The sequence below is a fragment of the Stappia sp. genome, from assembly GCF_048268045.1.
Taxonomy (GTDB): Bacteria; Pseudomonadota; Alphaproteobacteria; order Rhizobiales; family Stappiaceae; genus Stappia.
The window spans coordinates 1-57,191 of sequence record NZ_JBLWWG010000007.1; the positions used below are offsets into that span (position 1 = coordinate 1).

Sequence of the window (57,191 nt, forward strand, 5' to 3'; positions counted from 1 at the left end):
GCCCCAGGCATCTACCTTGGCGCCGAGACCCATCATGCACTAAGACTGAAACCGGACCACCCGATAGGGGCAGGCCAGTCCGAAGATCGATGGCGTCGCCTTTCCCGATATCGCTGCCTCCGACTTTGGCGAGGGGGCGAAGTTCTGGACGTCAACGGAAGCGATCCCGGACATGTTCTACTTCTTCGAGTTGACCAATGGCTATGCCGACATGCACAGCCGTGGCTACCACCTGTCGGTGTTGCTCGTGAGATAGGGGGCGAGGTGACCTGAGCTCCCCCGAATTTGGACAAGGGTTCAAGGACGAACGCCGCCATCCGAAAATGGAAGGCCCCACTGCAACCGCCAGCGCCCGCCCCCTCGGTCTTGGATGGCGGGCCGCCGGCACGGGGCTGTTGGTAAAGAAATGGGCTCAATCGGCCTGATCCGCAGATGCGACGGATGGCTTGAATATCGCCAGATCCTGCCCGCGGATCGGAGAGGGCACAGGTTCGGCTCACGTTCGAACTGACTTCGATTTATTAAACTTGATTTAACCACTGGGACTGCTGGCCTGATCGCTCGCCGGTCAAATTAAGCCCTCATTAAATGGACGTGACTATTGTTGCATTACGTAAGGTTCAACAAGGAATTCCGGTTTCTTGGTTTGGATCTCTGTCGGTGGTACGGCAATAGAAAAATATTCCATGCAAAAATATCAGGTCAATTCAGAGTATTCGATCTCATCCTACGTGCCGATGGCCATAATCGGCGTTGCTGGATTTTTGGTTGTTGGCTATCTGACCTTGTTTAGTTTTTCAGATGGTTCTCCGGTTATTGTCATTTCATCTCCGTGGGAGGGTGAGCAGCAGGCGATTACCCGTGCTCTGACGCCTGCATCAAAACTTATACGATCCTACTTTGACGGAACGTTTGTGATGGTTTTGCCAGAGCAACAGGATTACTCGGCAAAGGTGAAGGCGCTCGGTGCTTGGACGGTCATCAGCTCCTTTGGTATCGGAGGCTGCAGTCCGAGATCAACAACGAAATACGGCAGCAACATCTAATAGAAAGAACAAAATCGGCTTAACCCTGATCACGCTTACCCAGAGGCCAGAAATGCACGCGACATCCCCGTCTTCCGTTGTGGAAACCGCTCCAGAGCTTACAAGACTTCGCCAGATAGCGAGCAAGGCTTTCATTGCATGCCTATGGTTCATGGTGCTCGTTATTGGAAGTGTGGCTTCCTATGCGTCTGCGCCAGTGCTGGCGACATCCGTGGTCGCAGCAGCGCTTGCCGGCGCCACGACGCTCATGTTTCTCAAGGATCCGATTGGGCCGGCGACCAGATTTGCCATTGGGGCGGCCCTGACCACTGACTGGGCGCTGCTGGTTTTTAGCGCCAGCGGATTGCCGGATGGGCTGGTTCTGGATGCCCACATGCTGTTTTTCGTTCTGAATGCAGTTCTGGTCATCTACTGCTGCTGGCGCACTATCCTCATAGTCAATGCACTGGCGACCGTGCACCACGTGGTCTTTTCTCTGCTTCTGCCGCTCTATATCTGGCCGACGAACGAATACGTTCTGCACCATTTCCTCATCCATGCCACATATGTTGTGCTCGTGGGCGGGCCGATGCTTTGGCTGGCCTATCGCATCAATCGCCAGTTCACGGAAAATCATCAGGCGATGAAGGATCTGAACCTGGCTCAGACCGAGGCGAGCAAACTGGTGGAAGAAACCAGGAACCGCGCCCAGCAGGAAGAAACCAAGCGGACGGCCATGTTTGCGTTGGCTGAGAAGCTCGACAAGAGCGTCGCGGGTGTTGTCGGATATTTGTCCTCCGCATCGTCCAATCTTCGGACGTCGGCCCAGGAAATGGCTGCCGGAGCGACGCAGACCAACCAACAAAGCCAGACCATGTCTCAGGCGGCCAATGAGACCTCGATCAATCTCGAAACATTGGCGGCAGCGTCCGAAGAGCTCTCAGCGTCGATCGCCGAGATCAGCATGCAGATCACCCAGTCGACCGATATTGCCAATGGGGCTGCGAGGGAAGCAGAAGAAACCAACCAGAAGATTCAGGGGTTGGCCAAGGCCTCGCTCAAGGTTGGCGAGGTTGTCCAGATGATCACTGCCATTGCGGAGCAAACCAATCTTCTGGCCCTCAATGCCACCATCGAAGCTGCCAGGGCCGGGGATGCCGGCAAGGGCTTTGCCATTGTGGCAGCGGAAGTCAAGGAACTGGCAAATCAGACGTCGAGCGCGACGGAGAGCATCGGAAGCCAGATTGCGCAAATCCAGAGCGCCACGCAAGAAGCCGTTGATGCCATTGATGGCATCGGTCGAACGATCGGCAAGGTGAAGGAGATCTCGGTTTCCGTCGCCGCCGCCATTGAGGAGCAGGACAGTGCCACCCGGGAAATCGCGCGCAATGTCGAACAGGCCGCGAACGGAGTGAAAGACGTTGCCCACAACATCTCGGATGTGGCCAATGTTTCCGAGGGGAACCTCAAGTCTGTAGGAAACTTTGTCGATACGGCCGAGGAGCTTTCCAAGCAGTCTCAGGCCTTGAGAGTCGAAGTGGACGACTACCTGAAGGAAACAAGAGCCATATGATCCTGCGCGCTTGCGAGGGTATGGCGATTTCAAGGGCGATGACGAGCACGAGGCGGGGCGGATGTCCGTACGTCTTCCCGCAAAGCCGGTGGGCGCCTGCAGGGTCCATTCAGCCCACGCGGTGAGCCGCCCCCTGTCCGCTTGAACCGTGCGAGAGTGAAAGTTTGGAAGGGGCCCGTGCGGAAGCATGGGCCCCTTCCGCGTTCCTGGCGCGTGGCCCCTGAACAGTTGCGTGGGACTGCCGGTCCCGCATGACATTGGGCAGCCTGGGCGGCCGCCTGACTGTGTTGCTGATGAGATTGGTGACGAGGTCGACCGAGCGCCGCTTTCGTCACCTCGCATGCCGCGCAGCGGAGATCCGGAGTCCAATCCACGTATCCGCATGGGACATCGCCATCGGGAGGCGCTGCCATCCCCGCGCCTGCCCGGGGGCTTTCCGCTGTCGCTGAGGGTGCCAATGTACCCCGGGGCGCGGGCCTACGGCCCTTGCCCGGGGTGACGCTGGAGAGGGGCGCGTGAGATGGGAGAATTCCGACAAGGAGATCCGAACAACCGCTTTGTGTCCCCATGGCGACCGTTCAATGTACTTCAAGAACTTCCCGAAAGCTGCCATTCGCTGCGCATCGCGATAACGTCTTGATAGGGCGGGAAGCGGACATTTGCTACACCGTCAATGATTCGTATGGGGGGGAAATTTAGCGTAGGTGCGACGACAGCTACTCATCCACCAGTCTCTGAAGAAGCACGCGAAGATCGTCGCAAATCGCGTTGTCCGGATTACCTTGGTAGATTAATCGCATATTTCCGAGCCTTCGTGCCTGTCCTAAGTCAGGGAGCAATTGCTGGAGGCCACGGTGCAGAGCCTTTTTGAAGTCCTTGCCCTTCACCGTCGACTGACAGAAATGGCCTAGTTCTCCCCACCTTCCGATGGCATTAGCCTGCCCAGGTAGCTGACGAACAGCCTGATTGTAGGCTTCATTAAAGCTGGCACTAACTTGCCCTTCGTCAAGCTCCCGCAGTGCATACACGAGGCCTTGTTCGGCAACCTCTAGGTCCACATCCATTGCGTTGGCGATGTGGTCGGCCGTTTGGAAGCAGCTTTCGATATCCGAACCGGGGCTGAACCACACGGGAATGTTGTTTTGGTCGTACTGTTTGTAGATCTTCCAACGCTCCGCATCGTCATCTCTCATGAAATCCCGGTCGCGATGCACGATAGTCATGACGCCGTGTTTATCTCTCAATTTGGCAAGCCTATCACCATCCGGGATGCTCGACACACCAAAACACGGCCAGATAACGGTGCGGTTTGCTAGGTGCGGCCACTGGTCGAGTATCGACTGCAAGTAACTGGTATCTTCGTCCTCAGTGAACAGGACGATGTCTTTATCGAGCGCACCCCACCCCATCCGAAGCCGGACTTCTTTTCCGTCGTCCCTCACCGCACCATCCTCGATCCAGACAACACTCGTGGACTGGCCTGCGACGCGGACCAACCTCGGGGAGTGGGTTGAGATTATGGTCTGTGTATTTGGAAACCTCTTTACAGCCGCCTCTAGCGCGGAGATCAATTTCTCTTGGCTTGTTTGGTGCAGATGCGCGTCGGGTTCGTCAATCAGGAGGAGGCGCGGACGAAATACGAGAAGATAAGCGAAGATCTGGGTAATCTGAAGGAGCCCTGTGCCCGCCATCTCTAGCGGACGCCGCATAGTTGAGTAGTTATTCCCTCCTCTAGCGTATCTCATGTCAGGCGTGTAAAACCAAGCTCGGATGAATGAGTCCCTGCGTTGGTCAAACTTAACCCAGAAACGGGCGCCAGTTATCACCTGTCCAACCAGTTCTCCAAGTTCCGGCAGTTCAACATCCCCGTCCCCGGTATTCATCTCGGCAGAGTGGATGTTGAGCAACATCTGCCTAAGCACCGCACCGCCATCGCCAGAAGCGGCCCGTCTTCGGAAGACTGGCGAGGCAAGGATGGTCTCATGTTCGGCCAGTCCGGCTAGGCCCGGAATGTAGGCGGATTGCGGTTCCTCCGTCGCGAGTCCGTCGACTATAGCTCCGACCGACTCCACGCTGACTCCAGCATCATTTCCCAGTGCCTTTAGCTTAATCGAACCCGCCTCAATCCCCTGATTGAATGTTACAACTACGGGTCTGGTCGACGCACCACCCCTTGCTCGACCTTGAAGCGTCGAGCGGTTAGCTAGGGAACGAAAGTCCACAGAAGGCACAAAATCCATGCGTTCAAGAGGAAGCCTGCTATTCTCCGCAAGCGACGCGCACCTCACAGCCCAGTGTAGCGCCTTTAAAATTGACGACTTGCCAGAACCATTTTGACCCACGAGTAGCGTAAGGGGGCCAAGCGGAATGTTGCGGCAATCACTGAGCCGCATGAAGTTCTCGATTGATATCCGATCAATCATCTTGCCTGTGAGATTCCATAGTGTGAGACAACCACTGGTTCCGCTTGCAACCTTATCCATTTGTGCTGAATGCGCAAATATCGACAGCGTACAGAGTGCCTAGGTTATCCGCCTCGCTAAAATGTATGACTAAAAGTTCCATTTCAGTGCCCTACTCGGCTTCTTGCGCTCGGCGACAGGGCATTGGCCGCTATTGACTTGCTCCTACGCTACCGCAGCATCAGATCGACAAACGAAAGTCGGCTCCGGGCCGAAAGCTACCGCAGAAATTGTCCCGACGAACGTCGGTTCGGGTGAGCCAATTTCCAGGAGCTGACAGTCTGTTCTTGCTCCCCCTCCCCAACAAAAACCCGCCCGATCGTTTCCGATGGGCGGGTTTCGTGTTTTCGGAGCCGTATCGGTCTGACGCTGGCCTGATCGGTCCGCAGGACGCGAGGCGGGGCCGCCGCTTGCGCAACGGCCCCGATCCCTCTGTCCTCAGCTGCAGCCGCTCGTGCCGCCGCAGGTGTCGCACTTCAGGCAGGTGCCGTTGCGCACCATGGTGAAGTTGCCGCATTCCGAGCAGCTCTCGCCTTCGTAGCCCTTCATACGGGCCTGGGCGATCTGCTGGGCATGGCTGTGGGCCGGCTGGGCGCTGGTGTTGCCGACTTCCGCTTCCGGGGCTGCCTCGATGGCGACATCGCGCTTGAAGGCGGTGGCGATGGCGCTCGTGCGGCCCTGGACGCTGCCGGACGGGGAGGCGGTCTTGGTCGTGCCGCCGCCGAGCGTGCCTGCCGGCTCGCCCGGATTGCTCACCAGGCGGAAGCGCTCGGTCTGGCCGCGCACCAGCCCCTTGGAGACAACGCCGCTGTGGGCGCCGCCCGCCGGGCGACCCTCGTTCTCGCCGGCGCTGATCGAGGTGGTCGACAGCGATTCCGGCGGCACATGGGCCAGGTCGTTGCGGTCCAGATAGGACACGGCCAGCTCGCGGAAGATGTAGTCGAGGATCGAGGTCGCGTTCTTGATCGCCTCGTTGCCCTGCACCATGCCCGCCGGCTCGAAGCGGGTGAAGGTGAAGGCGTCGACATATTCCTCGAGCGGCACGCCGTACTGCAGGCCAAGCGAGATGGCGATGGCGAAATTGTTCATCAGCGAGCGGAAGGCGGCGCCTTCCTTGTGCATGTCGATGAAGATCTCGCCAAGGCGGCCGTCGCCGTATTCGCCGGTGGTGAGATACACCTTGTGGCCGCCGACGCGCGCCTTCTGGGTGTAGCCCTTGCGGCGGTCCGGCATCTTCTCGCGCTCGCGGATGTTGCGTTCCACGACCCGCTCGATGATGCGCTCGACGATCCTTTCGGCAACCGCCTCGGTGCGCGCCGCCATCGGCTGCGCCGACAGCGCCTCGGCCACGTCATCCTCGTCCTCGTCGTCATCGGCGAGAAGCTGGGAGTTCAGCGGCTGCGACAGTTTGGAGCCGTCGCGGTAGAGCGCGTTGGCCTTGAGCGCCAGACGCCAGGACAGCATGTAGGCGTCCTTGCAGTCCTCGACGGTCGCGTCGTTCGGCATGTTGATCGTCTTGGAGATCGCACCCGAGATGAACGGCTGGGCGGCCGCCATCATGCGGATGTGGCTCTCCACCGACAGGAAGCGCTTGCCCAGGCGGCCGCAGGGGTTGGCGCAGTCGAAGACCGCGTAGTGCTCTTCCTTCAGGAAGGGCGCGCCCTCCAGCGTCATGGCGCCGCAGACATGGGTGTTGGCCGCCTCGAGCTCGGCCTTCGAGAAGCCGAGGTGGGTGAGCAGGTCGAACTCCGGATCGTCCAGCTTCTCGGCCGGAACGCCGAGCGTTTCGGTCAGCAGTGTGTCGCCAAGCGTCCAGCGGTTGAAGACGAACTTGATGTCGAAGGCCGACTTCATGCCGTCGGCGAGCTTGGCCAGCGCCGCGTCGTCGAAGCCCTTGGCGCGCAGGGCGCCCGGGTTCACCGCCGGAGCCTGGTCGAGCGAGCCGTGGCCCACCGCATAGGCCTCGATCTCGGCGATCTGGCTCTCGCTGTAGCCGAGCGTGCGCAGCGCTTCGGGCACGGCGCGGTTGATGATCTTGAAGTAGCCGCCGCCGGCCAGCTTCTTGAACTTCACCAGCGCGAAGTCGGGTTCGATGCCGGTCGTGTCGCAGTCCATCACCAGGCCGATGGTGCCGGTGGGCGCGATCACGGTCGACTGGGCGTTGCGGTAGCCGTGCTTCTCGCCAAGCTCCAGCGCCTTGTCCCAGGCGTTGCGGGCGCGCTCCACAAGGATGGGCTCGGGGCAGGAGGCGTGGTCGAGCGGCACCGGATCGGTGTTGAGCCCTTCGTAGCCGGAGGTCTCGCCATGGGCGGCGCGGCGGTGGTTGCGCATGACGCGCAGCATGTGCTCGGCGTTCTCCTCATAGCCCGGGAAGGGGCCGAGCTCGCCGGCCATCTCCGCCGAGGTCGCATAGGCGACGCCGGTCATGACCGCGGTGAGGGCGCCACAGATCGCGCGGCCCTTGTCGCTGTCATAGGGAATGCCGGAGGTCATCAGCAGGCCGCCGATGTTGGCGTAGCCGAGGCCGAGGGTGCGGAAGCGGTAGGAAAGCTCCGCGATCTCCTTCGAGGGGAACTGCGCCATCAGAACCGAGATCTCGAGCACCATGGTCCACAGGCGGACGCAATGCTCGTAGTTGTCGATGTCGAAGGCGCCGTCGTCCTGGCGGAACTGCAAGAGGTTCAGCGACGCGAGGTTGCAGGCCGTGTCGTCGAGGAACATGTATTCCGAGCACGGGTTGGATGCGCGGATCTCGCCGGATGCCGGGCAGGTGTGCCAGTCGTTGATCGTCGTGTGGTACTGAATGCCCGGATCGGCGGAAGCCCAGGCCGCGTAGCCGATCTGCTCCCACAGGTCCTTGGCCTTCAGCGTCTTGGTGACGCGGCCGTCCTTGCGCGCGGTCAGGTCCCAGTCGCCGTCCTCGATCACCGAGGTCAGGAAGCCGTCGGTGACGCGCACGGAGTTGTTGGAGTTCTGCCCGGAAACGGTCAGATACGCCTCGGAATCCCAGTCCGTGTTGTAGGTCGGGAACTCGATCTTGGTGAAGCCCTGGCGCGCGAACTGGATGACGCGCTGGATGTAGTTCTCCGGCACCATCATCTTCTTGGCGGCGCGGATCTCGCGCTTCAGCGCCGGGTTCTTGGCCGGGTCGAAACAGTCGCCATTGTCGGCCTCGCAGTTGACGCAGGCCTTCATGATGGCGCCGAGGTGCTTCTGGCAGATCCTGGAGCCGGTCACCAGGGCGGCGACCTTCTGCTCCTCCTTCACCTTCCAGCTGATGTAGCCCTCGATGTCGGGATGGTCGACGTCGACGACCACCATCTTGGCGGCGCGGCGCGTGGTGCCGCCCGACTTGATGGCGCCGGCGGCGCGGTCGCCGATCTTGAGGAAGCTCATCAGGCCGGAGGACTTGCCGCCGCCCGACAGCTTCTCACCCTCGCCGCGAACGCGCGAGAAGTTGGAGCCGGTGCCGGAGCCGTATTTGAACAGCCGCGCCTCGCGGACCCAAAGGTCCATGATGCCGTTCTCGTTGACGAGATCGTCCTCGACCGACTGGATGAAGCAGGCGTGCGGCTGCGGGTGCTCATAGGCCGAGGTCGAGCGGGTCAGCTCGCCGGTCTCGAAGTCGACGTAGAAGTGGCCCTGGCCGGGGCCGTCGATGCCGTAGGCCCAGTGCAGGCCGGTGTTGAACCACTGCGGGCTGTTCGGCGCCACCTTCTGGGTCGCCAGCATGAAGCGCAGCTCGTCATAGAACGCCTGGGCATCGTCCTCGGTATCGAAGTAGCCGCCCTTCCAGCCCCAATAGGTCCAGGTGCCGGCGAGCCGGTCGAAGACCTGGCGGGCGTCGATCTCGGAGCCGGAACGCTCGTTCTCGGGCAGGTCGGCCAGCGCGTTGGCATCGGCCTCATGGCGCCACAGCCAGGAGGGAACGGTGTTCTCCTCGACCGGCTTCAGGCGGGCCGGGACGCCGGCCTTGCGGAAGTACTTCTGCGCCAGGATGTCAGCCGCGACCTGCGAGAACTGGGCCGGAACGTCAATGTTCTCAAGGCGGAACACGATCGACCCATCGGGATTCCGGATCTCGCTCGTGGCCACGCGGAACTCGATATCCGCATAGGGCGACTGGCCTTCGCTGGTGTAGCGCCGCTCGATTTTCATCCCAAAGCCTCTTCAGTCGTTCGCCGCCGGCAGGCGGGCTTTCGATCATCGGTCGCGGCATGGCCGCGGGTGAGAGAAGACGGCCATGCCGCCGCGATCCGCGCGCGCCGCCGCGCGGACCCGTCACGATCGCCTTCCCTGAAATCCGGCCGAGCGTTGTCCGCCCGGCCTGTCTTGCTTATGAGTGAGCGCTGGATATGGTGTGCGCGCTCCCGGTCGTTACAACATATCGCGTTCCCAAAACACGAAAAGGCTATCGCCGACCACCGCGCAGGGTGACGTCGTTGCCCGATCGGATCGGAAACCGTCGGCTTTTTTCGAGGTCTACATCGATTGTGAGAACGCGTGGAACGCCGCTGGAGCGCTCCGTACCGGATACGATTGCTCGATGTCCCGAACCTAAGGTGAATCACCCGTGACCGTCAAGGGTCTTGGGGCCACCTGTTGTGGTTTGTTGGGTGGGTGTAACAAAATGTAGTGTGTTGATGTGGATAACGGGCAGAGGCCCGAAAGTCCGCGGATTTGCGCGGTTTTCAGGGGGCGAGGGCGCCGCGGTTTCGCCGCGCGGGCGCCTTCGGCGTGCTGTTGGCCGTGTCGCGGAGGCGGGTGGGCGGCCACAAGATCTGGTATCCCGGATCCGCATCCTCCGCCCCTGGCGAGCGGGCTCGTTCGCGGGGATGGAGTGGGATCGCGGTGTGGCCCGACGACGCGCAGAATCACGACAAGCGCGACAATTCTAGACTCAATTTTACGTCAAATTGAGCGAAACTGACGCCAAATTGTCCGCAGTCCCGCAATCGACCGGCAAGGCGGCCATGCCACTCTCGCAAGGCCTTGAACTTGAACCGGAACGGCCTCGTGGCGCGCATGACCAGACATTATGCCTATGGACTGGATATCGGAGATCTCGACATCGCGGTGGTCGACGATTCCAAACCGATGCAGGCGATCCTGCGTTCGACGCTGCTGAGTTTCCGGGTCCGGCGGGTGCGGACCTACGACACTGGCGCAACCGCGCTCGAAATGATGCGGCTGGATCCGCCCAACATGATCATCTGTGACTGGCGGATGAAGCCGATGAGCGGCATCGCACTGCTGCGCGCGGTGCGCCAGCGCCGCAATGCGCCGCTTTGCTTTCTGCCGGTGATCTTCGTGACCGCCTACGGCACCCGCACGCTGGTCGACAGGGCCCTGCGCGACGGCGCGCAGCATGTGCTCGTCAAGCCGCTTTCGCCGGCCGGGCTCCACGCCCGGATCCTGTGGACCCTGAACGACAGCCGGCCGCTCGTCATGAATGGCGACGGACGCTATGTGGTCGACGGGGTGGCCGAGAGCCTCGATGCCAAGGCGCGCAAGTGGCAGCAGATCGGCGCGGGCAATCTCGGCAAGGTGGCAGCGGAGGCGCGCCGGCGCGACCGGCGGGCGGAGACGGCGGCCGAACCGGCGCTGGTGCTGGGGCAGGATGCGGTCATCGCGGGCGAGGATGGCCTGCCGCTTGATGCGGAGGCGGCGCTGCGGCAGCGATTCGCCCAGGTCGCGCGCGGCAAGCCGCAGTCTTCCGCCGCCTGAGGCAGGGGCGAGGCAGAGTGCCGGCAAGCCCCGGAAGGAGCCCTGAGAGGGCGGAAACAGCGGCAAGGCGCATGAGGGACGGGGGCGGCGAAGCGTCGCTTCGCATTGCGAAATGTCGCGCCTTGCGCTATTGCGTGACGAAATGAATGCAAACGACAGGCTCGGCGCCATGAAAACGCTCCTCATTCAGTTCTTCACCTGGTGGAACAGCGCCACCTGGGGCACTCGCTTCTTCACCTGGCGCAAGGGCGAATTCGTCGGCAAGGACGAGTTCGGCAACAGCTACTACCGCGAGCGCGGCGGCAAGCGGCGCTGGGTCATCTACAATGGCGTTGCCGAAGCCTCGATGATCCCGCCGGGCTGGCACGGCTGGATGCATCACCGCACCGATACCCCGCCGACCGAGATCGACTACAAGCCGCGCGACTGGCAGGCGCCCCATCAGGGCAACCACACCGGCACCGCCGCCGCCTATCGCCCGCAGGGCTCGATCCTGACGCCGGCGAGCCGCCCGACCGTCTCGGGCGACTATGAGGCCTGGTCGCCGGACGCCTGATCCCTGATCTTTCCGGCGCGCCCGGGTGCTCGTGGCGCCCGGTCGTTCGTGGGACTGTCCGGCGAAGACTGCTTTCAAACCCGGGTGCGGCGTGGTCCGTGCCCGGGTTTTTTGATTCCCGCCAATGGCTTGCGGGGCATTGCGAAGAAACCGATTCCGGTCGTTGAGAAACGGATTCCGCAAAACGGCGGAAGCCGTTCTTGCACCGGGGTCCCGTCCCAGGCTCCGCCCACGCAAGGGAGGGGCGAAACGAAAAACGCCGGCCACAAGGGCCGGCGTTTCATGTTCGGGGTCGGGTCTTGCCTGCAGCCGGAAGGGCGTCTTTTCAGGCAAGCTCGCTGGTGACGCCGAGGCGCTTGTCGAGATACTGGCCGCACTCGGACATGAGTTCGTCCATGTGGTTCTCGAAGAAGTGGTTGGCACCCGGGATCACCTTGTGGTCGATGGTGATGCCCTTCTGGGTCTTGAGCTTGTCGACCAGGTTCTGAACGTCCTTGGGAGGCACGACCTTGTCGGCGTCGCCATGAACGATGAGGCCGGAGGACGGGCAGGGCGCCAGGAACGAGAAGTCATGCAGGTTGGCCGGCGGGGCGGCGGAGATGAAGCCCTCGACCTCGGGGCGGCGCATCAGCAACTGCATGCCGATCCAGGCGCCGAAGGAGAACCCGGCGATCCAGCAGGCGCGCGCGTCCGGGTGCACCGACTGCACCCAGTCGAGTGCTGCGGCGGCATCGGAAAGCTCACCCTGGCCATGGTCGAAGGTGCCCTGGCTGCGGCCGACGCCGCGGAAGTTGAACCGCAGCACGGCGAAGCCGCGCTTCGCGAACATGTAATAGAGCTGGTAGACGATCTGGTTGTTCATCGTTCCGCCGAATTGCGGATGCAGATGAAGGATCAGGGCAATCGGCGCCGTGCGCGACTTCGCCGGCTGGAACCGGCCCTCGATCCGGCCCGCCGGTCCGTTGAAAATCACCTCAGGCATGGACCACCTCGTGCATGGCGTTCGTCTTCCTTTTCTTGCGCCTTGTCGCGCTTTTTCGCGGGCCGGCACCGGCGCGGCCGATGGGCGCGCGCGGCCGGCCAGGCCATTCGAGAGTGCGGGAATCTGCGTAGATCCGCGCTTGACTCGGCTGTGCCCCTTACCTAAAACTACTTTAGAATCGTTCGAAACTTCAATGGCTGAAAGTTTTTCTGCCAAGGGCGACGAACGTTTCCGCCGGGCTCCGCGCTCTGATCGGCGCCAATCCGTCGACAAGCGCGCTGGATTGGCGGACGTATCGATGCCTGTGCCCGCGTATATAGGGATGTCTTATCCCGATCTCCATGGAGAATTGCAAGGCTTCCATCAATAGCCGATAACGCCGGAAGTCATTTTCCGGCCGCCGGGTTTCGCTTCGGGACGCGGTGTCGGGAGACGGGGAAAGGTCGGGCCGGGGATGGCTGGACGGACGAACATCTACTTCGACCACAATGCGGGGGCCGCGATGCGCCCGCAAGCGGTCGAACTCGTCCGCGCGCTGACCGGTGTCACGGGCAACCCTTCGTCGGTGCATGGTGCCGGGCGGGCGGCGCGCGCGCACATTGAAAAGGCCCGCGCCCAGGTGGCGCTGCTTGCCGGCGTTCCCGCGTCCCATGTCACCTTCACGTCCGGTGCGAGCGAAGCCAATGTCACCGCCCTGTCGCCGATCTGGCGCAAGGGCAGGGGCGAGGCGCGGTTTTTCCGGCTGCTCGTCGGGGCGAGCGAACATGCCTCCGTGATCGCCGGGGGACGTTTCGCGAAGGACGCCATTGAGCTTCTTCCGGTGGACGGCGACGGGCTTGTCGACGCGGATCATCTGGCGCGACGGCTGGCGGAGCTTTCCGACGAGGCGGCGGCGCGCGAGGGCGCGCGCATTCTCGTGTCGGTGATGGCGGCGAACAACGAGACCGGAGCGGTGCAGCCGCTGGCGCGCATCGGCGAGATCGTCGCGGCAGCCGGGGCCATCCTTCATGTCGATGCGGTGCAGGCGGCCGGCCGCGTCGCCCTCGACATGGCCGGTTGGCAGGCCGATAGCATCGCGCTTTCGGCGCACAAGATCGGCGGACCGCAGGGGGCGGGCGCGCTGGTGGTGCGCAACGCGGGGCTGAAGCCCGCGCCGTTGCTGACCGGCGGCGGGCAGGAGCACTGGAACCGGGCGGGGACGGAGAACGTCGCGGCCATCGCCGGCTTCGGGATCGCGGCCGAGCTTTGCGCCCAAGAAATCAACCATTGGGACGAAATTCGTCGGCTCCGGGATGGTTTCGAAAGCGGTCTTCGCCATATATGGAGTGACACGTTCATATTTTCGGGCGGTGTCGAGCGACTTGCCAACACAAGCTGCTTCGCCGTTCCGGGAGTTGCCGCCGAGACCGCGCTGATCGCGCTCGATCTCGAAGGCATTGCCTGCTCCTCGGGCTCCGCCTGCTCGAGCGGCAAGGTCTCCGTGTCCCATGTGCTGACGGCCATGGGCGTGGAGGAACGGCTTGCCCGCTGCGCCCTGCGCGTCAGCTTTTCGCCCGATGCACGGGCGGAGGAGGTCGAAGTTTTTCTTGCCGCCTGGCGGCGACTTTCCGAGCGGATGCGGGGGGCTGGCGCGGGACGCGCTGCCTGAGGATCGGCTCTGAAACCCATGGCGGACGTACGCGTCCGCTTTACATAGTGCGACAACCCGCGGTCCTTGACACCGCAGTGGATGGAGACACGCATGCCTGCTGTTCAGGAAACGATCGACCGCGTCCGGTCGATCGATGTGGATCAATACAAGTACGGTTTCGTCACGGACATCGAGTCCGACAAGGCGCCCAAGGGGCTCAATGAAGACGTTATCCGCTTCATTTCCGCCAAGAAGGGCGAGCCGGAGTGGATGCTCGAATGGCGTCTGGCCGCCTATCGCCGCTGGCTGACGATGACCGAGCCGACCTGGGCCCGGGTCGAGTATCCCAAGATCGACTTCAACGACCTCTATTATTATTCGGCGCCGAAGTCGGCTCCCGGGCCCAAGAGCCTCGATGAAGTGGACCCGGAGCTTCTGGCCACCTACGAGAAGCTGGGCATCCCGCTGCGCGAGCAGGAGATCCTGGCGGGCGTCGAGCCGAAGAACCGCGTCGCCGTCGATGCCGTCTTCGACAGCGTGTCGGTGGTCACCACCTTCAAGGAAGAGCTGAAGAAGGCCGGCGTCATCTTCTGCTCGATCTCCGAGGCGCTGCGCGATCATCCCGAGCTGGTGCGCAAATATCTCGGCACCGTGGTGCCGGTCAGCGACAACTTCTATGCCACGCTGAACTCGGCCGTCTTCACCGACGGATCCTTCGTCTATGTGCCCGAGGGCGTTCGCTGCCCGATGGAGCTGTCGACCTACTTCCGTATCAATGAGAAGAACACCGGCCAGTTCGAGCGCACGCTGATCATCGCCGAGAAGGGCGCCTATGTGTCCTATCTGGAGGGCTGCACGGCCCCGCAGCGCGACGAGAACCAGCTGCACGCGGCCGTGGTCGAGCTGATCGCGCTGGATGACGCGGAGATCAAGTACTCCACGGTCCAGAACTGGTATCCGGGCGACAAGGACGGCAAGGGCGGCATCTACAATTTCGTCACCAAGCGGGGCGACTGCCGCGGCAAGAACTCAAAGATCTCCTGGACCCAGGTCGAGACCGGGTCGGCGATCACCTGGAAGTATCCGTCCTGCATTCTGCGCGGCGACAATTCGCGCGGCGAGTTCTACTCGATCGCCGTGTCGAACGGCCATCAGCAGATCGACAGCGGCACGAAGATGATCCATCTCGGCAAGAACACGTCGAGCCGCATCATCTCCAAGGGTATTTCCGCCGGCTTCTCGCAGAACACCTATCGCGGCCTCGTCTCGGCGCACCGCAAGGCGTCGAACGCGCGCAACTTCACCCAGTGCGACAGCCTGCTCGTCGGTCAGGATTGCGGCGCCCATACGGTGCCCTACATCGAATCGAAGAACGCCTCCGCCCAGTTCGAGCACGAGGCGACCACTTCGAAGATCTCCGACGACCAGATGTTCTACTGCCAGCAGCGCGGTCTGTCCGACGAGGAGGCGGTGGCGCTCATCGTCAACGGCTTCGTCAAGGACGTGATCCAGCAGTTGCCGATGGAGTTCGCGGTCGAGGCGCAGAAGCTGATCTCGATCAGCCTTGAGGGAAGCGTGGGGTGATCCCGCCCGTAGCCGTCGTTGCCGCGCACGAATTCAGCGCCCGGCAACGCCGACGCTACGAGGACAACACGCCTGTTGGCTGCTTTCACTGCGAAGCGGTCTTCCTGGCAAAGAAGATCGACGAATGGTGTGACGAAATCGGAGAGAGCGAGGTCACGGCCATGTGCCCGGACTGCGGCATCGATTCCGTCATTTCCGTTCAGGACGTCGCTGAGCTCGGCGTGAGTGGGGAACAGTTTCCTCAACTGCTGCGCGCGATGAACAGACGCTGGTTTGGACAGTGACCTGTGAGGCGCATCAGCCGAGCCATAGATGAAGGTTAGAGTAATGCTTGAGATCAAGAACCTGCACGCCCGCATCGCCGACGACGGCACCGAGATCCTGCGCGGCATCGACCTTGTCGTGAACCCGGGCGAGGTGCATGCCATCATGGGGCCGAACGGCTCCGGCAAGTCGACGCTGTCCTACATCCTCGCCGGCAAGTCCGACTACGAGGTGACCGAGGGCGACATTCTCTACAACGGCGAGAGCATCCTGGAGATGTCGCCGGACGAGCGCGCCGCCTCCGGCCTGTTCCTCGCCTTCCAGTACCCGATCGAGATCCCGGGCGTGGCGACCATGACCTTCCTCAAGACCGCGCTCAACGCGCAGCGCAAGGCGCGCGGCGAGGCGGAGCTTTCGACCCCGGACTTCATGAAGCGGGTCAAGGAAAAGTCGGCCGAGCTGCAGATCACGCCGGAAATGCTGCGCCGTCCGCTCAACGTCGGGTTCTCCGGCGGCGAGAAGAAGCGCTCCGAGATCCTGCAGATGGCGCTGCTGGAGCCGTCTCTCTGCGTGCTCGACGAGACCGATTCCGGCCTCGACATCGATGCGCTGAAGATCGTCTCGGACGGCGTCAACGCGTTGCGGTCGCCGGATCGCTCCTTTGTCGTCATCACCCACTACCAGCGCCTGCTCGACCACATCGTGCCGGACGTGGTGCATGTGCTGTCGCGGGGCCGGATCGTGAAGACCGGCGACAAGTCGCTGGCGCTCGAGCTGGAGAAGAACGGTTACGCCGACTATGTCGACGCGGCCGCCTGAGGCGCGAGGGATACGACATGAGCACTGACCAGAAAATTCCAGAGACCCGCGCCGAGACCGATCTCGCCGCGGCCTTCGAGGGCACCCGCGGCGCACTGCCCGGCGGCGCCGGCGTTGCCGCGATCCGCACCGAGGCGTTCGACGCCTTCCGCGCGCACGGCCTGCCCCATCGGCGCGTCGAGGAGTGGAAATACTCCGACCTGCGCGCCCGGCTGAAGAACGTGCCGGCCTTCGCACCGAAGCGCGACGCGGCCGCCGCCGGCCACGCCCTTGCCGCGCTGGACGACGTCTATGGCGACACCGGTCGCCACCGGATCGTCATCGTCGACGGCCATTACCATGCGGAGCTTTCCGACGTGGACGGCCTTGCCGGCGAGGGCGTCACGCTGCGCCCGCTCGCCGATGCGCTGGCCGACGAGGGCGAGGCGCTGATGGGTCTGCCGGAGATCGCCCGTGACGATGCGGCGGTCGGCCTCAACGCGATCTTCTGCGCCGACGGCGTCGACATTCGCATCGAGGCCGGGCGGACGCTGTCGAAGCCGGTCGAGATCGTTCACGCGCTGTCCGCTGAAACGCCGGTCGCGACCTCCGAAAGGGTCGTGATCCGGGTGGGCGAGGGCGCCAGCGCGCGCATTCTGGAGAACTTCCTCGGCGGCGCCGAGGGCAGCTTCTCCAACACGCTGACCGATATCCGCGCCGGCGACCGGGCGGAGATCACCGTCGCCCGCCTGCAGGCGGAAGCCGCCGGGACCACCCATGTCGGCACGGCCGTGCTGACGATGGGGGCGCAGACGCGGGTGAAGCTCATCGGCGCGGGCATTGGCGCGGGCTTTGCCCGGCACCAGTCCTTCGTCTCCTTCACCGGCGAGGATTCGCGCGCCGACCTGCTCGGCATCACCATGGTGCGGGCCGGTCAGCACGTCGACCAGACGCTGGTCGTCGATCACGCGGTACCGAACTGCGAGAGCCGCGAGCTCTTCAAGACCGTCGTTGGCGACGGTGCCAAGGGCATCTTCCAGGGCAAGATCATCGTTCGCCCCCATGCGCAGAAGACCGACGGGCAGATGATGACCCAGTCGCTGCTTCTGTCGGAAGACGCGGAGATGGCGCTGAAGCCGGAGCTCGAGATCTTCGCCGATGACGTGCAGTGCGCCCATGGCGCGACCAGCGGCGAGATCGACGAGGACCTGCTGTTCTACCTGCGCGCCCGCGGCATTCCCGAGGACGAGGCCCGCACGCTGCTGGTGCTGGCCTTCCTGTCCGAGGCGGTCGAGGAGATGGGCGACGAGACCATCGTCGAGGCGTTCGAGGGACGCATCGGCGCATGGCTCGCCGAGGGCAAGTAACAAGGGGACACGCCCATGAGCATGACCGCATCATCGCAGCCAGCCGGAGCCGTCGGCCCCTATGACGTGACGGAGATCCGCAAGGATTTCCCGATCCTGTCGCGGGAAGTCTACGGCAAGCCGCTTGTCTATCTGGACAATGGCGCCTCCGCGCAGAAACCGCAGGCGGTCATCGACGCGGTGACGAAGGCGTATTCGCATGAATATGCCAACGTCCACCGCGGCCTGCATTACCTCTCCAACACCGCCACGGAGAATTTCGAGGCGGCCCGCGAGACGACGCGACGCTTTCTCAACGCGCCGTCGGGCGACGAGGTGATCTTCACCCGCTCGACCACCGAGGCGATCAACCTCGTCGCCCAGACGTTCGGCGCGGATCGGATCGGCGAGGGCGACGAGATCGTCCTGTCGATCATGGAGCATCACTCAAACATCGTGCCCTGGCACTTCCTGCGGGAGCGGCAGGGCGCGGTGATCCGCTGGGTGCCGGTCGCCGAGGACGGGTCCTTCGATCTGGCGGCCTTCGAGAAAGCGCTTTCGCCGCGCACCAGGATGGTTGCGATCACCCACATGTCGAACGTGCTCGGCACCGTGGTGCCGATCCGCGAGATCTGCGACATCGCCCATGCCCGCGGCATTCCGGTTCTGGTCGACGGCAGCCAGTCGGCGGTGCACATGCCCGTCGACGTCCAGGCGCTCGGCTGCGATTTCTTCTGCCTGACGGGCCACAAGGTCTACGGGCCGACCGGCATCGGCGTGCTGTGGGGGAAGATGGAGCATCTGGAGCGGATGCGGCCCTTCAACGGCGGCGGCGAGATGATCCTCGACGTTACCGAGGACATGGTCACCTACAACGCTCCGCCGCACCGTTTCGAGGCGGGCACGCCGCCCATCGTCCAGGCGATCGGTCTTGCGGCGGCGCTCGACTACATGGATGGCGTCGGCCGCGAGCGCATCGCCGCCCATGAGGCGGAGCTGCGCGACTACGCCCACCAGCGGCTCGGCGAGATCAACTCGCTTCGCATCTTCGGCGAGGCGCCCGGCAAGGGGGCCATTGTTTCCTTCGAGATGAAGGGCGTGCACGCCCACGACGTGTCGACGATCATCGACCGCGAGGGCGTGGCGGTGCGCGCCGGCACCCACTGCGCCCAGCCGCTTCTCGCCCGCTATGGAGTCACCTCCACTTGCCGGGCGAGCTTCGGCCTCTACAACACGAAGGACGAGGTCGACCGACTGGTCGAGGCCCTTCGCAAAGCCCATGATTTTTTCGCGTGAGGGCGAGATGAGCGACGAAACGGCTATAGCGAGCATCACCCGCGAGGTGGACGAGGATCATGCGACGGAGATCCAGTCGCCAGCGTCCGGCTTTGACGAGACGGAACTGCAACGGCTCACCGACGACATCGTCGGTGCGCTGAAGACCGTCTACGATCCGGAGATTCCCTGCGATATCTACGAGCTCGGCCTGATCTACAAGGTCGACATCGAGGAGGATCGCTCGGTGAAGATCGACATGACGCTGACCGCGCCGGGCTGTCCGGTTGCCGGCGAGATGCCCGGCTGGGTGGAAAACGCGGTCAATTCGGTCGAAGGCGTCGGCCAGGTCGAGGTGGCGATGGTGTTCGACCCGCCTTGGACGCCCGATCGCATGTCGGAAGAAGCGAAGGTCGCGCTCAACTGGTACTGAGCGCGCCCGCGCGCTCCCGGACACCGGGTTTGCGCGAACTGGCGTGTGCGGTCGCAAGACCCTATATTGGGAACAAGAGCGGGCGGCGGTGCGCAAGATGCGTCCCGGCCGCCCGAAGGATCCGCAAGCAGGCGAGCGCGGCCCGCAAGGCGAGGGAAAGCACCCCGCCCAGCCAGGCCCATCGCCGGCAAACCCCCGAGAGGATCATCATGGCTTCGAGATTTCAGGTGCTGAAGCTGACGGACGCCGCCGCGGAGCGCGTGCGCGAGATCATTGAGAATTCCACCAAGCCCGTCGTCGGCCTTCGCGTCGGCATCAAGAAGGGCGGCTGCGCCGGCATGGAATACGACATGAGCCTCGTCGAGGAAGCGAAGGCCGGAGACGACGTGATCGACGACAAGGGCGTGAAGATCTTCGTGGACCCGTCCGCCGCGCTGTTCCTGCTCGGCACCGAGATGGACCACGAGGTCACGAAGTTCCGCTCCGGCTTCGTCTTCCGCAATCCGAACGAGGTTTCGGCCTGCGGGTGCGGCGAATCGGTGAACCTCAAGCCGGTGGACGGCGCGCTGGCGGGAGCCCCCGCGGGCGGCGCATGATCGCCCCCCACGGGGCCGTTTCGGCCACGACCGCGCCAGGGGAGCGCTCGCAAGCGTGACACTGACCTGGCAACTATGGGCACTCGGCGCGGCGGCCTTCGCCGCGCTGACGGCTGTTTTCGCCAAGGTCGGGGTCGACGGGATTTCCTCCGACTACGCCACGCTGATCCGGACTCTGGTGATCCTGCTGCTGGTCGCCGGCATCGTGATCTTTACCGGGCAGTATCGCCCGCCCTCCGAGATCGCCCCGCGCAGCCTGCTTTTCCTCATCCTCTCCGGCCTTGCGACCGGCGCGTCATGGCTTTGCTATTTCCGCGCCCTCAAGCTCGCCGACGCGAGTCGGGTCGCCCCCGTCGACAAACTGAGCGTCGTGCTTGTCGCGGTGTTCGGCGCGATCTTCCTGGGCGAACGGCTCGGCCTCAAGGCATGGCTGGGCATCTGCCTGATCTTCGCCGGTGTGCTGCTGGTGATGGCGCGCAAGTGAGTGACGCGCGGCGCGACAACGTGCTGCCGCCTGTTTCCATCCCGATTGACGCTCGAGGCGGCGCGCATGGCTGTCTGTGATCGATGCCAAGAAGAGGGGCGCGCGGAGACGCGGACGCCGCCTTACGCCACCCTGATGTCCGTTTCCACGTCCGGATCCGTCTCGCAGCGCACGAGGTTGCGCCCTGCCGCCTTGGCGGCGTAGAGGGCGGCATCGGCGCGGGCGATCATCGATTGAACGGTGTCGCGCGGGCGGAAGGAGGACACGCCGATGGAGATGGTGATGCGGCCGAGATTCTCACCCGTGGAGCGCTTCACCAGTTCCTTCGACAGGACGGCGCGGCGGATGTGCTCGGAGACGGTCACGGCCTGGCGCAGCGACGTGTGGGGGAGCAGCACGGCGAATTCCTCGCCGCCATAGCGGCAGGCCACGTCGTGGCCCTTGACGTTCTGCTTGACGGCCAGGGCCACGAGACGAAGAACCTGATCTCCGGTCTGGTGGCCATAGGTGTCGTTGAATTTCTTGAAATGGTCGATGTCGGTGAGCAGCAGGGTGAGCGGCTCCTGCGTCTTTGCCGCCTCTGAGACCATGCGCTCGACCGTCTGGTCGAAGTGCCGGCGGTTGCTCAGCGTGGTCAATTCATCGGTAAGGGATTCGTGGCGGATCGCCTCGAGGTTCTCCTGCAGGTCGCCGATCTGGCGGCGGGAGTCGACGAGCTGCTTCTCGAGAGCCCGGTTCGACAACGCAGTGTCCTGGGTCGCCTTGATGATGTGCCCGATGAGCGCCTTGAGCTGCTTGGGGTCCTTCAGGCGCTCGAGTTCAGACTGCACGCCTGCCAGCGATGCGCCGTACTCCGCGACCGTGTCGGCGCTCTGGCCGAGCAGGTCCACCATCGTGTGGATCTCCTCGGAGATCTTTTCGCCGACCTCGTCGATGCGGTCGCCGATCTTGGTGGGGGACAGGAAGCTGTTGTAGACCTGCTGGAGCTGTTCCGTGCTGATCGGATTGCCATCTCCAGCGATCTCGTTGACCGCGCGGTTCAATGAATGATTGAAACCTGCAGCGTATGTATACCATAATTCGTAGAAACGCGGATATGCGGGAAGTGTATTCTTGCGAATATACTTCATCGCTGCATCGCCATAGACGATGGTTCGCTTATGGTCGTCTTCCTGAGCCATCGCAAATCCACACGTGATCTGAGCACGCATACCGGCTGAGGCACTCCTTGCCACCGGAATGGCGGAGAGTTTCTCATTCAGGCGTTAAGCCTCAGTTAAGCGTGCCTCAATTCATGCACTCTCGTGTTGCCAAGCGCGGCCTGTCCCGGCAACGGCAGCAGCACGCCGTGGGCGGGCTCTGGCATGGCGGTGCCGGAACGCAAAAAAGGCCCGCGTTGGCGGGCCTTTTGTCAGCTCTTCAGAACTCGCGCGGGTCTCAGCCGGCCTTCTTGCGATCACGCGGATCGCGCAGAAGGAAAGCGGGAACATGGTCGCCGAGACCGATCACCGGCTCGTCGTCGCGCTCGCCGCCACGGCGACGGGACTTGCCGCCGCCATCATTGTTGCGGCGCTGCTTGTTGTTGTTGCCGTTGTCGGCCTGCTGCTGGCCGCGGCCACGGCGCGGCTCTGCCTGCCTGCGCTCGCCACCGGCAGACCCTTCGGTCCGTCCAGTCTCGGGCGCCTGCGCCTTGCGCTGTTCCGCCGGCTTGCGCGGCTCGGACTTCGGCGCGGCCTCAGCCTGGGGCTTCGGCGCGTCGACGACCTGGACCTCGTCGGTCTTGGCCGTATCCTCTGCCGCCTTGCGTGCGCTCGGCCTGCGGGCGCGCGGCTTGCGTTCGCTCGAACGGGCGGTTTCCGGAGCAGCAGCGGCGTCCTCGGAGAGGGCCTCGCCCGCGGGCTTGCGGCCGCGCGTGCTGCCGGAGGAGCGGCGACGGTCTCGACCCTCGCTCTGGACCGCGTCGAAATCGATCGGAGCGTCCAGCCAGGGGATCTTCTTGTCGATCAGCTTCTCGATGCCGGCCAGGTACTTCTGGTCGTTCGGCGTGACGATCGACATGGCTGCGCCGCTGCGCCCGGCGCGACCGGTGCGGCCGATGCGGTGGACGTAATCCTCCGCGTGGGTCGGCACGTCATAGTTGAAGACGTGGCTCACCGCGGGAATGTCGAGGCCGCGCGCGGCCACGTCACTGGCGACGAGAAGCTGCAGCTCGCCGTTGCGGTACTGGTCAAGCGTCGCCATGCGCGAGCGCTGGTCCATGTCGCCGTGCAGTGCGCCGACGGAATAGCCGTGGCGCTGCAGGGAGCGGAATACCGTCTGCACGTCGCGCTTGCGGTTGCAGAAGATGATGGCGTTGGCAAGATCCTCGCCCGCGTCGTCGACAAGCCGGCGCAGGGTGGCGCGCTTCTCGGCATCCTTGGAGTCCGAGGCGACGATGTTCTGCGTCACCGTCTCGGCGGTGGAGGAGGTGCGTGCCACCTCGACGCGAGCCGGATTGTGCAGGAACGTGTCGACGAGACGCTGGATCTCCGGCGGCATGGTGGCCGAGAAGAAGAGCGTCTGGCGCGTAAAGGGGATGAGCTTGCAGATGCGCTCGATGTCCGGGATGAAGCCCATGTCGAGCATCCGGTCGGCCTCGTCGATGACGAGGATCTCGACGCCCTGGAGCATCAGCTTGCCGCGCTCGGTGTGGTCGAGCAGGCGGCCGGGCGTTGCGATCAGCACGTCGACGCCACGGTCGAGCTTCTTGCCCTGGTCGCCAAAGGACGTGCCGCCGATCAGCAGCGCGACGTTCAGCTTGTGGTTGACGCCGTATCTGTTGAAGTTCTCCTCGACCTGCGCGGCGAGTTCGCGCGTCGGCTCGAGGATCAACGTGCGCGGCATGCGCGCCCTTGCGCGGCCCTTCTCAAGAAGGGTCAGCATCGGCAGGGTGAAGGACGCCGTCTTGCCCGTGCCTGTCTGCGCGAGACCCAAAACGTCACGCTTCTGAAGCACGTGGGGGATGGCGGCCGCCTGGATCGCGGTCGGTTCGGTGTACCCAGCCGCTTCCACGGCGGCGAGCACTTTTTCGCTCAGTCCGAGTGAGGAAAAGGACATATTACCTTATGATCAAGACGGGTCGTGAGGACCTGATTACCCTGCCGGCCCCGCAGGACGCTTTGGGCCGGTACCTTGGCGCGCACACTACAGTTTCAAAATAAATTGTCAATCTTTCGAAGGTTCCCGCCCCGCGCATGCAAGAATTGCGCGCGGCGGGGCTCTGGCGATCGCGCGTCAGTTACTTGCCGGCCGAAATATGTAGGCTTCGGGGTCATCGCCCTCCAGAAACAGCTCGAAGGTCGTTTCCTCGCCGTTTCCGTCGCGAAAATCGACAAAGGCGGCGAGGCCGAGGTCGTCCATTTCCGAGCGCAGTCCGCTCACCCGGCCGCCGGTTTCGGCCGCCTCCGCAATTTCAACGAGGCTGTCGCCGCCCTTGGCCAGGAACAGCCTGTCGCGCTTGTCCTCACGGACGATGAAGAACGTGACGTCCTTGTTTTCGGGGCCGGGAACGCGGCTGACCGCCTGCACGGACGCCGGCAGTGCGCGCAGCATGTCGGAAACCGGATCGGCGTGCGCGGCGTGCGGCGCGAGCAGGCAGAGCGCGAGGGCGGGAACGGCAAAGCGGAGGGCGCGTGTCGTCTTCTGCATGGTGTCGTCCTTGGAACCGGCCTGTCTCGGGAGCGGGCCTGTCTCGGTCACGGGCAGCGCGGGGAACGCCTAGGCGGCGGACCGGGCCGCATCCGGGTAAAAGATATCGTAGTCCGCACGATAGCGCCGGCGCACCGCTTCGAGAAGATCCCGCGTAAGCTCGCCGATGAGATCCGCACGCGTTTCCGCAGTCATGTCGGGGCCGGCGGGGAGGGCGCCGATATCGCCCAGCCCGCGATCGCGCACGTGCTCACGCAGGGCGTTCCAGTCGGCCTCGCTGCGCTCGTGACGCACGAGATGGGTCGGCAGCAGCCGGCCCTTGTGCGACAGGATCGCGGTCTGGCTGCGGAAGGCGTTGGGGCTCTTCAGGTCGGGGGTCGCGCAGACATGGGCGACGAAATCGGCGAAGGTCAGGCCAGCAGCCGCCGCGGGCCGGGGCAGGGAATGCGGTGTGTCCGCTGTCCATGCGCCGTAGCAGGCGGCGAGCCGGTCGAGCGGATCCCGGATCGCGGCGAAGACCGTTGCCCGTGGGTACTGGCGCGCGAGCTGGCGCCCGGAAAGCAGCGTCAGCCCGTCCACCCAGGAGCCAAGCGTGCCGGTGGTGTAGTCGGTGTGGTGTTCCTGCGCGGGAAGGTCCCCGCCGGGGCGTCGGGCAAGCCGCAGCAAAGCATCGCGCACGCCCTCGCTGCCGGCGTGCGGGCAACGGCCATAGGCCAGGTCCATGCCGGCAAGAACCAGGAAGCTGTGTTCGCTCAAGGGGCGGCGGCGCCGCTCAACAGCGCGCAGGATCGGTTTGAACAGCGGTCGTCTCCCGTGGATGGGCAAGGCCCGGTCGTGCCCTGTCCCCGCGTGTCGGTTGCAGGTGTGCGGTGCATTCCCGCATACGGTTCACCCTACCGCATCACGCGAACGTGTCCATTCCGTGTCGCCCGTCCGGCGGGGCGGGGCGCCTCAGATGTCGAGTTCCTCGGCGAACTGGGCGTTTTCCTGGATGAAGTGGAACCGCGCCTCGGGCTTGTTGCCCATCAGCCGGTCGACTGTGTCGCGGGTCCCCTCGGCGTTCTCCTCGTCGATGACGACGCGCAGCAGCGTGCGCCGCGACGGGTCCATCGTCGTTTCCTTGAGCTGGGCGGGCAGCATCTCGCCAAGGCCCTTGAAGCGGCCGATGTCGATCTTGGCATTGGCGCGGAACTGGCTCTTGAGAAGCTGTTCCTTGTGGGCGTCGTCGCGCGCATAGAGCGTCTTGCCGCCCTGGCTGATGCGGTAGAGCGGCGGCACGGCGAGGAACAGATGCCCCTCGCGGATGAGGTCCGGGGTCTCGCGGTAGAAGAAGGTGATCAGCAACGAGGCGATGTGGGCGCCGTCGACGTCGGCGTCCGTCATGATCACCACCTTCTCGTAGCGCAGGTCCTTGCTGCGGTAGGAAGCGCCGGTGCCGCAGCCCAGCGCCTGCACAAGGTCGCCGATCTGCTGGTTGGCGACGAGCTTGTCGCGACCGGCGCTGGCGACGTTGAGGATCTTGCCGCGCAGGGGAAGCACGGCCTGGTTCTTGCGGTTGCGCGCCTGCTTGGCGGAGCCGCCGGCCGAATCGCCCTCGACGATGAAGATCTCGGAGTCCGCCGCCTGGCTGGAGGAGCAGTCGGCAAGCTTGCCCGGCAGGCGCAGCTTGCGCACGGCGGTCTTGCGGGCGACGTCCTTTTCCTGGCGCCGGCGCAACCGCTCGTCGGCGCGGTCGACGACCCACTCGAGCAACCTGTTGGCCTGGTTCGGCGAGGCGGTCAGCCAGTGGTCGAAGGCGTCGCGCACGGCGTTCTCGACGATGCGCGCGGCCTCGCCGGAGGCGAGCTTGTCCTTGGTCTGGCCGACGAACTCTGGCTCGCGGATGAAGACGGAAAGCATCGAGGCGGCGGAGGTGATGACATCATCGCCGGTGATGATGGCCGCCTTCTTGTTGCCGACCAGCTCGCCATAGGCCTTGAGACCGCGCAGCAGCGCGCTGCGGAGGCCGGATTCATGCGTCCCGCCCTCGGGCGTCGGCACGGTGTTGCAATAGGAGCGGGTGAAGCCGTCGCCGGCGAACCAGGTGACGGCCCATTCGACGCCGGCATGGCGGCCGGTCTCGCCGGTCTTGCCGGCGAAGATGTCGTCGATCACCCGGCGCTCCTTGCCGAGCGCGTCGCCGAGGAAATCGCGCAAGCCCCCGGGGAAGTGGAAGGTCGCCTGCGCCTCGGCCTCGTCCTTCTCGCCGATCAGCTCGGGCGCGCAGCGCCAGCGGATCTCGACGCCGGAGAACAGATAGGCCTTCGAACGTGCCATCTTGAACAGGCGCGCCGGCTTGAAGGTCGTTCCCGCGCCGAAGATCTCGGGATCCGGGCGGAACCGCACCAGCGTGCCGCGCCGGTTCTGCACGTCGCCGACCGATTCCAGCGGCCCGGCGGGAATGCCCCGGCGAAACACCTGCCGGTAGAGCTTGCGGGCGCGGGCGACCTCGACGACGAGCTCCTCCGACAGCGCGTTGACCACGGAGATGCCGACTCCGTGCAGGCCGCCAGAGGTCTCGTAGACCTTGCTGTCGAACTTTCCGCCCGCGTGCAGCGTGGTCATGATCACCTCGAGCGCCGACTTGTCGCGGTGCTTGGGGTGCGGGTCGACGGGAATGCCGCGGCCGTTGTCGGCCACCGTCAGCGTTCCGTCGGCCGACAGCGTCACCTCGATCCAGCTCGCGTGGCCGGCGACGGCCTCGTCCATGGAGTTGTCGATCACCTCGGCGAAGAGGTGGTGCATGGCGCGTTCGTCGGTGCCGCCGATGTACATGCCCGGCCGCCGGCGCACGGGCTCCAGTCCTTCCAGAACCTCGATGTCGGCCGCCGTGTAGTCGGACGGGTCGCCCTTGTCGCGCGCAGGCTCGCTGCGGCGGGCCGGAGCGGCGCGCGGCGCGGACCTTGCCGCCGGCTCCGGCTTCTGCGGAGTGGCTGCGGGGGCGTCGAAGAGGTCGTCGTTGGCGGTCATGCAGGGTCCAGTTCGGGAGGCGTCCGGGCGGCCGCCGGTCGTCTTTCGTCAATCAGCAAGGCTGTCAGCTATCCGAAGTCGCGGCAAACGGCAATGCGCCGGGCACCCGGACTTGCAGCGCCGGCTCGCGCCAAAGCGGTGCTGGCAGCGAATCATCCATGATTCTGCCAAGCCGGGAAGTCCCGCGCAAAGGGGTGCACCCAACTGGCGCTTCCGGGAACCGTTTTTCAACCCCTTCCAGGCATTCTCCTCGTCCAGGAAGAGGAACGGCGAAGGAGGATGGCCCGATGCGCCTCAAGCAACGCTTTGAATGCAAGGTCGACCTGATCGCGGCGGGGCTGTTGCTCGCCAATGCACTGGTGCTCGTGGTTGCCGGCTAAGCTGCCATGCCCGGCCGCGGCGAGTCCTGTGGCCGCGTGGCCACACCTTTCTCTCCGTCGCAGGGATGGCCCGCAATCGTGGCAATGATGCCCCCTTTCGGCCATCTTTAGGCGGACTCCCTAGTGTATGAAATCGGGATGGCGGGTCCTGCGGGCCTTCCCCATGCGGGGCGAAACGCGGACCTGTTGCTTTCATGTCGCGGTCCTCACCGACCGGCGACCTGCCGGGAAAGGTGTCCCGGCTTCAAGGCGCCGGCTTTCGCGAGAGCGGGGAGCACGGCGCTGGGTCCGCTCCGGCGGACCGGATACTGAATGCGCTTCTGCCGGCTCGTCGAGCCGGAAGGGCGCGCCCGGGCCGAAGGGGCTCGCGGCGGGCTGCTTGTGCCCGGTCGCGACCTTCGATGCCGGGCGGAACGGACGAAGGGCGCAAGCGGGGGTGCCTTTACACTGTCCTGCTGCGCGAGGCGGTCGAGAATGCGTATCACATTTGCAGGTTTGATCGGGGGGCTTCTGATCGGTCTGGGAGCGGTTTGTCCGGCGCTGGCGCAGGACACCGCAGCGGATGCGGCTGCGCGCATGTCGGGCGCCGCTCCGGCAGGCAAGGATCTCACACCAGGCGAGGCTCTCAGGGCCGGCGCGCGATTTTACTATGCGGGCGAAAAGAAGCGGGCGCTCGACTCGCTGCGCTTCGCCGCCGAGCAGGGGCATCCCCTGGCGGCCTGGAAGCTCGGGCGCATGTACTCGCGTGGCGACGGCGTCCAGGAGGACGACGTCAAGGCGTTCGAGTATTTTAGCCAGATCGCCTCGAACTATGCCGACGACAATCCCAACTCGCCGCGCGCTCCGTTCATCGCCAGCGCGTTTGTCGAGCTCGGCTCCTATTATCTCACCGGCATCAACGACAGCGCCATCCGGCCGAACCTCGTGCGTGCGCGTGAGATCTTCACCTATGCGGCATCCTATTTCGGCGATGCCGATGCCCAGTATCATCTCGGCATGCTCTATCTCGACGAGCGCGACCGCGACCCGCGCATGGCCGCGCGCTGGCTGAAGCTGGCGGCACAGAAGGGCCATGTCGATGCTCAGGGGCGGCTTGGGGAGTTGCTCTGTATCGGTGACTTTCACGGTGCCGAGAACGAGACCGCCGGTCTGATGTGGCTGACGGTCGCGCAAAAGCACGCGGTGGACGAGGGCGACGCCTGGATCAGCGAGTTGCAGGAGCGCTGTTTCGGCCTTGCGCCGGAGCCTGTGCGCCGCCGTGCGGCTCAACTCGCCGACAAGTGGATGAACAGCAACCCGGCCACGGTCGCCCACAACGCCGCCCAGTAGGCGGCGGCGCGAAGGGCTCTCAAACGGAAGCGCCGCCCGCAAGGCGGCCTCTCCGCTGGCGCCGGACACCGTTGTGGGTGGCGGCGTGACTCCGCCCGTCATCTGAGGTGAGAGGGGCTGGTTGTCTCCGCGCCGGTGATGGCATGGCGAGCGTCGGCTTCCGATATAGGGTCGCTCCCGGGCGGAACGCGGTTCCGGCGTCCCTTTTCAAGCCCATAACCAGAACCCAGACATGAGGCGACGTCACCCGGGACCGGGGGCGTGGCTGTCTTGCGTGTGTTTACAGGGGGGCGGCGGATATGTTGGCCGCGGCCGAGCTCAGCCGGCGCGCGCTGCCATGTCCAGGCGCGGGCAGAGGCGTGCGGTGGGGCAGGGATCCTCAAGCATCTTCCAGGAGGTGTTGTTCTGGTTCATGGCGCAACGCGCCATCCGGGGGCCCTCCGGGCCGCGCAGGCAAACGGTCTCGCCGATGCTGTATTTCTCGCCGAAATACCGGCAGGTGCAGTTCCGGTCCGCGGACTGCACAAGCGTCGGGCGCATGACCGGCTGTGTTGTGCGGGACGTGCCGCCGGAGGCGGCGATCGGTATGGCGAGGGCGGAGGCGTGCTGCGACAGCTCACCGGCAAAACCGGAGGCGGACCAGATCAGGACTGCGACGAGGCAGCCAAGGTGCACAACGTACCGCATGTGCAACCATAGCACGCCGCAGCACCGGGCGCATCAAAAACATCAGCAGTCCGCTGCGTCAGGTCTCCGGTGTTGGTTGTGCGGGCGGCAGCGGCGGTCAGACGGAGAGCTCGACCCAGACCGGAACGTGGTCGGACGGCTTCTCCCAGCCGCGCACATGCGCATCGATGCCGACGCTGGTCAGGCGGTCGCTTGCCTCGGGTGCGAGAAGGATGTGGTCGATGCGGATGCCGTTGTTCTTCTGCCAGGCGCCGGCCTGATAGTCCCAGAAGCTGTAGACGCCGGGCATGTCGGAGGTGGCGCGAACCGCCTCGGTGAAGCCGAGGTTCACCAGCGCGCGGAAGGCCTGTCGGCTTTCCGGCTGGAACAGGGCGTCTTGCGTCCAGGCGGCCGGGTTGCGCGCGTCGACGGGATCCGGGATGACGTTGTAGTCTCCCAGCAGCATGAAGCGCTCCTCGCGCGCCAAACAGGCGCGGGCATGGGCATGGAGGCGGTCCATCCAGCGCAGCTTGTAGTCGAACTTCTCGGTGCCGAGCGGGTTTCCGTTCGGCAGGTAGAGGCCGCCGACGCGCAAGGGGCTGGCCGACGTCTCGAACACGGCCTCGATATAGCGCGCCTGCTCGTCGGACGGGTCGCCCGGCAGGCCCCGGTTCACGTCTACGGGCTTTTCGAGGCTGAGGATGGCGACGCCGTTGAAGCCCTTCTGGCCGTGGGTCTCGACGTGATAGCCGAGTTCTTCGAAGGCGGAGGCGGGGAAGCCCTCGTCGACGGACTTGATTTCCTGCAGGCAGACGATGTCGGGCCGCGCCTCGGAGAGCCAGGAAAGGCTGGTCTCGAGGCGCGCCTTGACGCCGTTGATGTTCCAGGTGGCGATCTTCAACGGCGGTGTTCCTTGTCTCGCGGTCGACGCGTGCGGCGTCAGATGGAGAAGCTCGTGCCGCAGCCGCATCCGGCGGCGGCGAGCGGATTGTTGATCTGGAACGACTGTCCCATGATGTCGTCGACGAAGTCGATGACCGAACCGCTCATGTATTCCAGAGAGACGGGATCGATCAACACCGTGGCGCCGTCGCGGGCCAGCACGAGGTCGTCGTCCTCACGCCCGGTGACGAGATCGTACTTGTACTGGAAGCCCGAGCAGCCGCCGCCCTCGACGCTGATGCGCAGGCTGGTGCCCTCCGGCTCGTTCGAAAGTATCCTGGCGATGCGCCGGGCGGCGCTGTCGCTCAGCTTGACGGGCAGGTCCGTGCCGGCGGCGGCGGGCGCTGCGGACGGATCGTGCGTGGTCTGTTCCTGCATGGCGATGGTCTCCTGATCTGGGCCGACGCGGCGGGCCAGGTCCGGCAAAGGGGCGGCGGGACGCGCCGCTACGGCCGGAAACGCGATTTTTCGCGCGCTCGCCGACCGCCACCCTGTGCAAGACGTTATCTGATAGGTATGAACACGGGCGGCATGCGTCAACTCCGCCGCGTCGTGCGGCGCGACGAACTGCCTGATGAACGAGGACAGGATGACAGCAGCGATCGGCTATGGCGCCCAGCCGCGCGCGCCCTATGCGACCGACCCGGACAGCAGCGCGGGCCGGCTCTTTCGCGAGCCGGAAAGCCCGACGCGCACACCGTTTCAGCGCGACCGCGACCGGATCATTCATTCGACCGCCTTCCGCCGGCTGAAGCACAAGACGCAGGTCTTCGTCTATCACGAGGGCGATCACTTCCGCACCCGGCTGACGCACACGATCGAGGTCTCGCAGATCGCCCGCTCGCTCGCCCGCGCGCTGCGGCTGGACGAGGATCTGGCCGAATGCCTGGCGCTTGCCCACGATCTCGGTCACACCCCCTTCGGCCATGAGGGCGAGGACGTGATGGACGAGTGCATGGCCGGCCATGGCGGCTTCGACCACAACGCCCAGTCGTTGCGCGTCGTCACCAGCCTGGAGCGCCGCTACGCGGAGTTCGACGGGCTCAATCTGAGCTGGGAAACGCTCGAGGGCCTGGTCAAGCACAATGGCCCGCTGACCGACGCGGCCGGCAACCCGCTCGGCAAGTTCGCGAAGACGGGGCTTCCCTTCGCCATCCGCGCCAATGCGCAGCGGCAGGATCTGCGGCTTTCGAGCTGGCCGGGGGCGGAGGCGCAGGTGGCGGCGATCGCCGATGACATCGCCTATGACGCGCACGACCTCGACGACGGCCTGCGCGCCGGACTGCTGCGGCTCGAGCAGATGGACGCCGTGCCCTTCCTCGCCCGCATCCGCGGCGAGGTGCTGCAGCGCTATCCCGATCTCGAGCCGGTGCGCCAGATCCACGAGATCGTGCGCCGTTCGATCACGCGGATGGTGGAGGACGTGATCGAGGAATCCGTCCGCCGCATCGCCGCGCTCGCTCCACGCTCGGTGGAGGATATCCGCAACGCCGGCCACGCGGTCGTCGATTTTTCCCCGTCGATGGCCAGGGAGGAGAAGGAGGTCAAGGCCTTCCTCTTCGCCAATCTCTACCGGCACGAGTCGGTGCTGGCCGTGCGCCGGCAGGTGGCGCAGGTGGTGCGCGACCTGTTCGCGCTCTATCTCGAGCGGCCGGAGGAGATGAACGCGGAGTGGCGCAGCGGCCTGGAGGGCGCGACGCCGGAAAAGCGGGCGCGGCGCGTCTGCGATTTCGTCGCCGGCATGACCGACCGCTTCGCCATCGATGAACACCGACGCCTGTTTGACCATACCCCCGAATTGGGATAGGCCCCCGCCGGGCCGAAAGGCCGGGTCCCACCCGAGATCGCAGGCGCGCGCGGCCTTCCGCGCACCGCCTGAAACGAAGTCGCCCAGAGAAGTGCCAAGATGAATATTTTCAGCGAATTTGCCGGCTATGTGCGCTCCGCCATCGTTGAGCTCTATCCGGGAGGCGAGGTGGATGAGGCGCTTCTCGCCAAATGCGTGGTCGAGCCGCCGCGCGACAGCGCCCATGGCGATCTCGCCACCAACGCGGCGCTGGTGCTGGCGAAGCCGCTCAAGACCAACCCGCGCGCCCTGGCCGAGAAGCTCGGCGAGATCCTGGAGCGGCGCGAGGATGTGGTGAAGGTCGAGATCGCCGGCCCCGGGTTCCTCAACCTGCGGCTCGACGCCTCGGTGTGGGCGCGGGTGCTGTCGGCGGTCGTCGCCTGCGGCACCGACTACGGGCGTTCCACGCTCGGCGGTGGCAAGAAGGTCAACGTCGAGTATGTCTCGGCCAATCCGACCGGCCCGATGCACGTTGGCCATTGCCGCGGCGCGGTGGTGGGCGACGCGCTCGCCTCGCTGCTCGACTTCGCCGGTTTCGACGTCACCCGCGAATATTACATCAACGACGCCGGGGCCCAGGTCGACGTGCTCGCAAATTCCGCCTTGCTGCGCTACCGCGAGGCGCTCGGCGAGGATATCGGCGCGATTCCCGAAGGGCTCTATCCGGGCGACTATCTGGTGCCGGTGGGCAAGGCCCTGGCCGCTGAATTCGGCGACCGGTTGCTGTCCATGGACGAGGGAGAGCGGCTTGCGCTCGTCAAGGATCGCACCATCGACGCGATGATGATGTTGATCCGTGAGGACCTGGCGCTGCTCAACGTCCATCACGAGGAGTTCTTCTCCGAGCGCACGCTGCATGAGCGCAAGGACAACGCGCCTTCGATGATCGACACGATGCTGGAAGAGCTGCGCGGGCGCGGCCTCGTCTACGAGGGCACGCTGCCGCCGCCCAAGGGGCAGCTTCCCGAGGACTGGGAAGATCGGGAGCAGACTCTGTTCCGCGCCACCGATTATGGTGACGATATCGACCGCCCGCTCAAGAAATCGGACGGCTCCTATACGTATTTCGCAGCCGATGTCGCCTATTTTCTTTCGAAGTACCAGCGCGGCTTCAAGGAAATGATCTTCATCCTCGGTGCCGACCATGGCGGCTACGTCAAGCGGCTGGAGGCGGTCGGACGGGCGGTTTCCGGCGGCGACGCCAGCGTTGTGGTGCGTCTCTGCCAGCTGGTGAAACTCTTCCGCGACGGCGAGCCCGTGCGCATGTCGAAGCGTTCCGGCGACTTCATCACCCTGCGGGATGTGGTGGACGAGGTCGGTCGTGACCCGGTGCGCTTCATGATGCTCTATCGGAAGAACGACGCGCCGCTCGACTTTGACTTCAAGAAAGTCACGGAACAGTCTAAGGACAATGCGGTTTTCTATGTTCAGTACGGCTTTGCCCGCTGTTCGTCGGTGATGCGTCAGGCGTCCGAGGAGGGCGGCTTTGACGTGGCGCCGGAGGTGCTTGGAAAGGCCGACTTCACGCTGCTGACGGACGAGGGCGAGCGCGATCTCGCGGCGCGGCTCGCCGCCTGGCCGCGTCTCGTCGACAGCGCCGCCGAAGCACATGAGCCGCACAGGGTGGCGTTCTACCTGCATGAACTGGCCAGCGCCCTGCACTCACAGTGGAACAGAGGCAAGGATTTGCCGCAATTACGTTTTATTAACCTTGAAGATCGACAAACAACGATGGCCCGCCTAGGACTCGTACATGCGGTCTCCCTGGTTCTTGCATCCGGCCTGACAATTCTTGGCGTGGATGCCCCGAAGGAGATGCGTTGACGGCGGGAGACCTCGTGTCCGCCTGGCGCGGCGCAACCAAGCGGGAAAGTTCCTTACGCTATGTCCAATCGTTCGAGCCATCCGGTCGGTCCAAGCCACGGTCGTGACGCGCGCGCCGACGACGGCTTCGGCGGATTCGAAGAGGATCCGCTCGTCGAGCTGGCGCGCATCGTCAGCGAGGGCAACGCGAAGTTCCGCCCGGCGGCCGCGCCGGTCGAGCCGGAGCCGGAGATGGAGCCGCCTGTCGAGGCCGAGCCCCAGGACGTTCTGGTCGACCACGAGGCGTGGGCGCGTGATCTCGAGGAAGGGCTTGCGCGCGATCTCGGGGGCTATGCTCCCGAGCCTTCCCAGCCGGTTCCCGGCGAGCCTCTGGGCGACGGCTACGTCGAGGACGCCTATGCGGAAGAGGCCTACGCCGAAGACGTCTATGCCGAGGACGCCTACGCAAACGACGCTTATGCGCAAGGCCTTGGCGGCGATGCCGGTGGCGCAGCCGCTGCCTATCAGCCGGTCGCGCATGAGCCCGAGGCGGAGGCCGCCTATTACGACGAGCCTGTCCAGCCCGCGGACGGTGGCTATGAGCCCCGTTTCGAGGAGGGCTACGCCGAGACCTATGATTCGCCGCCGCCAGCCGCCGTCCCTCATGCGGCGGCGGACCCCTACGACACCGATTCGCGGGGCGGGGATCCTTATGACATCGATCCCCAGTACCTCGGCGACCCGCTGGAGGCTGGCGGATATGAGCCCGATGTGGCCGCGCAGTTCGAAACGACCGAATTCGCTGAAGACGAAGCCTTCGCACCGCAGCCGCAGCTGAGCGCGGACCACGCGCCGACGCAGGTGCCGCGTTCGCTGGCCGATGACCTTGCCGCGTCGCTTGAGAGCGAATTCCTTGGCTCACCCGTTGCCGCCCCCGCGCCGCCGGTCGAAGAGCCCCTTGAGGCCGGCGACTGGCCGCCGCAGGAGAGCTGGGACGAGGCGGCTGTCGAGGAGCCGCAGTGGCAGCAGCCAGGCGACGCCTATGCGGAACCGGCCTGGGACGATGCCCCGACCGACAGCGGCAACGACGATGATTTTCTGCTTGGAGCAGCCGATGCGTCGCCACATCACGCGGGCGCTGTCGCTGCCGGCGCTGTTGCCGCCGGCTCTCTCCGCCAGGGCGGTTACCAGTGGGCGCAGCCGCAGCAGCCGACTTATGACGATGAATTTCTCGATGGCGAGCCGGGCTTCGATCCCGAAGCGCCGCCGCCGCCGGGCGGTTACGATCTCGACGCGGTGGCGCAGGCCATGCGCGAGAGCGATCCGCATCTGGGCGGACATGGCGTTCTGCCACCGCATTCGGAGGCGGAGGAAGAGGCTGCTCCTGCCCGCAATTCACGGCGCGGCCTGGTGGTCGCGGGAGCGGTTCTCGGGATCGTCGTGCTGGGCGGCGGCGCCTTCGCACTTCTCGATTTCGGCGGAGACGATTTTGCCGGTCCGCCGCCGCTGATCGCCGCAGGCGATGAACCGTTGAAGGTCTATCCGGAAACCGACGACAAGGGCGCCTCGGGCCAGAGCAAGCTCATCTACGACCGCGTCGGCGGTGTGGACGCGAATGGCGAGGAGCGTCTCGTCCTGCCGGAGGACACGCCGGTTGCCTCGCTGCCGCCGGCCCCGACCAGCCAGGACACGAGCGGCGGGGAAACCTCGCTTCCCTCCGGGCCGCGCCGGGGGCGCACTGTGGTCGTGCGTCCCGACGGCACCATCATTTCCGCCGGCGACGACGCACCGGCGGCCTCCGGCGCCGATGGCGCCGCCGCGCCGCGCGTCTCGCAGAACGGCAATGCCCCGGCGAGCGATACGCCGCGGTCGGTCTCGACGCAGCCCATCGGCGGCACCGCCGCCAATGTCGGCACGGATCTTGGCGGCGCTGAAACCCGCACGCCGGGAGCGGTCAGCCCGATGCGCACGGGCTTTGGCACCGGCGACACTGTCTCCACGCCGTCGAACACCGCCGGTGCGACGCAGGCCGATGCGCCCGCCAACGTTCCGCGCGACAAGCCGGGCGACATCTCGACGCTCGCCGAGAACGCCGCGCCGCCGCCGGCAGCGCGGACGCAGGCTCCCGGGCGCGCCTCCACCGCGCCGCTCGACCTGACCGCCTCCAACGGGCAGGCGACACAGGCTCCTGCCCGCACGGCCGCTCCGGTGGCCACGGGCGCGGACAATATTCCGGCCGGAACCTATATCGTGCAGGTGTCCTCGCAGCGCACGCAGGAGCAGGCGCAGACTGCCTTCAACGATCTGCAACGCCGCTTCGGCACCGTGCTCGGAGGCGTCAATCCGGTGATCCAGCGCGCCGATCTGGGTGATCGCGGAACCTTCTACCGGGTGCGAATCCCCGCCGGCAGCCGCGACGAGGCGATCTCGCTGTGCGAGCGGCTGAAGACGGCCGGCGGCGACTGCTTCGTCCGCCGCAACTGACACGGGATGCAAGACGCCCCGACGGGGTAGCAGAACACGCCCGGCCCGCGCCTGAAAGCGCGGGCCGGGCGTCTTTCGTCGGCCCGCCGGCTTGCGCGAAGTGCGCGCGCGGGCAAACACTACTGACAGGAGGCCCGCAAGACGGGCCGTGAAGCGCGGGACTTTAGCGATGGCAAAGGCGTTCATCTGCGGCTGCGAGGGCACCGCGCTTTCGGGCGAGGAGCGGGCGTTCTTTGCTGCCGAGAGACCCTGGGGACTGATACTTTTCGCGCGCAACTGCTCCGATCCGCAGCAGATCCGCGATCTGGTGGCGGACTGGCGCGAGACTGTCGGCGATCCCGCGGCTCCGGTCCTTATCGACCAGGAAGGTGGTCGCGTGCGTCGCCTGCGACCGCCGTTGGTTGCCGATTACCCGGCGGGCGAGGTTTATGGCCGGCTGCTTGAGCGCGACCCGGCCGGCGGGCGGCGGATGGCCTATCTCGGCGGGCGGCTGATCGGCGCGGATCTGCATGACCTGGGCATCACGGTCGACTGTGCGCCGATCCTTGACGTGCCGACGCCGGTGACGAGCGACGTGATCGGCGATCGGGCCTATGGCACGACCCGCGAGACGATCATCGATGTTGGCCGCAAGATCGCCGAGGGGCTGCTTGCGGCGGGCGTCCTTCCGGTGATCAAGCACATGCCCGGCCACGGGCGGGCAACCGTCGACAGCCATCTGGAACTGCCGGTCGTCGATGCGCCGGCCGACGAGCTGCGACGGGTCGACTTCGCCCCCTTCAAGGCGCTCAGGGACATGCCGCTGGCGATGAGCGCCCATGTCGTCTTCACCGCCTTCGATCCCGACAATTGCGCCACCCAGTCGCGCACCATGATCGAGCTCATCCGCGACGAGATCGATTTCGACGGCGCGCTGATGGCCGACGACGTCTCGATGAAGGCGCTCGGCGGGGAGATGGGCGCGCGGGTGGAAAAACTGTTTGCCGCCGGCTGCGATCTTGCGCTTCACTGCAATGGCGAGCTTGAGGAAATGCGCGCCGTGGCGGCGGTCTCTCCGGAGCTTCATGGGGATGCGCTGCGGCGCTGCGCGGCGGCTCTCGCGCAGGTGAAAGCGCCGGTCGATGCGGATCTCGAGGCTTTGCGCGGCGAGTACGAGAGACTTCTTGCCGCTGCCACCGCGGTTGCCTGAACAGGCGTGACGATTGCCGAGGAGGCGGAGGTTCGGGCGAAGAGGGGCCGGGATTGCAGGATTCCTTTTTCGAAGAAGACACCCCGAAGGCGGCGGGCGGCGACGAACGCGCCCTGTCGGATCCCTCGCTCGTCGTCGATGTCGACGGCTTCGAGGGGCCGCTCGATCTGCTTTTGACGCTCGCACGCAAACAGAAGGTCGACCTCGCACGCATCTCCATCCTGGCGCTTGTCGAGCAGTATCTGGAGTTCGTCACCGAGGCCCGCCGTCTGCGGCTGGAACTCGCGGCCGACTATCTGGTCATGGCGGCGTGGCTCGCCTATCTGAAATCGCGTCTTCTCATTCCCGAACAGAAGGAGGAGGACGCGCTTTCGGGCGAGGAAATGGCGGCCGCGCTCGCCTTCCGCCTTCGCCGCCTGGAGGCGATGCGCGCGACGGCGGACAAGCTGATGGCGCGCAACCGGCTTGGGCGCGATGTTCATGCGCGCGGCCAGCCGGAGGCGATCCGCGTCGACCGTCGCAGCACCTTCGACGCCACGCTCTACGATCTGCTGATCGCCTATGCGGCGCAGCGTCAGCGCAGCTCGGTCACATCGGTTCACGTACGTCGGCGCACGGTCTGGTCGCTGCAGGAGGCGCGCGACCTTCTGACCAGGTTGATCGGCACACATCTGGACTGGGCTCCGCTGGATGCCTATCTGTCGCGCTATGTCGCCGATCGCGGGCAGGCGAGCACGGTAATCGCCAGCGCCTTTTCCGCAAGCCTTGAGATGGTGCGCGAGGGAGAGGTGGAAATACGCCAGTCGGAAGCCTTCGCGCCGATCTACCTGCGGCGGCTGCCGGGGGCGGGGGAGGTCGTCGAAGCCGCCCTCGATGCGGGCGGGTCTGACCTGAAGGACGGGAATGCCGTTGACTGACGAAAGCGATCTGGAAGGCCGGCTCGATCTGGAAGGCGGCGCGGCGCGGGTGCCGGAGGCGGCGCTGCGCATGGCCGAGGCGCTACTGTTTGCGTCGCGGGAGCTGCTGAGCGAAGGCGAGATCGCCGCGCGCCTGCCGTCGGGAACGGATGTGCCGGCAGTGCTGGAGACGCTGCGCTCTCATTACGCGATGCGCGGCGTCAATCTGGTGCGAGTGGCGGAGAAATGGGCCTTTCGCACGGCGGAGGATCTGTCCTGGCTTCTGGCGCGCGAGCAGGTGGAGCAGCGCAAACTCTCGCGCGCGGCGCTGGAAACGCTGGCCATCATCGCCTATCACCAGCCGGTGACACGCGCGGAGATCGAGGAGATCCGCGGCGTGTCCACGTCGAAGGGAACGCTCGACGTGCTCATGGAGACGGGTTGGATCCGCATGCGCGGTCGGCGCAGGACACCGGGTCGGCCCGTGACCTATGGCACCACAGACGCGTTCCTCGAGCACTTCATGCTGGCGTCCGTGCAGGATCTGCCGGGCCTTGAGGAACTCAAGGGCTCGGGCCTGCTGGACAGCGCCGTGCCCGCCGGCTTCCTGGTTCCGGTGCCGGACGATTCGTCCGAGCTTCGCGACGAGGAGGATCCGCTCGACGTGGATGAACTCTTCGACTTCGCGTCGGACAATGACGAGCAGACAGATGACAGCAGCCGCTAGACTTCCCGTTGCCGCCACCCCTGACAATGCCTGGGGGCAGCGCGGCACGGCGGGCACGACCTTCGCCGCGCGCCTTTCCTTCGAGGCGGTGAGCCGCGACTTCGATGGCGTGCAGGCGGTGAAATCCGTGTCGCTTTCCGTCGAGCCCGGAGAGGTGCTGTGCCTGCTCGGTCATTCGGGCTGCGGCAAGACGACCCTGCTGCGGATCGCCGCCGGCGTCGAGCGCCAGACGCTGGGGCGGGTGCTCATCAACGAGCGGGAGGTTGCGGGGCCGGATATCTTCCTGCCGCCGGAGCGGCGCGGCGTCGGCCTGATGTTTCAGGACTATGCGCTGTTCCCGCATCTGACCATCGGCGAGAACGTGGCCTTCGGGCTGACCCACCTGGCCAAGTCCGAGGCGCGGCAGACGGCGCTGCGGGCGCTTGAGCGCGTTGGCCTGGAGACCTATGCCGACGATTATCCGCATGCGCTTTCGGGCGGTGAGCAGCAGCGCGTGGCGCTGGCGCGCGCCATCGCGCCGCGTCCGGGGGTGCTGCTGATGGATGAACCGTTTTCCGGCCTCGACCGGCGGCTGAGGGATGCGGTGCGCGACGAGACCCTGTCGGTGCTGCGCGAGACGCGGGCGACCTGTATGCTGGTCACCCATGATCCGGAGGAGGCGCTGCGCATGGGCGACCGCATCGCGCTGATGCGCCGCGGCCGACTGGTGCAGCTCGGCAGCGGCGATGCGCTGTACAACCATCCCGTGGACCTCTTCGCCGCGCGCTTCTTTTCCGAGCTCAACGAGTTGAGCGGCGTTGCCGGCGACGGCGAGGTGGAAACCGCCTTCGGCCGGTTCCCGGCGGAGGGAATCGCCGCCGGCATGAAGGTCGACGTTTGCGTTCGGCCTCAGGGAATCATTCTCGGCGAGCCGGGCGAGGGGCTCGACGGGCGGGTCCTGCGGCGCCGGTTCATCGGCGAGGTGGACTTGGTGGAAATCGCGATACCCGGCAGCGACCGGCCCTTGCAGGCCCGGCTGCGCGACGGTGGGCGCTTTGCCATCGGCACGGATGTTGGCGTGCGCCTCGATCCGCGCGATATTCTTGCCTTTCCGTGCGAGGCGGAACAGGAGTAGGGTCTGCCCCGCTGCCGGCATCGGCCGGTTGCGGTTGACTGCGCTTTGTTGCAATAGTGCCGCGCCGGTGCGTGTGCACCGGAAGGACGAGGGAGTTGGCGTATGGGTATCAGCATGTGGCAGATCCTGATCATCGCGGTGATCGTGGTTCTGCTGTTCGGTCGCGGCAAGATTTCCGAACTCATGGGCGACGTCGCCAAGGGCATCAACAGCTTCAAGAAGGGGCTTAACGAGCCTGACGACGAGCCGGAAAAGACGAGCAGCAAGACGATCGATCACAAGGCCGAAGAGACCGTCGTCTCGAACAAGTCCGAGGACAAGTCGAACGCCGGCTGAGGCCGACGCGCCGACCATGACCGGAATCGGCGTGACGCAAGGCCATGCGGCCCGCGCGTCGCGCCGGGTCGCATGGCGCCACCGTTCTTCCTGACGTGCGGGGCCCGACATTCGGTGCCGCCTCGCGCGAAAGGGGATGGGGCAGGGGCCTGAACCCTCGAACGTGGAAGACGAACCGCAATGTTCGATATCGGCTGGACGGAACTGCTTGTGGTTGCCGTCGTCATGATCCTGGTGGTGGGTCCCAAGGACCTGCCGCGCATGCTGCGCACCTTTGGCCAGACGCTTGGCAAGGTGCGGCGCATGGCGAATGATTTTCAGTCGACCTTCAACGATGCGCTGCGCGAGGCGGAGAAGCAGGCCGATATCTCCGACATGAAGGCGGCGGCCGAGAAGGCTGCCAACTTCGATCCGCTTGGCGACATCACCAAAGCCTATCCGCAGAAGCACGCCGGCGCCGCCGCCAAGGCGCAGGCCGCCAGCCAGACAACGCCGGCCGCCTCCGACGACGCACCGGCGGCGGGAGCGCCTGATCCTGCTCCCGAGCCGGTGGCCGACCCCGACAAGACCGCCGGGCAGACGACAGCCGGCAAGGGCGATACAGCATGAGCCAGGACGATATCGAAGCTTCCAAGGCGCCGCTGATCGAGCACCTGATCGAACTGCGCAGCCGTCTCTTGAAGACGGTGGTGGCGGTTATCGTCGCCTTCATCGTCTGCTTCTACTTCTCCAAGGACATCTACAACATTCTCGTCATTCCCTACGAGAATGCGGCCGGTCATCCGGTGGAGATGATCTTCACGGCGCCGCAGGAACTGTTCTTCACCCAGCTCAAGCTCGCCTTCTTCGGAGCGCTGTTCATCGCGTTTCCGGTGATCGCGAGCCAGGTCTACATGTTCATGGCGCCAGGGCTCTACAAGCACGAGCGGCATGCGTTTGTGCCGTTCCTGGTGGCGACGCCGATCCTCTTCGCCATGGGAGCTGCGCTTGTCTTCTTCATGGTCATGCCACTGGCGATGGGCTTCTTCCTGTCGATGGAGCAGGACGGAACCGGAGGGCAGGCCAAGATCCAGCTGATGGCGCGGGTGAGCGAATACCTCGGCCTGATCATGACGCTGATCTTCGCCTTCGGCCTGGTCTTCCAGTTGCCGGTTCTGCTCACGTTGCTCGGCCGGGCTGGCATCGTCACGGCGTCGGGCCTGAGGTCGAAGCGCAAATATGCCATCGTCGTCGCCTTCGTCGTGGCGGCGGTGCTCACGCCGCCCGATCCGATCAGCCAGATCGGTCTTGCACTTCCCACACTGCTTCTCTACGAAGTGTCCATCCTTTGCGTCAGGATGGTCGAGAAGAAACGGGCCGAACGGGAGGCTGCCGAGGCGGACGCCTGAGCCGGCCGCATCGGTCGGCCGCAGGCCGCTCCCGCCTCTTCGGGCCACCGGGCGCCCACCGGCCGACATCCCGGGGTTTTTCATGTTCGATATCAAATGGATCCGCGACAACGCCGCGGCTTTCGATCTTGCCATGGCACGGCGCGGGCTCGGCCCGCAGGCCGAACGCCTCGTTGCCATCGATGACCGCCGCCGGTCGCTCGTCTCCGACCTGCAGCAGGCGCAGGAGCGGCGCAATGCCGCCTCCAAGGAGATCGGCAAGGCCAAGGCGTCGGGCGATGAGGCTGCCGCGAAAGCGGTGATCGAGGAGGTCGCCAAGCTCAAGACCGCGATCCAGGACGGCGAGGAAGCCGAACGCGCGATCTCGGCCGAGCTTCAGGACGCACTGAGCGTGCTGCCGAACATGCCCCATGACGATGTGCCGGAGGGCGCGGACGAGAGCAGCAACGTCGAGCTGCGCCGCGTCGGGACGCCCCCCGTGCTCGACTTCGAGGCGAAGGAGCATTTCGAGATCTCCGGCATTCAGTCGGGTCTTGCCTTCGAGCGCGCGGCACGCATGTCGGGCTCGCGCTTCGTCCTGCTACAGGGACAACTGGCGAGGCTGGAGCGGGCGCTCGGGCAGTTCATGATCGACCTGCAGACCGGCGAGCACGGCTACATGGAAGTCTCGCCGCCTCTGCTGGTGCGCGACGAGGCGCTCTTCGGCACCTCGCAGCTGCCGAAGTTCGCCGAGGACCTGTTCAAGACCACGGACGGGCGCTGGCTGATCCCAACGGCGGAAGTGCCGCTGACCAACATGGTGGCGGGCGAAACGCTCGACGAGGCGGCGCTGCCGATGCGCGTCACCGCGCTGACGCCGTGTTTCCGCTCGGAGGCCGGGTCGGCCGGCCGCGACGTGCGCGGCATGTTGCGCCAGCACCAGTTCTGGAAGTGCGAGCTCGTGTCGGTGACGACGCCGGAGCAGTCGGCGGCCGAGCTGGAGCGGATGACGGCCTGCGCCGAGGAGGTGCTCAAGCGTCTCGGCCTTGCCTATCGCGTGATGGCGCTGTGCACCGGCGACATGGGCTTTGGCGCGCGCAGGACCTACGACATCGAGGTCTGGCTGCCGGGGCAGGACAGCTTCCGTGAGATCTCGAGCTGTTCGGTCTGCGATGACTTCCAGGCACGGCGGATGAACGCCCGCTATCGGCCCAACGGCGAGAAGGGGCTGCGCCATGTGCACACGCTCAACGGATCGGGCATCGCCGTCGGGCGGGCGCTGATCGCTGTCCTCGAGAACTACCAGAACGCCGACGGCAGCGTGACCGTGCCTGAGGCCCTCAGGCCCTATATGGGCGGTCTTTCCAAGATCGGAGCTGCTTGATGCGCATTCTGCTGACCAATGACGACGGAATCCATGCGGATGGATTCGCCGCGCTGGAGCGCATCGCGCGTGAGCTATCGTCCGACGTGTGGGTGGTCGCGCCCGAGACCGACCAGTCGGGTGTCGCCCACTCGCTGACGCTGCACGACCCGCTGCGGGTGCGCGAACTCGGCGAGAAGCGCTATTCGGTGCGCGGCACGCCGACCGACTGCGTCATCATGGGTGTGCGGGAGGTCATGAAGGAGCGCCCGGACCTGATCCTGTCCGGTGTCAACCGAGGCCAGAACGCCGCCGACGACGTCACCTATTCCGGTACCATCGCCGGCGCCATGGAAGGCACGCTGATGGGCATCCGCTCCATCGCCCTGTCCCAGGCCTTCGGTTGGGCGCCGGGTGTCGCGCCGAGCTACCGCACGGCGGAGGCACATGCGCCGGCGCTGATCGACAAGCTGCTGCACTTCCCGTTTCCGCCTGACACGCTGCTCAATCTCAACTTCCCGAACTGCGAGGCAGAGGCCGTGCAGGGCGTGCAGGTAACGCGACAGGGCAAGCGCAAGGTCAGCGAACTCGCGGTCGAGGGGCGCAGGGACGGGCGCGGCGTGCCCTACTACTGGCTTGGTTTCCGAAACGAGAAGGAAGAGCCTGAGCACGAGACGGATCTTGCGGCGCTCGAGGCGAACCTTATCTCGGTGACGCCGCTGAAGCTCGACCTGACGGCACACGAGGTCCTGGGCGATCTTCGCCGCGTGCTCGGCTGAGCGACATGCGAAACGCCGGCGTTCGGAAACCGACGCCGGCGACGGGGAGGGCGCCTTGAGCGGGGCTGACGAGGAAGGCGGCATGAGCAGGATTTCGCCGGACGCGGCGGTCGAGGCCGACCGCGAGGCGACGGCCGCCCTGATCCTGAAGCTGCGCCAGGCCGGCATCCGCAATCAGCGGCTCCTGTCGGCGCTGGAGCGGGTGCCGCGACGGCTGTTCCTGCCGGCCAATCATCAGCGCCACGCCGCCGAGGATACGGCTCTTCCCATCGAATGCGGTCAGACCATCTCGCAGCCGAGCCTTGTCGCCTTGATGACGGAGGCGCTCGACCTGTCGCCGAAGCATCGGGTGCTCGAGATCGGCACCGGATCGGGCTATCAGGCGGCGATCCTCGGTCTGATGGCTGGCGAGGTGCATACGGTCGAACGTTATCGCACGCTGGTGGACCTTGCCCGAGAGCGGCTCCACGCCCTCAAGATCACGACGGTCTCCGTCCATCATGGCGACGGGCTGGAGGGGCTTGCAGAAGAGGGGCCCTTCGATCGCATCGTGCTGACGGCGGCGGGCCCTGAGGTTCCTTCCGAACTCTTGAACCAGCTCGCACCCGGCGGCTTCCTGATGATGCCGCTCGGCGGCAAGGGAGCCTTGCAAGACCTCGTCATCGCCGAGCGGCTCGGCCAGGAAGTCAGGATGCGGACGCTGGCGCGCGTGCGGTTCGTGCCGCTCGTCGAAGGGGTCGCGAGCCGCCTGTGACGGCGCATTTTCCGTAGCGCTCGCAAACATGGTTTACGGCAAAACACGCCCGCTTAAGTCTTTATCAACGTTACCGGGATTTAATCACACTCAACGACGTTGGGTGTCTTAGGTCCGAGTAGCGCCATGTCCATGCAGTATTCACGTTTGTCTGCCCGTATGCTCGCGCAAACCGCCACGGTGGTTCTCGTGGCCGCTCTTGCGGCGGCTTGCAGCGGCGGTGTCGAACGTTTCGAAGATCCAATTTTCACCGGAAACACCGCGAACCAGCGCAGCATGCTGGGCGGCAAGCCGGTCAGCCAGCCGACGTTCGACGCGATCGCGGCCGGGCCGATGAAGAACGGCAAGGTCGAGCGCGCCGAGCTGCCGCCGGCCTCCGGCGCTTCCGAGCGTATCTCGACCGGGTCGATCCCGTCGCGGTCGAAGCCAAGCACGCCGTCGCAAACCTATTCCTCCGTGCCTGTTCCCAGGTCCGAGCCGCGTGTCGCCACGCTGCCGGCGCCGGAAGCCGCGTCTTCCTCCGCCGTGACCGGCGAAGCGCCGCGCTCTGTTCGTGGCTGGAGCACCGCCGGTGCGACGCAGGTCAGCGCAAGGGCGGGCGACACGGTCAACAGCGTCTCGCGGCGCTTCGGCATTCCGCCGCACGTCCTGGCCGACATCAACGGGGTCTCCGCCGATGCGACCTTCCCGGCCGGACGGCGGGTGACGATCCCGACCTATGTCTACGGCTCTGGCACCACCAAGACGGCTGCGAGCCAGCCAGTCCGTCTGCCGCCCTCGGGCGGCGCGCCGAGCGTGACCGGCTCGATCCCGAGTTCCAGCGTCGCCGCAGCGCCCAAGCCGCACGCCAAGCCGGGGGTGCGTGTCGCATCCCTGTCGACACCGCAGGGGACCGCCCGGCCGACGATGAGCGATGCGCCCGTGCCGGGTGCCGCTGCTCATCCCAAGCGCAAGCCGACTGTTTCCTCGGCACGTCCGCCCGCCGCCAGCACGCCCAAGACGGAGCAGGTGGCGCGTGTCGAGACCGCGCCGGAGCGTCCGCTTGGCGTCGAGAAGCAGCGCGAGACAAGCGGCGACCGCCGCTTCCGTTGGCCGGCCAAGGGGCGGATCATCTCCGACTTCGGGACCAAGCCCGGCGGCACACGCAACGACGGAATCAATCTCGCTCTTCCCGAGGGCGCGGACATCAAGGCCGTCGAGGACGGCACGGTGATCTACTCGGGCAACGAGCTGAAGGGCTATGGCAACCTGGTTCTGGTGCGCCACGACGACGGCTGGGTCTCCGCCTATGCCCATGCAAGCGAACTCCTGGTCAAGCGCGGCGAGACCGTGCGTCGCGGCCAGACGGTCGCCAAGGTTGGCGCCACGGGGTCGGTCACCCAGCCGCAGCTTCACTTCGAGCTGCGCAAGGGCAACAAGCCGGTCGATCCCATGCAGTATCTGGCAAGTCTCTGACGCCACTGGGTTCCCGCGTGCGGTCATGAACCGCCCGCGGCTTGAGGTAAGAGAATGGGGCGGGCACCTTCGGGTGCCCGTCCGCGTTTTGGGCTTTTCCACAGTTGGTATGGGCCAAGGTGGGCCTGTTTCTTATAATCGTCACCCGCAAGGGGGAGAGGCGCTTGACTTGCACGGCGGCGCGCCGTAAATCACCGCCACTCCCGGCGACCAAGTGTCGCCAAGAGGCCAAGCGGGTGTAGCTCAGTTGGTTAGAGTGCCGGCCTGTCACGCCGGAGGTCGCGGGTTCGAGCCCCGTCACTCGCGCCACTTGCCTCTTTACTATCGGGAGTCGTCCATCGGACGAGCAAGGCGAGCGGGTGTAGCTCAGTTGGTTAGAGTGCCGGCCTGTCACGCCGGAGGTCGCGGGTTCGAGCCCCGTCACTCGCGCCACTCGCCTTTCGCTCGCCGGGGCACGGGCCTTTCCAGGACATCGTGAGCTTCACCGCACGCCGCCCTCCCGGGCGTTGCGTTCCGCTCGAGCGGGTCGCCAGGTCCCTTTCGGTCGCGCCTGGGCTGTGGATCCGCGTCGATGCGGTCCGCCCGCGCCCGGATTTCGCTCCAATTCATTGCTTGGCTTGCCGCCGACGACGATCCCGCAATTCGGAGACGGCACGTGCCTCACCTGACGACCGCTACGCTTCCCCTGTCCGCCCTTGCTCTCCTTCTCGGCGCCGGTGCGCCGGCGCTTGCCGCCGCGCAGTGCACGATCGTGATCGATTCGAGGGGTGGGGTCGCGTTGATGGAGACGGGCGACTGCCAGAGGCAGGTGACCCCGGCCTCGACCTTCAAGGTGCCGCTTGCCGCCATCGCCCATGAGGAGGGCATTGTCACTGGCCTGCACGCGCCGGTGTGGACCTGGCGCAAGGGCGAAGTCGCCTGGGGCGGCGATGCGTGGCGCGGCGATATCGATCCGCAGACATGGCTCGACCGCTCGGTGGTCTGGTACTCGCAGCGCATCGCCCGTGAGCTCGGGCAGGACAGGCTGACCAAGCTGACGCGCCGCATCGGATTCGGCAATGCGGACTTCTCCGGTGATCCAGGGCAGAACAACGGGCTTGAGCGGGCCTGGATCGCCTCGTCACTGCTCGTGTCGCCCCATGAGCAAGCGGTGTTCCTGACCCGGCTGCTGGCCCGCGATCTGCCGCTCACGGATGCTTCCATGGCACTCGTCGAGGACGCCATGCCGCAGTTTGCGGCGGCGGACGGCTGGACACTCCACGGCAAGACCGGCGGCGCCTATCCGCGCAAGGCCGACGGTTCCTTTGATCGGACGCGCGGCTGGGGCTGGTTTGTCGGCTGGGCGGAGCGTGGCGCGGGCGACAGTGCCGAGCGACTGGTGTTCGTGCGGATGATCCAGGAAGAGAACGGTGCCAAGGGCTCACCGGGCAAGCGGGTGCAGGCGCGCTTCGTCAAGGAATGGCCGGCTCTTGCCCGTCAGGCGAAAGAGCGGCCCCCAGCGCGGTAACCGGCGACGGCAAGGGACGGTTCACGCGCGCGGGCTGAGTCGGCTTGCGGCCAGGGCAGGGGCTGCTTGCGTCGGTATCAGGGTGCTCGCTGTGCCGCCTGTGCGAAAAAGCGCCGCATGACCGGCATGTGCCGTCACCGCCGGCGCAGCGCTTTGGGTCCCACGACGAGGCGCAATCCGCCGCGTCATGCGGGAAAGAGCGCCGCCGGCGCTTTGCGATTGATCCCCCGGCGCTTTCGCATGTGCGAGAACGCTGCGGGCATTCCGCGGTCGTCGGGCTTGCGTTGCGATGTGGCGTGGGCTAAGCGTGCGCGGTATGGGCATTCGACGATCACGTCCTCTCACGTGGCATCGTCGACTTCGCCGGGATCCAGTCCGAAGCCGAAAAGGCAGGGGCCGCGCATTCCGGCGGTACGCGCCATGCCTGCCCGCTCGCCGGGCGCATGGTCACGGGCGCAAGGATACGTTTGGACATGGAAGAGCTGCTCAGAGACTACGTGCCGATCCTGGTTTTTCTCGGCGTGTCGCTGGTCATTGGTCTGGCGCTTTTGATCTCGCCGTTTCTTCTTGCCTACCAGAATCCGGATTCGGAGAAGCTCTCGGCCTACGAGTGCGGCTTCAACGCCTTCGACGATGCACGCATGAAGTTCGACATCCGGTTCTATCTGGTGGCGATTCTCTTCATCATCTTCGACCTTGAGGTCGCCTTCCTGTTTCCCTGGGCCGTCTCGTTCGGCGATCTGGGCTGGTACGGGTTCGGCTCGATGATGGTGTTCCTCGGCGTGCTGACGGTCGGCTTCATCTACGAATGGAAGAAGGGGGCACTGGAATGGGACTGACGTCGAGCGAGCCGCTCGTTGCCCAGGCTCCGAAGGGCATTATCGATCCGGCGACCGGCAAGCCGGTCGGATCGAACGACCCGTTTTTTCTCGAGCTCAACGATGAGCTCTCCGACAAGGGTTTCGTCGTCACGGCGGCGGACAATCTGATCCAGTGGGCGCGCACCGGCTCGCTCATGTGGATGACGTTCGGTCTCGCGTGCTGCGCGGTCGAGATGATGCAGATGTCCATGCCCCGTTACGACGCCGAGCGCTTCGGGTTCGCGCCGCGCGCCTCTCCGCGCCAGTCGGACGTGATGATCGTCGCCGGCACGCTGACCAACAAGATGGCTCCGGCCCTGCGCAAGGTCTATGACCAGATGCCAGAGCCACGCTATGTCATCTCGATGGGATCCTGCGCCAACGGCGGCGGCTACTATCACTATTCCTACTCGGTGGTGCGCGGTTGTGATCGCGTCGTCCCGGTGGACATCTACGTGCCGGGCTGCCCGCCGACCGCGGAGGCGCTGCTCTATGGCGTTATGATGCTTCAGAAGAAGATCAGACGCGTCGGCACGATCGAGCGCTGAGCCGGACGCAAGTCTGGCGGTGCAGGGGCCGGGCCTGAAAGGGTCGGGCCCGGCGACAGGACGGATCGGTACAGAACGGATCGGTGTGATGGACGAAACGCTCGCTGAACTCGGCGAACACATCAAGGCGGCGCTTGGCGACGCTGTCGAGGGCTACAAGGTCGCCTACGGCGAGCTGACGCTCGTGGCGCGCGCCTCCGACATCGTGCAGGTCGTGCGCTTCCTGCGCGACGACACGAGCTGCCAGTTCGTCAACCTGACCGACATTTGCGGTGTCGACTGGCCCGAGCGCGATCAGCGCTTCGATGTCGTCTATCACTTCATGTCGCCGAAGCAGAACCTGCGCATCCGCGTCAAGGTCAGCGCCGACGAGGACACGGCGGTGCCGTCGATCATCGACGTGTTCGCCGGATCGGAATGGTTCGAGCGCGAGACCTACGACATGTACGGCGTGCTCTTTTCCTCGCATCCGGACCTGCGCCGGCTGCTGACGGACTATGGCTTCGACGGACATCCGCTGCGCAAGGACTTTCCGCTGACCGGCTATGTCGAAGTCCGCTACGACGACGAGAAGAAGCGGGTGGTCTATGAGCCGGTCCGGCTCAACCAGGAATTCCGCGACTTCGACTTCATGTCGCCCTGGGAGGGTGCGGAGTACATCCTTCCCGGCGACGAGAAGGCAAGCTGAGGTGGCGGGGATGGCTGACAGTCTCTGTGGTGGATGCCTTTGCGGTGCGGTTCGGTTCACGGCCGAGCCGAAGCCGCGTGAGATGAGCGTTTGCCACTGTTCCATGTGCCGGCGCTGGAGCGGCGGTTCCTTCATGGCGGTGGAATGCGTCGGCGTCGTCAAGGTCGAGGATGAAGCGCCGCTCGGCGTCTACGCGTCGTCCGAGTATGGCGAGCGCGTCTTCTGCAAGACCTGTGGCACCTCGCTGATGTGGCGGATGAAGGACGGTTCGCACAACGTCGTTTCGGCCCAGGCTTTCGACGATCCGTCGATTTTCGAGTTCACGTCGGAAATCTTCGTCGACGAGCAGCCGGCCAACTACGCGTTCGCCAACCAGACCCACAAGATGACCGGCGCCGAGGTTTTTGCCCTGTTCGCGCCCAATCAGGATCCTCAACATGGCTGAGGCCCAGGTCCGCAACTTCAACATCAACTTCGGTCCGCAGCACCCGGCCGCGCACGGTGTGCTGCGTCTGGTGCTTGAGCTGGACGGCGAGGTGGTCACCCGTGTGGACCCGCATATCGGCCTGCTGCACCGCGGCACCGAGAAGCTGATCGAGCACAAGACCTACCTGCAGGCGGTGCCCTATTTCGACCGGCTCGACTATGTCGCGCCGATGAATCAGGAGCACGCCTACGCGCTGGCCGTCGAGAAACTTCTCGACATCCAGGTGCCCAAGCGCGGCCAGCTCATCCGCATTCTCTACTCCGAGATCGGGCGCATTCTGTCGCATCTGCTCAATGTGACGACCCAGGCCATGGACGTCGGCGCGCTGACGCCGCCGCTCTGGGGCTTCGAGCCGCGTGAAGAGCTGATGGTTTTCTACGAGCGGGCCTGCGGCGCGCGCATGCATGCCGCCTTCGTGCGGCCGGGCGGCGTGCACCAGGACCTGCCGACGGAGCTGCTCGACGATATCTGGGACTTCTGCGATCCGTTCCTGAAGACCCTCGACGATATCGAGGGACTGCTGACCGACAACCGCATCTTCAAGCAGCGCAACGTCGACATCGGTGTCGTGTCGCTCGAGGACGCCTGGGCGCGCGGGTTCTCTGGCGTGATGGTGCGCGGCTCCGGCGCGGCGTGGGATCTGCGCAAGTCGCAGCCCTACGAGTGCTACAGCGAGCTCGATTTCGACATTCCCATCGGCAAGAACGGCGACTGCTTCGATCGCTATCTCATCCGCATGGAAGAGATGCGCCAGTCGGTGCGGATCATGAAGCAGTGCCTGGAAAAGCTCACCGTCGAGCGCGGTCCGGTGTCGTCTGCGGACGGCAAGGTGGTTCCGCCGAAGCGTGGCGAGATGAAGCGCTCGATGGAAGCGCTCATCCACCACTTCAAGCTCTACACGGAAGGCTACCGCGTCCCCGAGGGCGAGGTTTATGCCGCCGTGGAGGCTCCGAAGGGCGAGTTCGGCGTCTATCTTGTCGCCGACGGGACCAACAAGCCCTATCGCTGCAAGATCAAGGCGCCCGGTTTCGCGCATCTTCAGGCGATGGATTTCATGTGCCGGGGACACATGCTGGCGGACGTGTCGGCTGTTCTCGGTTCCCTCGATATCGTGTTCGGAGAGGTTGACCGGTAATGGCCGTTCGTCGCCTTCACCATGAGCAGCCCGAGAGCTTCGCGTTCACGCCGGATAACAAGGCGTGGGCGGAGAAGGTGATCGGTCGCTATCCCGAAGGCCGTCAGGCATCGGCGGTGATCCCGCTGTTGTGGCGGGCGCAGGAACAGCACAATGGCTGGCTGCCGGAACCGGCTATCCGCCATGTCGCCGACATGCTCTCGATGCCGCACATCCGCGTGCTCGAGGTCGCGACCTTCTACACGATGTTCCAGCTCCAGCCGGTGGGCCGCAAGGCGCATATCCAGGTGTGCGGCACGACGCCGTGCCAGCTGCGCGGCGCCGAGGACCTCGTGGCGGTTTGCAAGCGCAAGATCGCGGCACACGCACATGAGCTCTCCGGGGATGGCGATTTCTCCTGGGAAGAGGTCGAGTGTCTCGGCGCCTGCGTCAATGCGCCGATGATCCAGATCTTCAAGGACACCTACGAGGACCTGACGCCGGAAAGTCTCGAGGCGCTGATCGACGATATCTCGGCCGGCCGCGAGGTCACGCCGGGTCCGCAGAACGGTCGCCGTTTCGGCATGCCGGCAAGCGGTCAGACGTCGCTGTCCGAGATCAAGGACACGACGGAGGGCTGTCTTCCCGTGGCGCATCTGGTTGCCGGCGCGGAGCCTGCCTCCCATGCGTTTGCAGGCGAGAGCATCAACGCCGGTGGTTCCGACTTCAACGGCGTGCTGGCCAAGGGCGCGGCGGCGAAGTCCGCCGCACGCCCGACAGCCGCGAAGGCCGATGCTGCCGGAACCGAGGCCGAGAAGCCGGTTGTCGCCAAGGCCCCGGTCGTTACCAAGGCCGAAGCGAAGACCAAGCCGGCCGGGCAGGGCAGTCTCGACCTTTCCTCCGGGGAGGGCGAGAGCGAGCCGAAGCTGCTGTCGGCCGCCCGCGAGGGCAAGGCCGACGATCTCAAGCGTGTCAAGGGCGTCGGTCCGAAGATCGAGGGCATCCTCAACGAGCTCGGCGTCTATCATTTCGACCAGATCGCGGGTTGGACGGAAGAGAACAAGGCCTGGGTCGAGACCCGGCTGAAGTTCAAGGGCCGTATCGACCGCGAGGACTGGATCGCCCAGGCCAAGGTGTTGTCGGAAGGCGGGGAAACTGATTTCTCCAAACGTGTCGACAGCGGCGATGTGCCGACGAGCAAGTCGTAAGGACGGGAGAGCGGTATGCTGAAGGATCAGGACCGGATCTTCACCAATATCTATGGCCTGCATGACTGGGGTCTGGAGGGCGCGCGCCAGCGTGGCCACTGGGACAGCACCAAGGCGATCATCGACAAGGGCCGCGACTGGGTCATCGAGGAGATGAAGTCGTCCGGCCTGCGCGGTCGCGGCGGCGCCGGTTTCCCGACCGGCCTCAAGTGGTCGTTCATGCCCAAGCAGTCGGACGGGCGTCCGGCCTATCTTGTCGTCAATGCGGACGAGTCCGAGCCGGGCACCTGCAAGGACCGCGAGATCCTGCGCCACGACCCGCACACGCTGGTCGAGGGCTGTCTCATCGCCGGCTTCGCCATGGGCGCGATCGCGGCCTACATCTACGTGCGCGGCGAGTTCATCCGCGAGCGTGAGCGGCTGCAGGCTGCCATCGACCAGGCCTATGACGCGGGCCTGATCGGCAAGAACAACAAGAACGGCTATGACTTCGACATCTACGTCCACCACGGCGCGGGTGCCTATATCTGCGGCGAGGAGACGGCGCTTCTCGAAAGCCTCGAGGGCAAGAAGGGCCAGCCGCGCCTGAAGCCTCCGTTCCCGGCGAACGTTGGTCTCTATGGCTGCCCGACGACAGTGAACAACGTGGAATCCATCGCGGTCGCGCCGACGATCCTGCGTCGCGGCGCCGCATGGTTCTCCGGTCTCGGCAAGCCGAACAACGCCGGCACGAAGCTGTTCTGCATCTCCGGGCACGTCAACAATCCGTGCACGGTCGAGGAGGAGATGGGCATCTCCTTCCGCGAGCTTATCGACAAGCACTGCGGCGGCATTCGCGGCGGCTGGGACAATCTGCTGGCCGTGATCCCGGGCGGCTCGTCCGTGCCGTGCGTGACGGCGGAGAACATCACCGACTGCTCGATGGACTTCGACAGCCTGCGTGGCCTCGGCTCCGGCCTCGGCACGGCGGCGGTCATCGTGATGGACCGTTCGACGGACATCATCAAGGCCATCGCCCGGCTCTCCTACTTCTACAAGCATGAGAGCTGCGGCCAGTGCACGCCATGCCGCGAAGGCACCGGCTGGATGTGGCGCGTGATGGAGCGTATGACCAAGGGCAATGCCTCCAAGGAGGAGATCGACATGCTCTTCCAGGTCACCAAGCAGGTCGAGGGTCACACCATTTGTGCGCTTGGCGACGCCGCCGCATGGCCGATCCAGGGGCTGATCCGGAACTTCCGTCCGGTGATCGAGGCGCGCATCGACGAATATACGGCCAAGAGCCGCAAGCCGGCGGCGCAGCCGCTGGCGGCTGCGGAGTGAGGCAACGGCGATGAACATGGTCGGAGAGAAACAGAGACTGGACGTGGCTGGAAGCGATCTTTCCGGCTCGCGTTTCAGTGACGTTAATCTCTCCGGTTGCAGCTACGACGATGTCAATCTTTCCGGTGGGCGGTACACGAATGTGAACCTGTCGGGCTCGACGTTCAGCGATATGAACATGTCGGGTCTGACGGTCTCGGATGCCAATCTCGCCGGGATGCGGATCGACAATGCGTGTCTCGCTGGCGTTGCGATCACGAACAGCCGATTGCAGGGCATGACGGTCAACGGCATCGAGGTTACCGAACTTCTCGCCCTGTGGGCCGAGAAGCAGAAAGGCCATGAGGGCAGCAAGGCATGAACAGGGTTATCGTAGTCGACGGCAAGGAGGTCGAGGTCCCGCAGGATTACACGCTTTTGCAAGCGTGTGAGGCCGCTGGTGCGGAAGTCCCGCGGTTCTGCTTCCACGACCGCCTGTCGATTGCCGGCAATTGCCGCATGTGTCTCGTCGAGGTGAAGGGCGGCCCGCCGAAGCCGGCGGCCTCCTGCGCCATGAACGTGCGCGACCTGCGTCCCGGCCCGAACGGCGAGGCGCCTGAGGTCTTCACCAAGACGCCGATGGTGAAGAAGGCCCGCGAGGGCGTGATGGAATTCCTGCTGATCAACCATCCGCTCGATTGCCCGATCTGCGACCAGGGCGGCGAGTGCGACCTGCAGGACCAGGCGATGGCCTATGGCGTCGACGCCTCGCGCTACTCCGAGAACAAGCGCGCGGTCGAGGACAAGTACATCGGCCCGCTCGTCAAGACGATCATGACGCGCTGCATCCACTGCACGCGTTGCGTTCGCTTCACCACCGAAGTGTGCGGCGTCGCCGACCTCGGCCTGATCGGCCGTGGCGAGGATGCGGAGATCACCTCCTATCTCGAGCAGGCGCTCACCTCCGAGATGCAGGGCAACGTCGTCGACCTCTGCCCGGTCGGCGCACTGACCCACAAGCCTTATGCGTTCCAGGCGCGTCCCTGGGAGATGACCAAGACCGAATCCGTCGACGTGATGGATGCGGTCGGTTCGGCGATCCGCGTCGATACGCGCGGTCGTGAGGTCATGCGCGTTCTGCCGCGGCTCAACGAGGCCGTGAACGAGGAGTGGATCTCCGACAAGACCCGCTACATCCGCGACGGCCTGCGCACCCAGCGCCTCGACCGGCCCTATGCCCGCGTCGACGGCAAGCTGAAGCCGGTGTCCTGGGCCGAGGCTTTCGCGCTGATCGCGGAAAAGGTGAAGGCGGCCGCGCCGGAGCGCGTCGGCGCACTCGCCGGCCAGCTTTCGAGCGTGGAGGAGATGTTCGCGCTGAAGGGCCTGATGCAGGCGCTCTCGGTGAACAACTTCGACTGTCGCTTCCCCGGCTCTCCGCTCGATCCGGCACACGGCCGGGCCAGCTACCTGTTCAACTCGACCATCGCCGGCATCGAGGACGCGGACGCGATCCTGCTCGTGGGCACCGACCCGCGCAAGGAAGCTCCGGTGCTCAACGCACGCATTCGCAAGCGCTATACGCGCGGCGGCGTGACCATCGGCGTGATCGGCGAAAACACCGACCTGACCTATCCCTACACCTATCTGGGCGCGGGCCCCGATACGCTGGCCTCGCTGCTGGATCACGGCAAGCCGAAGGCCGAGCGCCCGATGGTGATCGTCGGACAGGGCGCGCTCAACCGCGCCGACGGTGCGGCGGTGCTGGCGCTGGCGGCGAAGGTCGCGGTCACGGTCAACGCCGTGCGCGACGACTGGAATGGCTTCAACGTGCTGCATACGGAAGCGGCCCAGGTGGGCGGCCTCGATGTCGGCTTCGTGCCGGGCGAGGGCGGCAAGGCAACGGTGGAGATGCTGGAGCCGGGTGCCATGGACGTGATGTTCCTGCTCGGCGTCGACGAGGTCGACGTGCCGGAAGGCGCTTTCGTGGTCTATCAGGGCACCCATGGCGACCGCGGCGCACACCGCGCCGACGTGATCCTGCCGGGCGCGACCTACACCGAGAAGTCGGGCACCTTTGTCAACACCGAAGGTCGCGTGCAGCTCGGCGAGCGGGCCGCGTTCCCTCCGGGCGAAGCCCGCGAGGACTGGGCGATCCTGCGTGCGCTTTCGGGCGCGCTGGGGGCGACGCTCCCTTATGATTCGCTCGGCGCACTGCGCGCCGCGCTCTATGCGGCGCATCCGCATATGGCGGCGATCGACCAGATCGCGGCCGGCGACACCGCTTCTCTCGAGGCGCTTGCCAAGCTTGACACCAAGGCCGGCTCGGGCGCGTTCCACAACGCCGTGACGGACTTCTACCTGACCAATCCGATCGCGCGGGCATCCGCGACGATGGCCGAATGCTCGGCCCTCGCCAAGGCGCGTGCGGCAGAGGCCGCGGAGTAACGGGGACGATTATGGCGGACGTCTGGGCGGATTACCTTCTTCCCCTGATCATCATGGTGGCGCAGAGCGTGCTTATGCTCGTCGTGCTGCTGGTGATCGTTGCCTATATTCTTTACGCAGACCGCAAGATCTGGGCGGCTGTACAGATTCGTCGCGGCCCGAACGTGGTCG

The 57,191-nt window shown here is 65.3% G+C and carries 50 protein-coding genes, 2 tRNA genes and 1 pseudogene (1 of these 53 running past the window's edge); 41 read left to right on the plus strand and 12 right to left on the minus strand.

The window, feature by feature from the left end; genetic code table 11:
* Window positions 1-641: 641 nt before the first annotated feature.
* Both ACN0WF_RS12375 and ACN0WF_RS12380 read left to right on the plus strand, forming a co-directional pair.
* Window positions 642-1,046, plus strand: a complete 405-nt coding sequence (locus ACN0WF_RS12375) for a hypothetical protein (protein ID WP_417773135.1) — start codon at window positions 642-644, stop codon at window positions 1,044-1,046.
* Between the two features lie 52 nt (window positions 1,047-1,098).
* Window positions 1,099-2,598: a methyl-accepting chemotaxis protein gene (locus tag ACN0WF_RS12380; RefSeq protein WP_417773136.1), complete on the plus strand. Its 1,500-nt coding sequence runs from the start codon at window positions 1,099-1,101 to the stop codon at window positions 2,596-2,598.
* A 716-nt stretch (window positions 2,599-3,314) separates the two neighbouring features.
* On the opposite strand, the gene ACN0WF_RS12385 is transcribed toward ACN0WF_RS12380, so the two are convergent.
* The 3 genes and pseudogenes from ACN0WF_RS12385 to ACN0WF_RS12395 all read right to left on the minus strand — a co-directional run bounded on the left by ACN0WF_RS12385 (window position 3,315) and on the right by ACN0WF_RS12395 (window position 9,218).
* Window positions 3,315-4,508 carry an AAA family ATPase gene (locus ACN0WF_RS12385; RefSeq protein WP_417773361.1) on the minus strand — a complete coding sequence of 398 codons (1,194 nt, stop codon included), beginning with the start codon at window positions 4,506-4,508 and terminating at the stop codon, window positions 3,315-3,317.
* 390 nt (window positions 4,509-4,898) lie between these two features.
* A pseudogene (locus ACN0WF_RS12390) lies at window positions 4,899-5,081 on the minus strand (AAA family ATPase); the annotation flags it as partial.
* 417 nt (window positions 5,082-5,498) lie between these two features.
* On the minus strand, window positions 5,499-9,218 hold the full coding sequence (locus ACN0WF_RS12395; protein ID WP_417773137.1) for a vitamin B12-dependent ribonucleotide reductase: 3,720 nt from the start codon (window positions 9,216-9,218) through the stop codon (window positions 5,499-5,501).
* 867 nt (window positions 9,219-10,085) lie between these two features.
* Between ACN0WF_RS12395 and ACN0WF_RS12400 the strand changes: the two genes are divergently transcribed.
* A complete protein-coding gene (locus ACN0WF_RS12400) occupies window positions 10,086-10,787 on the plus strand; it encodes a response regulator (protein ID WP_417773138.1) in 702 nt (233 codons plus the stop codon).
* Between the two features lie 169 nt (window positions 10,788-10,956).
* Entirely contained in the window at window positions 10,957-11,343 is a 387-nt protein-coding gene (locus tag ACN0WF_RS12405; RefSeq protein WP_417773139.1) for an NADH:ubiquinone oxidoreductase subunit NDUFA12, read from the plus strand.
* A 325-nt stretch (window positions 11,344-11,668) separates the two neighbouring features.
* Here the strand turns inward: ACN0WF_RS12405 and ACN0WF_RS12410 are convergent, their stop codons facing one another.
* Window positions 11,669-12,325: an alpha/beta hydrolase gene (locus ACN0WF_RS12410; protein ID WP_417773140.1), complete on the minus strand. Its 657-nt coding sequence runs from the start codon at window positions 12,323-12,325 to the stop codon at window positions 11,669-11,671.
* Window positions 12,326-12,779: 454 nt separating this feature from the next.
* Between ACN0WF_RS12410 and ACN0WF_RS12415 the strand changes: the two genes are divergently transcribed.
* From ACN0WF_RS12415 to ACN0WF_RS12455, 9 genes are all read left to right on the plus strand, one after another.
* On the plus strand, window positions 12,780-13,973 hold the full coding sequence (locus ACN0WF_RS12415; RefSeq protein WP_417773141.1) for a cysteine desulfurase family protein: 1,194 nt from the start codon (window positions 12,780-12,782) through the stop codon (window positions 13,971-13,973).
* 93 nt (window positions 13,974-14,066) lie between these two features.
* Window positions 14,067-15,539: a Fe-S cluster assembly protein SufB gene (sufB, locus tag ACN0WF_RS12420; protein WP_417773142.1), complete on the plus strand. Its 1,473-nt coding sequence runs from the start codon at window positions 14,067-14,069 to the stop codon at window positions 15,537-15,539.
* Window positions 15,536-15,823, plus strand: a complete 288-nt coding sequence (locus ACN0WF_RS12425) for a cytoplasmic protein (RefSeq protein ID WP_417773143.1) — start codon at window positions 15,536-15,538, stop codon at window positions 15,821-15,823. The genes sufB and ACN0WF_RS12425 overlap by 4 nt, the downstream gene beginning before the upstream one ends.
* A 43-nt stretch (window positions 15,824-15,866) precedes the next feature.
* Window positions 15,867-16,622 carry a Fe-S cluster assembly ATPase SufC gene (gene sufC, locus ACN0WF_RS12430; protein WP_417773144.1) on the plus strand — a complete coding sequence of 252 codons (756 nt, stop codon included), beginning with the start codon at window positions 15,867-15,869 and terminating at the stop codon, window positions 16,620-16,622.
* Window positions 16,623-16,639: 17 nt separating this feature from the next.
* Window positions 16,640-17,968, plus strand: coding sequence for a Fe-S cluster assembly protein SufD (gene sufD, locus ACN0WF_RS12435; protein ID WP_417773145.1), 1,329 nt, complete (start codon window positions 16,640-16,642; stop codon window positions 17,966-17,968).
* Between the two features lie 21 nt (window positions 17,969-17,989).
* Entirely contained in the window at window positions 17,990-19,243 is a 1,254-nt protein-coding gene (locus tag ACN0WF_RS12440) for a cysteine desulfurase (protein ID WP_417773362.1), read from the plus strand.
* Window positions 19,244-19,250: 7 nt separating this feature from the next.
* On the plus strand, window positions 19,251-19,655 hold the full coding sequence (locus ACN0WF_RS12445) for an SUF system Fe-S cluster assembly protein (protein ID WP_417773146.1): 405 nt from the start codon (window positions 19,251-19,253) through the stop codon (window positions 19,653-19,655).
* Between the two features lie 209 nt (window positions 19,656-19,864).
* Window positions 19,865-20,251 (plus strand): Fe-S cluster assembly scaffold SufA, encoded by a 387-nt coding sequence (gene sufA, locus ACN0WF_RS12450; protein WP_417773147.1) that lies wholly within the window; start codon window positions 19,865-19,867, stop codon window positions 20,249-20,251.
* Window positions 20,252-20,306: 55 nt separating this feature from the next.
* Window positions 20,307-20,735: an EamA family transporter gene (locus ACN0WF_RS12455; protein ID WP_417773148.1), complete on the plus strand. Its 429-nt coding sequence runs from the start codon at window positions 20,307-20,309 to the stop codon at window positions 20,733-20,735.
* Window positions 20,736-20,857: 122 nt separating this feature from the next.
* Here the strand turns inward: ACN0WF_RS12455 and ACN0WF_RS12460 are convergent, their stop codons facing one another.
* The 5 genes from ACN0WF_RS12460 to parE form a co-directional block, all read right to left on the minus strand.
* Window positions 20,858-21,916 (minus strand): GGDEF domain-containing protein, encoded by a 1,059-nt coding sequence (locus ACN0WF_RS12460; protein WP_417773149.1) that lies wholly within the window; start codon window positions 21,914-21,916, stop codon window positions 20,858-20,860.
* A gap of 256 nt (window positions 21,917-22,172) precedes the next feature.
* Window positions 22,173-23,831, minus strand: a complete 1,659-nt coding sequence (locus ACN0WF_RS12465; RefSeq protein ID WP_417773150.1) for a DEAD/DEAH box helicase — start codon at window positions 23,829-23,831, stop codon at window positions 22,173-22,175.
* A 177-nt stretch (window positions 23,832-24,008) separates the two neighbouring features.
* A complete protein-coding gene (locus ACN0WF_RS12470; RefSeq protein WP_417773151.1) occupies window positions 24,009-24,422 on the minus strand; it encodes a hypothetical protein in 414 nt (137 codons plus the stop codon).
* 69 nt (window positions 24,423-24,491) lie between these two features.
* On the minus strand, window positions 24,492-25,178 hold the full coding sequence (locus tag ACN0WF_RS12475; protein WP_417773152.1) for a sulfotransferase family 2 domain-containing protein: 687 nt from the start codon (window positions 25,176-25,178) through the stop codon (window positions 24,492-24,494).
* Between the two features lie 195 nt (window positions 25,179-25,373).
* On the minus strand, window positions 25,374-27,431 hold the full coding sequence (parE, locus tag ACN0WF_RS12480; RefSeq protein WP_417773153.1) for a DNA topoisomerase IV subunit B: 2,058 nt from the start codon (window positions 27,429-27,431) through the stop codon (window positions 25,374-25,376).
* A gap of 854 nt (window positions 27,432-28,285) precedes the next feature.
* On the opposite strand from parE, the gene ACN0WF_RS12485 reads away from it, so the two are divergent.
* Window positions 28,286-29,140 carry a tetratricopeptide repeat protein gene (locus ACN0WF_RS12485; RefSeq protein WP_417773154.1) on the plus strand — a complete coding sequence of 285 codons (855 nt, stop codon included), beginning with the start codon at window positions 28,286-28,288 and terminating at the stop codon, window positions 29,138-29,140.
* Window positions 29,141-29,458: 318 nt separating this feature from the next.
* Here ACN0WF_RS12485 and ACN0WF_RS12490 read toward each other — a convergent pair whose 3' ends face one another.
* The 3 genes from ACN0WF_RS12490 to ACN0WF_RS12500 all read right to left on the minus strand — a co-directional run bounded on the left by ACN0WF_RS12490 (window position 29,459) and on the right by ACN0WF_RS12500 (window position 31,126).
* Window positions 29,459-29,827, minus strand: coding sequence for a hypothetical protein (locus tag ACN0WF_RS12490; protein ID WP_417773155.1), 369 nt, complete (start codon window positions 29,825-29,827; stop codon window positions 29,459-29,461).
* 97 nt (window positions 29,828-29,924) lie between these two features.
* Window positions 29,925-30,707 carry an exodeoxyribonuclease III gene (gene xth, locus ACN0WF_RS12495; RefSeq protein WP_417773156.1) on the minus strand — a complete coding sequence of 261 codons (783 nt, stop codon included), beginning with the start codon at window positions 30,705-30,707 and terminating at the stop codon, window positions 29,925-29,927.
* A 38-nt stretch (window positions 30,708-30,745) separates the two neighbouring features.
* Window positions 30,746-31,126: a HesB/IscA family protein gene (locus ACN0WF_RS12500; RefSeq protein ID WP_417773157.1), complete on the minus strand. Its 381-nt coding sequence runs from the start codon at window positions 31,124-31,126 to the stop codon at window positions 30,746-30,748.
* 211 nt (window positions 31,127-31,337) lie between these two features.
* Here ACN0WF_RS12500 and ACN0WF_RS12505 point away from each other — a divergent pair, with 211 nt between their 5' ends.
* The 27 genes from ACN0WF_RS12505 to nuoH all read left to right on the plus strand — a co-directional run.
* Window positions 31,338-32,555, plus strand: a complete 1,218-nt coding sequence (locus ACN0WF_RS12505; RefSeq protein ID WP_417773158.1) for a deoxyguanosinetriphosphate triphosphohydrolase — start codon at window positions 31,338-31,340, stop codon at window positions 32,553-32,555.
* A gap of 99 nt (window positions 32,556-32,654) precedes the next feature.
* Entirely contained in the window at window positions 32,655-34,418 is a 1,764-nt protein-coding gene (gene argS, locus ACN0WF_RS12510; RefSeq protein ID WP_417773159.1) for an arginine--tRNA ligase, read from the plus strand.
* A gap of 60 nt (window positions 34,419-34,478) precedes the next feature.
* Entirely contained in the window at window positions 34,479-36,881 is a 2,403-nt protein-coding gene (locus tag ACN0WF_RS12515; protein ID WP_417773160.1) for an SPOR domain-containing protein, read from the plus strand.
* Window positions 36,882-37,050: 169 nt separating this feature from the next.
* Complete coding sequence (gene nagZ / locus ACN0WF_RS12520) at window positions 37,051-38,070, plus strand: beta-N-acetylhexosaminidase (protein ID WP_417773161.1); 1,020 nt, start codon at window positions 37,051-37,053, stop codon at window positions 38,068-38,070.
* 53 nt (window positions 38,071-38,123) lie between these two features.
* Window positions 38,124-38,987, plus strand: coding sequence for a segregation and condensation protein A (locus ACN0WF_RS12525; RefSeq protein WP_417773162.1), 864 nt, complete (start codon window positions 38,124-38,126; stop codon window positions 38,985-38,987).
* A complete protein-coding gene (gene scpB, locus ACN0WF_RS12530) occupies window positions 38,980-39,693 on the plus strand; it encodes an SMC-Scp complex subunit ScpB (protein WP_417773163.1) in 714 nt (237 codons plus the stop codon). Before ACN0WF_RS12525 ends, scpB begins: the two co-directional genes overlap by 8 nt.
* Entirely contained in the window at window positions 39,677-40,807 is a 1,131-nt protein-coding gene (locus ACN0WF_RS12535; RefSeq protein WP_417773164.1) for an ABC transporter ATP-binding protein, read from the plus strand. The genes scpB and ACN0WF_RS12535 overlap by 17 nt, the downstream gene beginning before the upstream one ends.
* Window positions 40,808-40,909: 102 nt before the next feature.
* Entirely contained in the window at window positions 40,910-41,143 is a 234-nt protein-coding gene (locus ACN0WF_RS12540; protein WP_417773165.1) for a twin-arginine translocase TatA/TatE family subunit, read from the plus strand.
* A 180-nt stretch (window positions 41,144-41,323) separates the two neighbouring features.
* Window positions 41,324-41,752, plus strand: coding sequence for a Sec-independent protein translocase protein TatB (gene tatB / locus ACN0WF_RS12545; protein ID WP_417773166.1), 429 nt, complete (start codon window positions 41,324-41,326; stop codon window positions 41,750-41,752).
* A complete protein-coding gene (gene tatC / locus ACN0WF_RS12550) occupies window positions 41,749-42,531 on the plus strand; it encodes a twin-arginine translocase subunit TatC (RefSeq protein WP_417773167.1) in 783 nt (260 codons plus the stop codon). Before tatB ends, tatC begins: the two co-directional genes overlap by 4 nt.
* 82 nt (window positions 42,532-42,613) lie before the next feature.
* Complete coding sequence (gene serS, locus ACN0WF_RS12555) at window positions 42,614-43,894, plus strand: serine--tRNA ligase (RefSeq protein WP_417773168.1); 1,281 nt, start codon at window positions 42,614-42,616, stop codon at window positions 43,892-43,894.
* The gene (gene surE, locus ACN0WF_RS12560; protein ID WP_417773169.1) at window positions 43,894-44,652 is read left to right on the plus strand and encodes a 5'/3'-nucleotidase SurE; all 759 of its coding nucleotides are present in this window, start codon (window positions 43,894-43,896) and stop codon (window positions 44,650-44,652) included. Before serS ends, surE begins: the two co-directional genes overlap by 1 nt.
* A gap of 82 nt (window positions 44,653-44,734) precedes the next feature.
* Window positions 44,735-45,406, plus strand: a complete 672-nt coding sequence (locus tag ACN0WF_RS12565) for a protein-L-isoaspartate(D-aspartate) O-methyltransferase (protein ID WP_417773170.1) — start codon at window positions 44,735-44,737, stop codon at window positions 45,404-45,406.
* A gap of 126 nt (window positions 45,407-45,532) precedes the next feature.
* On the plus strand, window positions 45,533-46,861 hold the full coding sequence (locus tag ACN0WF_RS12570) for a peptidoglycan DD-metalloendopeptidase family protein (protein WP_417773171.1): 1,329 nt from the start codon (window positions 45,533-45,535) through the stop codon (window positions 46,859-46,861).
* A 232-nt stretch (window positions 46,862-47,093) separates the two neighbouring features.
* A tRNA-Asp gene (locus tag ACN0WF_RS12575) sits at window positions 47,094-47,170 on the plus strand.
* Between the two features lie 46 nt (window positions 47,171-47,216).
* Window positions 47,217-47,293: transfer RNA gene (locus ACN0WF_RS12580), tRNA-Asp, on the plus strand.
* A 223-nt stretch (window positions 47,294-47,516) separates the two neighbouring features.
* Window positions 47,517-48,368: a penicillin-binding transpeptidase domain-containing protein gene (locus ACN0WF_RS12585; RefSeq protein WP_417773172.1), complete on the plus strand. Its 852-nt coding sequence runs from the start codon at window positions 47,517-47,519 to the stop codon at window positions 48,366-48,368.
* A gap of 473 nt (window positions 48,369-48,841) precedes the next feature.
* The gene (locus tag ACN0WF_RS12590; protein ID WP_417773173.1) at window positions 48,842-49,207 is read left to right on the plus strand and encodes an NADH-quinone oxidoreductase subunit A; all 366 of its coding nucleotides are present in this window, start codon (window positions 48,842-48,844) and stop codon (window positions 49,205-49,207) included.
* A complete protein-coding gene (locus ACN0WF_RS12595; RefSeq protein WP_417773174.1) occupies window positions 49,198-49,776 on the plus strand; it encodes a NuoB/complex I 20 kDa subunit family protein in 579 nt (192 codons plus the stop codon). Before ACN0WF_RS12590 ends, ACN0WF_RS12595 begins: the two co-directional genes overlap by 10 nt.
* Window positions 49,777-49,864: 88 nt before the next feature.
* Window positions 49,865-50,464 carry an NADH-quinone oxidoreductase subunit C gene (locus tag ACN0WF_RS12600; protein WP_417773175.1) on the plus strand — a complete coding sequence of 200 codons (600 nt, stop codon included), beginning with the start codon at window positions 49,865-49,867 and terminating at the stop codon, window positions 50,462-50,464.
* 10 nt (window positions 50,465-50,474) lie between these two features.
* Window positions 50,475-50,909, plus strand: coding sequence for a GFA family protein (locus tag ACN0WF_RS12605; RefSeq protein ID WP_417773176.1), 435 nt, complete (start codon window positions 50,475-50,477; stop codon window positions 50,907-50,909).
* The gene (locus ACN0WF_RS12610) at window positions 50,902-52,086 is read left to right on the plus strand and encodes an NADH-quinone oxidoreductase subunit D (protein WP_417773177.1); all 1,185 of its coding nucleotides are present in this window, start codon (window positions 50,902-50,904) and stop codon (window positions 52,084-52,086) included. The genes ACN0WF_RS12605 and ACN0WF_RS12610 overlap by 8 nt, the downstream gene beginning before the upstream one ends.
* On the plus strand, window positions 52,086-53,273 hold the full coding sequence (locus tag ACN0WF_RS12615) for an NADH-quinone oxidoreductase subunit E (RefSeq protein ID WP_417773178.1): 1,188 nt from the start codon (window positions 52,086-52,088) through the stop codon (window positions 53,271-53,273). Before ACN0WF_RS12610 ends, ACN0WF_RS12615 begins: the two co-directional genes overlap by 1 nt.
* Before the next feature lie 15 nt (window positions 53,274-53,288).
* Window positions 53,289-54,596, plus strand: a complete 1,308-nt coding sequence (gene nuoF / locus ACN0WF_RS12620; protein WP_417773179.1) for an NADH-quinone oxidoreductase subunit NuoF — start codon at window positions 53,289-53,291, stop codon at window positions 54,594-54,596.
* Between the two features lie 43 nt (window positions 54,597-54,639).
* On the plus strand, window positions 54,640-54,957 hold the full coding sequence (locus ACN0WF_RS12625) for a pentapeptide repeat-containing protein (protein ID WP_417773180.1): 318 nt from the start codon (window positions 54,640-54,642) through the stop codon (window positions 54,955-54,957).
* Entirely contained in the window at window positions 54,954-57,020 is a 2,067-nt protein-coding gene (gene nuoG, locus ACN0WF_RS12630; RefSeq protein WP_417773181.1) for an NADH-quinone oxidoreductase subunit NuoG, read from the plus strand. Before ACN0WF_RS12625 ends, nuoG begins: the two co-directional genes overlap by 4 nt.
* Before the next feature lie 11 nt (window positions 57,021-57,031).
* Window positions 57,032-57,191, plus strand: the 5' end (the start) of a protein-coding gene (nuoH, locus tag ACN0WF_RS12635) for an NADH-quinone oxidoreductase subunit NuoH (RefSeq protein ID WP_417773182.1). 890 nt of this gene lie beyond the right edge of the window; only the first 160 of its 1,050 coding nucleotides appear in the window; the start codon lies at window positions 57,032-57,034; its stop codon lies off the right edge, out of view.

Excerpts from the sequence above, each read along its gene's own strand:
- nuoG (WP_417773181.1), top strand. The coding sequence starts at position 54,954 with ATGAACAGGGTTATCGTAGTCGACGGCAAGGAGGTCGAGGTCCCGCAG.
- ACN0WF_RS12500 (WP_417773157.1), bottom strand. The coding sequence starts at position 31,126 with ATGCAGGAACAGACCACGCACGATCCGTCCGCAGCGCCCGCCGCCGCC.
- serS (WP_417773168.1), top strand. The coding sequence starts at position 42,614 with ATGTTCGATATCAAATGGATCCGCGACAACGCCGCGGCTTTCGATCTT.
- ACN0WF_RS12595 (WP_417773174.1), top strand. The coding sequence starts at position 49,198 with ATGGGACTGACGTCGAGCGAGCCGCTCGTTGCCCAGGCTCCGAAGGGC.
- ACN0WF_RS12605 (WP_417773176.1), top strand. The coding sequence starts at position 50,475 with ATGGCTGACAGTCTCTGTGGTGGATGCCTTTGCGGTGCGGTTCGGTTC.
- ACN0WF_RS12515 (WP_417773160.1), top strand. The coding sequence starts at position 34,479 with ATGTCCAATCGTTCGAGCCATCCGGTCGGTCCAAGCCACGGTCGTGAC.
- ACN0WF_RS12540 (WP_417773165.1), top strand. The coding sequence starts at position 40,910 with ATGGGTATCAGCATGTGGCAGATCCTGATCATCGCGGTGATCGTGGTT.
- ACN0WF_RS12395 (WP_417773137.1), bottom strand. The coding sequence starts at position 9,218 with ATGAAAATCGAGCGGCGCTACACCAGCGAAGGCCAGTCGCCCTATGCG.
- ACN0WF_RS12460 (WP_417773149.1), bottom strand. The coding sequence starts at position 21,916 with ATGGCTCAGGAAGACGACCATAAGCGAACCATCGTCTATGGCGATGCA.
- ACN0WF_RS12485 (WP_417773154.1), top strand. The coding sequence starts at position 28,286 with ATGCGTATCACATTTGCAGGTTTGATCGGGGGGCTTCTGATCGGTCTG.
- ACN0WF_RS12380 (WP_417773136.1), top strand. The coding sequence starts at position 1,099 with ATGCACGCGACATCCCCGTCTTCCGTTGTGGAAACCGCTCCAGAGCTT.
- ACN0WF_RS12565 (WP_417773170.1), top strand. The coding sequence starts at position 44,735 with ATGAGCAGGATTTCGCCGGACGCGGCGGTCGAGGCCGACCGCGAGGCG.
- ACN0WF_RS12610 (WP_417773177.1), top strand. The coding sequence starts at position 50,902 with ATGGCTGAGGCCCAGGTCCGCAACTTCAACATCAACTTCGGTCCGCAG.
- ACN0WF_RS12535 (WP_417773164.1), top strand. The coding sequence starts at position 39,677 with ATGACAGCAGCCGCTAGACTTCCCGTTGCCGCCACCCCTGACAATGCC.
- sufB (WP_417773142.1), top strand. The coding sequence starts at position 14,067 with ATGCCTGCTGTTCAGGAAACGATCGACCGCGTCCGGTCGATCGATGTG.
- sufA (WP_417773147.1), top strand. The coding sequence starts at position 19,865 with ATGGCTTCGAGATTTCAGGTGCTGAAGCTGACGGACGCCGCCGCGGAG.
- surE (WP_417773169.1), top strand. The coding sequence starts at position 43,894 with ATGCGCATTCTGCTGACCAATGACGACGGAATCCATGCGGATGGATTC.
- ACN0WF_RS12470 (WP_417773151.1), bottom strand. The coding sequence starts at position 24,422 with ATGCAGAAGACGACACGCGCCCTCCGCTTTGCCGTTCCCGCCCTCGCG.
- ACN0WF_RS12600 (WP_417773175.1), top strand. The coding sequence starts at position 49,865 with ATGGACGAAACGCTCGCTGAACTCGGCGAACACATCAAGGCGGCGCTT.
- tatC (WP_417773167.1), top strand. The coding sequence starts at position 41,749 with ATGAGCCAGGACGATATCGAAGCTTCCAAGGCGCCGCTGATCGAGCAC.
- sufC (WP_417773144.1), top strand. The coding sequence starts at position 15,867 with ATGCTTGAGATCAAGAACCTGCACGCCCGCATCGCCGACGACGGCACC.
- ACN0WF_RS12410 (WP_417773140.1), bottom strand. The coding sequence starts at position 12,325 with ATGCCTGAGGTGATTTTCAACGGACCGGCGGGCCGGATCGAGGGCCGG.
- ACN0WF_RS12405 (WP_417773139.1), top strand. The coding sequence starts at position 10,957 with ATGAAAACGCTCCTCATTCAGTTCTTCACCTGGTGGAACAGCGCCACC.
- sufD (WP_417773145.1), top strand. The coding sequence starts at position 16,640 with ATGAGCACTGACCAGAAAATTCCAGAGACCCGCGCCGAGACCGATCTC.
- ACN0WF_RS12440 (WP_417773362.1), top strand. The coding sequence starts at position 17,990 with ATGACCGCATCATCGCAGCCAGCCGGAGCCGTCGGCCCCTATGACGTG.
- ACN0WF_RS12505 (WP_417773158.1), top strand. The coding sequence starts at position 31,338 with ATGACAGCAGCGATCGGCTATGGCGCCCAGCCGCGCGCGCCCTATGCG.
- nuoF (WP_417773179.1), top strand. The coding sequence starts at position 53,289 with ATGCTGAAGGATCAGGACCGGATCTTCACCAATATCTATGGCCTGCAT.
- parE (WP_417773153.1), bottom strand. The coding sequence starts at position 27,431 with ATGACCGCCAACGACGACCTCTTCGACGCCCCCGCAGCCACTCCGCAG.
- ACN0WF_RS12445 (WP_417773146.1), top strand. The coding sequence starts at position 19,251 with ATGAGCGACGAAACGGCTATAGCGAGCATCACCCGCGAGGTGGACGAG.
- ACN0WF_RS12590 (WP_417773173.1), top strand. The coding sequence starts at position 48,842 with ATGGAAGAGCTGCTCAGAGACTACGTGCCGATCCTGGTTTTTCTCGGC.
- ACN0WF_RS12400 (WP_417773138.1), top strand. The coding sequence starts at position 10,086 with ATGACCAGACATTATGCCTATGGACTGGATATCGGAGATCTCGACATC.
- ACN0WF_RS12415 (WP_417773141.1), top strand. The coding sequence starts at position 12,780 with ATGGCTGGACGGACGAACATCTACTTCGACCACAATGCGGGGGCCGCG.
- ACN0WF_RS12570 (WP_417773171.1), top strand. The coding sequence starts at position 45,533 with ATGTCCATGCAGTATTCACGTTTGTCTGCCCGTATGCTCGCGCAAACC.
- argS (WP_417773159.1), top strand. The coding sequence starts at position 32,655 with ATGAATATTTTCAGCGAATTTGCCGGCTATGTGCGCTCCGCCATCGTT.
- ACN0WF_RS12465 (WP_417773150.1), bottom strand. The coding sequence starts at position 23,831 with ATGTCCTTTTCCTCACTCGGACTGAGCGAAAAAGTGCTCGCCGCCGTG.
- ACN0WF_RS12615 (WP_417773178.1), top strand. The coding sequence starts at position 52,086 with ATGGCCGTTCGTCGCCTTCACCATGAGCAGCCCGAGAGCTTCGCGTTC.
- ACN0WF_RS12490 (WP_417773155.1), bottom strand. The coding sequence starts at position 29,827 with ATGCGGTACGTTGTGCACCTTGGCTGCCTCGTCGCAGTCCTGATCTGG.
- ACN0WF_RS12385 (WP_417773361.1), bottom strand. The coding sequence starts at position 4,508 with ATGTTGCTCAACATCCACTCTGCCGAGATGAATACCGGGGACGGGGAT.
- tatB (WP_417773166.1), top strand. The coding sequence starts at position 41,324 with ATGTTCGATATCGGCTGGACGGAACTGCTTGTGGTTGCCGTCGTCATG.
- nagZ (WP_417773161.1), top strand. The coding sequence starts at position 37,051 with ATGGCAAAGGCGTTCATCTGCGGCTGCGAGGGCACCGCGCTTTCGGGC.